This window comes from Paraburkholderia sp. C35 (assembly GCF_003121405.1).
Classification (GTDB): Bacteria; Pseudomonadota; Gammaproteobacteria; order Burkholderiales; family Burkholderiaceae; genus Paraburkholderia.
The window spans coordinates 1-57,671 of the sequence record NZ_QBUY01000007.1 but is presented as its reverse complement, the minus strand read 5'-3'; the positions used below and the strand labels follow the sequence as shown (position 1 = coordinate 57,671).

Below are 57,671 nucleotides of genomic sequence, written 5' to 3'. Positions count from 1 at the left end.
AGAGCGTCGCAACACTGGCGAGAAGTGCAGTGGGCGAATGGGAGCAAGGCACTGGTCTTCCGCTGACGTTCGAAAGTTACGGGCCATTTTTGCTAGGGCGCACCGGTGGTACCGATTTTCCAAGCTATGAAGTGTTCGGCTACGCTGCCGGGGTGCTGCATTCATATGGGCGCTTCAACGCGATTGGGAGCCGGCTTGAACTCCAGGATGATGATTCTGCGCCGGTGGTGCAGATTGGAAACCGCATGTTGCTGAACGCGGAGGAAGATGTTGTCGGTTTCCGGATCACCGATCAAGGGCAGTTTCTGAAAGAACCGCTTTCATCGCTAGAGATCGTGAAGCGTAATAACGCCGCTCTCGTCCTTGAACTGTTTGACAATATGCCGAAGGGTGCGGCAACGACCGATGACACATCATCCCAACAGGTCTATGAGCCTGCCGAATCAGAGGCAGAGTCCCGGTGCGACCTCTTTCTTTTCGCCAACGGAGCGCGAGTAAGCTTGACCCCGGGCAAAGGCGCCGAAAACGGCCTTTGCGTCGGCACGTTGAAGGTCGCGCGCACGACCGTAATCACGCCGAGAATGCCGTGTGCCGTTGAAGGGCTTCGTCGGAGCGGTCAATTTCCATGGGGGTATGTGTTCAAACCGTCGAGTTCCCCACACATCATGCGTTGTCCGCTCGATGGCGATCACGAATCGTTCAGGTTCAAGCTCCAGATAGAGCCTAGCGAGGAGCAGGTGCCGTCGTAAGATGCTCGTCTCGGCAATGCCGAAACAACGGCTCATCGGCGGCCGTCACGATCCCGATAAGCGCATCAAAGGCTTCGCCCGTGCTGGCCTTTCTGTCGCCCGCACGGGAAGCGACCGCGTCGATGAGTTCCTGCTTTTCGCGTTCAACGCGTTTCGTACCGACGCCTTGTGGCTGGATCACGCGCAGACGTGTCCATCCAGCGCATGAGTTGCCCCCACGCACAGCCGAAGACCATGTCCACGTCGCAAGACATGGCGCAATGCCACGAATTGCCGGCCTTCCAGCAAGCCTTTCGGGGTTGCCTCGCACGGCGCAGGTGGGTTAGGGTTAGCGTCCTGTCCGCACTGTACGGACCTCTTGACAATGAATCTCCATGAAAGCGTAGCGGGCGAAACCCGCCGACAGGTGAGACCATTACCATCCCGGCGGCAACGACAGTCATGTTCACTGCAGGCAAGGTATTCAATGATGCTGTGAACGCTGCCTGAACCTAACGTTCACGTGGTGCAGCAGGCAACGTCTGGCTTGCGGGAGAGAAATCCTTCGTTCGCTGACAGTTGCCGGTTCTGGCCTGCCAACTATACGCTGCCCGGTCAAACGAGCGCGGAACCGTCTGAATACTCAACCTCGATATCGGGTGCTGGCCCAAAAGGGCGGCCTAGCGAGCCGGATAGAATGCCCGGCATTCTGAGCCCAAAGGTCCGTCAGCGAGGGTGACGCCGCTGCAACAATCAAGACCGTCCCGACCCACATACGTCCCTGGGCGGCAGGCGCCAGGGAGAAGTCTGCGCCACTTCGTGCCATGCGAGTTTGGGCCTCCGGTCGGGATACGTTCGTAGGCGCAGTCATTTGAGCGCTGTTGACCCGGTGCGTGAATCGCATTGAATCTGCTCTCGCCGACCTGCACGCATTGCCTGTATAGTGGTTCGTCCTCGATGGACTTCCGTTGTGCATCGGTCATGACGACGCCGCACGCGACGTTTCCCGCGTCGCGAATACAGTTCACCCTCCCTTCAAGTCGCTTTGCGTCGTTGTGAAGAGAAGTGCACCTGTCGCGTAGGAGTGCCGGGATAGACGCCCTAGCGCAATACTCCACATAGAACGCAGGTGTGAAATCGAACGTCTCCTTGCCAGGGCCGGCTCCCCTGTATGGCACAGTCAGACATTGCTGCCTGCCATCAGTCAGGCAAACTTCGCAGGAAGCCCCGTTCTGACATTTCGAAAAATGAATGCCATCATCCGGCCGGTGAGCATACTGGGTTCCATTCAGTGCATTGTCGAATACGACGTGTGCGTCGCAGTTGGCCGGGCATGAACGGCCGTCGTCGTACATGGTCATTCTGATTGTGACCGCTTGTGAACTGCTAGAGAAAAACAACAGGAGGAACATGCTTATGAGTAACCAGCGGTGTTTCATGTCTGAACTCCTCTGTCAATGTCCTAGGCAGTATCTCAAAAACGCCTGCCTTCCTCACTTGCGTAGGCGCTTCACAGAAAGTGTGCTTCATGGCTACACGGTGGTACTCCCACACAGACGTTCGAGTGATGCGCGACAATCCAGCGCAACGAGGCCAGTTGATGGATGATCTGGACGCCACTCGTCTTGCCCTCTCTGGCAACGCTGAGAACGTACTGAGGCACACTACGTTGCCGAAGGGTGGCCTGTTCGGGATCGATACGCGCCAAAAGCACCATACCTGATCGAAAACAATCCTAAGTTCACAAACCAGCAGCTACCCGTCGGGCAGCACTCTCGTCTGCTGCCAGATTCTTCCACGCGGAAAGCCGCAGGGTAGGCACCACGCTAGAACGTCGTAGATTCGAGGCGACAAATCCAGGTTACCTGTTACTTTATTCGCATCCTCATTGCAAACTAGTCCGGATCCTTGAAGAGCAGGCGTCGAATCGCAGCAAGCTCACTAAGGCCGTCCAACTGCACGCCATTGAACTGCAGGGCTCGTTGTCTCAGGTTTGCAATATCTTCTAGGATATCGATAAGTGCCTCGATCGAAGATAGTCGCTCAGGATCATAATGGGTGACCTTTCCTGTCTCCGAGCTCCGTGCAATCAGACTTCCCCAGTCATTCACCTTATCATATTTTTTTATCCTCTCGAGACGCACGTCGTTGACCCCGGAGCGCGCCGCATTTCCCTCGATGCTCCGGTAGCACATTTGATAGATATCGCCTTCGTTGCCCATTTCGTACATCACGAAATTTAGCGCCTCAACAAGCGTTTTTTCAAGAGCATCCAGGTTGTCGAAATAATTAAAAAGTATCTTTCTGTCGTAACACATCGAAATGATATTGATCTTATTCAATATCTGAAGAAATGAATATGCGAAGAAATTTGCCTGATGATCGGTAAAGCTTTCGAATTTTCGGCGCGTAATGATGGGCGGCCGCAGATACGTTCCATGTTTATACTCTTGATATGTCTCTGTGGCTCGATGGTGATAGACGGTAGTACTGTCAATATAGTCTTGCACGTAGCTACCCAGATGCGACGCCAAGAGTGTGGCTGATTCTAGGCCCGAACTGAACGCGTCCGATTGACTAATGAGTGAACTCCCGTTTAACAGGACCTGAAAAGTTGCATCGAATTTGGCAACCGCCGCTACCAGGTCGTTCTTTTGATTCTCGAGCACCCGATTGATCTTCAGCGTATTCGACAGGAATTCTTTCCTTTGGGCATCAAGTGCGTCTTGCAGGCTAGGGGCGATGAGCGCGCCAGAAATAAAGGCGCAGTTTTCGAAGTTAACAGTTATGTTGGGTGAGAATGACAGACCTTGAGGTCGCTCTAGGGATGTGAGATTGCAAACGATTCGCCCGCGTGCATCCCGTACCTGCGTGCCAATGAGTTTAAGCTCATTTTTGTCTATCCTTTCCTGGATCTCAGCGGGGATATTTACCTGGATGATTTTCTCTGTATCTGACATATTGATGTAGTTCAGACGTGTTGAGGCGGGTCCGCCAAAGATCCCTAACTTGTAGGGATTCACTGTTATTTCTATGAAGCCTCGTGCCTCGCTTTTACCCGAAGGTCGCTTGCAGTGCCGGCGGCGAAGTGACAAAGCTGCAATCGAGTGGCCTTCGAGCACGCACGCGTAAGGTCACCAGTCTATCCGGTGTTTTTTGTCAGTCTCGCGATGCCTTCGATCATCATCGACGTGAAGATAGAGGCTGGTCGTACTCAGCGACGCATGCCCGAGGTTGTCCCGCACGAGCCGCAGATCCACCTGCCGATCTGCCATGTGAGAACCTGCAGTATGCCGCAGCCAGTGCGCCGAAGCCTTCTGGAGCAGGTCGGCGCGTGCCACGCCTTCTTCGCCACGTTTGCGCAAACGATCGGCCGCGCCGGCAAACGCGTTCTTGACGATCGTGTGCAGCGCCGCGCGCGTCAGCGGCGCGTGTGATCGGTGTTGCGCGTCCCTGCGGTTCTGTTCGTTTGTGCTGTCTGTAGTATTGTCCGCCCTGCTCCCTGCGATCTGCCCGATCGGGAGCACTAGCGGCGTCGCCTCACTGGATGAGGGCAGGGCGGTCATCCCGAGCGATTGACGGTAGCGTGAGAGTTCCGTCATCAGTTCGCGCGTGGCCGGAACCAGCCGTTCTCTGCCACCCTTGCCATGTATGGTCAGCCACCAAGGCATCGTGCCGTCCGAATCGCGCCGCACGAAAAACTGTCCCATCGTATTGCCGCTAACCTCGGCGATGCGCAGTCCGCCCAGATACAGCAGCGTGAAAAGCCATCGAACGCGGTGGTAGTGCGCACGCGCCCGGACGGTGTCTTGCGGCATAGACGCGATGAAATCCTTCACATCCTGCCAGAGCCCGGGCTCGAGATAGCGGGTGATGCGCGGTGCAGCCTTGCGCACGCGCTGCCGTGAAAGTGCGAGCGGGTTACCGGCAAGGTATCCGGCCTGCACCAACCACGAGAACAACACATTGAGAATCACTGTCGCCTGACGGATGCTGGCATTCGAGAGGGGGCCATAGAACGGTCGCCAGCGCGCATCGCCGCGTGGGTGTTTGCGGCCGCCGCCTGCGCCTGCGTTCGCCACCCAGATGGCAGCAGGTTGTGGATCAACAAGGAAGTGTTGATAGCGCAGGCAGTCCTCGTGCGTGAGCGAGGAGAGCGGTTTGCCCAGTTCCACCAGTGACCATAGCAGCAGTCGCTCGGCTTCCTTGCGATAGCTTTCAAAGGTCGTCTGTGTGTCGGCCACGCGCGCAAGCCAGGCGCGAATCGCATCGAGATCGTTGTCTGCGGCGATCTGCCCGCGACCACCTGCGGCGCGGTTCGTGCCTGTGCGCCCATCGAGCGCCGGGGGAATCGCGATCGTTTCGAGGGGAGCAGGGTGTAGCGCGACGACGCGGCCGTGTTCTGAATTGGACATGAGGTGAGGGTTTTCAGGAGCGGGATTGATGCCGCACGTGCATATTCGTTGCATCGTGCTAATTTTCAACATTATAGAAATAATGTCAAATTTATGCACCCATGGCGTAGCATATATTCCGTTTTACGTTGTATTATTAATGAAAATTCCTGAATTACCATCATGTCCGACCTTCTGTCCGAAGAAACCCAGTTGGCCGCCGAGATCGAGCGCCTTAAGATCGCGTTCCCGAAGACACGGGAGCTGTACCGCGAGGTCTGTGCATTGCTGTTCTTCCGCTTTGGGCAGACGCCGACCGCGAACCGCCTGTACCAGCTGGTCAAGCGCGGCAGCATGGGCACGCCCGCGGCGGTGCTCGGCGAGTTCTGGGCCGACCTGCGCGACAAGAGCCGCGTGCGCATCGAGCGTCCGGACTTGCCAGCCGATCTCAGCGCCGCGGCCGGCGAACTGGTCGCGACGCTATGGACGCGCGCCACCGTGTCCGCGAAGGCGGAGCTGGACGCACTGCGGGCGGAGGTGGAGGCGCAGCGGGGTGAAGCCGAACAGCGTGTCGCGGCCACGCGGGGCGAACTGGCGCGGACGGAAACCGCGCTCGAGCAGCGCACGGCCGCGCTGCTCGCTGCCCAGGTTGAGGTCCGTGAGCTGGAGAAGGCGCAGGCGGAGGGCCACGCGGCGCGGCAGGCGCTCGAAGCCGAGATCAGCCGGCTGAAGGCTGAGGCAGCAGCACGCGACAGCGAACTTGAGAAGGTGCGTGAGGGGTTTTCGCGAGACCTGGAGAAGCTGCGCGAGACGGCTGAGCGGGCCGAGGAGCGTCTGCGCGCCGCGGAGAAGCGCGCGCTACTGGAGATCGACCGCGAGCGCAGCGCGGTGGTGAAGATGCAGAAGGAAGCCGACGACGTCACGAAGCGGGCTGACAGGCGCGAGGCGGAGCATCGCCGCGCCGCTGAGGCGATGCAGGCGCAACTCGGTGACGCACGCCATCAGGCGGGCGTGCTGCAGGGGCGGTTTGATGCTGTACAGGCGACGAACGTGGCATTGCAGGAGCAACTCGCAGCTCTGCGCGACCCCGGTGCCGACCATGCCCATCCCGGTCGCACGAAGACCGTTCCCACACGCCCGACCGTGGTCCGTTCAGCCCGAACGTCGGGGCCGGCACGCAAGGTTTCGGTCGCATCCGTGCCATCCGGCAAGACCGCGGCGCGGCGCAAGAAGCGGACTCAGACGTGATGGAATCAACGCATCGCCCGAGGAAAATGCGTACAGAGGACGCGGGGCGCAAGGCTGCGAACTGTGCACCTATCGGCACGTTGCTGCACTATGCGAGCCCACTCTGCCCGTGATCGGCTAAGCGAGCGGCGAGCCCGTGATATCGAGTCGGTCAATGGAGGTCGGACGCTTCTTCTGCGGCACCGCCAAGTGGGCTAATCCGGCCCGCTTCTACGGGTAACTTTCTGTGTCTGACGACGGCACCGATTCGCCCCTGGTCGTTCTGCCACCTATCATCCGACTGCTGGGCATTGATGGCAAAATGTGGCTGGCACCAGCACACATACCGTGCGAATGGAATACGGAAGACTATGACCACGCGAAATGACCTCCCCTCCGATCTGGCCGTGCTCGTCGAAAGGCCGCCAATTTACCGGTTACTGGGTGTCGGTGAAAAAGTCTATGGCGATCATCTCAATCACGTCTGGAAGGGGCTCGCAGGCGTGCCCGGGCTGGATGAGCCAGGTATCCCAGTATTCGCAAAGTATCTTCCACGCCAATCCCAGATCGACATTGAACTAGCTTGTGGTCTTGCCTCGCAGGTCCTGCGATTGCCCGTACCGCACCCGGCGCTTGTGATCGCGGATCTGGATGAATTGCCGAACCACCCCAATGGCCTCAAAGATGGCCCTGTCCTGCTGTTTGGCAGTCTGTTTCAACCACCGGATCCATTCACGGTGCAACGGACCAAGGAAGGTGAACTAGGAACGGAATACATCTGGCAAAAGGTATGTGAAAATGAAGTTGCCCCTCAAGGGGCGGCTTGGGACGAACTGGTGGCGAACCCGGATCGTCACGCCCAGAACCTCTTGTTTGATGGAGTCAAGTGGTGGCTATTCGATCATAACCTCGCTCTGCAGCCGCTTTCCGATCTGTATGCCTCTATCAGTGAAGCGAGTGCCCAGCGCAAGATCGTCGACCACATCGCCCGGGTAAATCAGATTCTGTCACAGCTGAAAAGCAGGCACTCGGGCGATGAGGACATCCTCAACGAAGCCGACAGGTTAGTCAAACAGACGAAAAAGCTTACGTTACTAGCCATTGAAATGCGAAAGTGGAAACTGGACGCCAGGATCGCCCCCATCGTAATGGTAGCGGCCACCATCGTTGACCTGATAGCTCTCCGCCTGAAGCCGCTGGCAATGTATCTTGAGCAACGACTCGATACACCTACTGCTAAAACTCTTTGGTCTTCGTCATGAATATCTGGGAAAGCCCACCATTTGCTGCGCGCGCCGCTCCTGTACTATGGACGCCGACAGCAACGACCGGAGAGCGCTTCGTCTCCGTGATACTTGTTCAGTTTCAGTCGCCCAATCGCGGCGAGATCGCAACACCTATCGCTTTCCACCCCAAACAGCTTCGCGCGATGATTGGTGCGAAGCGGGCTGAGTCCGCCCTCGGAATCATGCAGCATGTCGCAGAATTCATGCAGCAACAGATGATCGCTGGTGCCGATTTCGACCAGGTTGTCGCGCCTTATGACGGGTTTGATGTTGGTACCGCAACGAGCATCAAGGGATACTCCGCCAAGCAGGTTGTAGACACCGCAATCCGAACGCTGTCAGCGTTTGGTACGCGATCTTACTTTGAAGACGACGAAGAGCAGATTCAGCGGAATTCGGTGCCGACCAGACAATTCCTCAGATCGCTTCGATCAGTGTTTGCGCAGAACGATGAAGAGCGCAGGGCGCGCTTCAATCGGACCATCGAAGTGGCTGGCGTGGCAGGCATGACAATCGACTATGCGCACGACAAACATCTGATACAGGTGACAAGCCTTCCGCAAACGGCACCGCATCTCTTAGCCTTACAAAAGGAAGCGGAAAGCAAGATTCTCGAACTGGACATCACCGCATCCATCCTTCGATCGAATGCACCGGCGCAATCCGCGTTATTGATCAATGCAGCGGCATTGAACACGGCAAAGACAAAGGAAGCCAGTCAGATCGCGAACGAACTGCTGGCTCGCTTGCGATTCATGAGTGGACAGAAAGGCATCGACCTTCGGCTGGTACGAGATCCATTTCAAGCTGCTCAAATCCTCGAAGAGTTGGAAGTAGGTCAGAGCCTGACGAATGCCTAGCTTCGATTCGGATTAACTGGAGGCTTTCCCGTTCGGAAATGTGCGATAACAGCGGGAGGAATAGCCGAAAACTTCCCCGTATATCGGTTTCTGAGGTGTGCATTCATCTGCCCGTGTAGCCACGGACAGGCCTATCGTCGAGGCAGCGCAAAAAGATTTGCAGGCCTGCGACCGTCGGCCATGGTCTGTCCATGCCTGACGCGCCCGTTGCCGTCCCCGCGGCGCGCGGGTAGCCGCGTGATGGAGGATGCGCCGCACGGTTTGCTTTCAATCAAAGCCCGGCAGATCAAGGCGGAGCGTGGAATATCAGCCTTTGAGCGCGTCCCGGAAACAGTCATTGATGACGTACGTTCAAACTGACTCCGACGGTCTGGCTACAGCGCACGACAGAAGTTACCAATGACGGCGTTGGGATGCCATTTCGCGTCAACAATATAGCGATGCAGCCGTCACAGGCGACGTATTCTGCCGCCGTCGGGTTTAGCGCATCGCGCAATGAGAGTTGCGGCTATCACGGTCAACGTTCCGGCGGATAATACTTAAGGTCAAGGCAGCCTATTTGTGTGTGTCATGCCCGGGTCTTTCTCCGGATATGGTTCGGTCTGGTTCGTCGGCGACCCGCGAATTGTGTAAGTTCCACATTTCCTTCAACCGATCGATTATCGCGTCTCGGTCAACAGTCGTCTTCATGAGATCAAGTTTAATGTTTTCTAGCGTACCTCTCGTAGCCCGGTTCGCGCGCCACTTTGTGGCAAAAGCGCCCGCGACTGAGATGATTCCGAGCACCGAACCCAGCGATGCCAACACAGTAGCGACGTCACTTCGATTAGTCTCGTTGATGGAATTGTAGAGGGTGATGTGTTTTACCTGGAGGACAAGTGCCGCAGCTGCGCTGAGAACAGCTCCCCCGAAAAGAGAGCCGTGATGGAGGAAGCTCCAGAGCTTTATCCAAATAGTCTCCATGAAAAGATTGCGCCTGACATATTTTCTCAGGTCTGCCAAAGTCGCGAGGTCGTCAACGTTATCCGCCATTGAAAAATCTCCTTGGGAGCCCGCCACGCAACGCCGCCTGTACTGGGAAATAGCGCCAATGCAGCATAGTTCAGTCGGCGAGTCAGTCGATCAGAGTTAACCCTGTCTCATTTGAGCGCAATGCGCTGACCATGTTCGCCGGCCGGCAACCTGATTCAGGAGGCAGCCGGAAGTGGTGGCCGACTCCTATCCCGGTCGAAAGGTAAACTGTCATTGTATGAACAGCCACCATCGACTCTGATGACTGAACTGCGTGGCCTGCGATTCATTTCATACTGACCGCAGTTAGCCTCAAGGGATGGCGTCAACCCGTGAGCGATCTTCGACTGTTCGTTTGCTCGAAGTCTGTCCACCTCGCCGCCTTTACGTTCGATCGTAATGCTCGCGCAGTAGCTCCAGCATGCTATCCAGATGAACCCGTATCGATGACGGGCTCCAGCGATTCAGCCTCATCGGCGCAAAAATGTGCGCGAGTTTCAGTGAGTCGTACACCGGCTTCGCGTCGAAGTCGATCAGTTTCTTTCCCGGATCCTGGTTGCTGTATGACGAGTTTTCGCCGGGGCTGAGCAGCGCAAGATTGCCGAAACTGTCCAGCATACGGCGGTCAAGCCGCTCGTTATGATGCTCATGTTGCTGCGGATAAACGTGCTCCACCGAATTTTTCGACGTGATCCGGAATGAAATCCAACGTTCCTGCTGCAGCTCAGGCAGTTCGGTCCGACGCTTCCACAATACGTATTCCAGCTTCAGGAACCAGTAGTGCTCAAAACCCGTCCCGAGCGGCTCACGGAGGTGCCCATCGAGCACGCTGAAATCGTCACAAACAGGAGACTGTCCGCGAAGCAGCGCAAAGCTGGCCTCCTTCTGTGTATTGCGTGCTGCAGAGAGCACGTTGTCGATCCGCTCCAGATCCCGCAAGGCAGTCGCCATTGCTTCTGGTCCATTCAGTTTCCGGAATCCGGTGTCCCGCATCATCCGGATCATCATGCCAAGGAAGGGACTGAGCCAGTACTGGGCTGTCCGCTCGCCAGTGAAATAACGCACTGCCTGTAGTTGCACAAGGTCGGGCGTCGACTCAGGATAGTAACGGCTGAAGCGTTTCCGGCCGCGGCTCGTGTTGGCCGTCACGCTGCCCAGGTAGAGGTGCTCGGTATCGTCGTTCTCGCGTTTTACCCACTTGGCCACCCAGCGATCGAACTGATAGCGTACGAGCCATAGGCATTCGATAAAGGCAACTGCCTCGTGTTCGGTCGCGCGACGCGCGAAGTCGCCAAAACACTCGCCAAACCGCGCAGCATGAAGCCGGCAGTCAATATCATCATCTTCGCCCTTTTCGGAGAGGAAGATGCGGTAGGTATGCATCAGCAGCAGGGGAAAGCCGATGATGGACCGGCGCCATCCGGTGTCTTCGCTGTCATCTTCGTCATCGCTGTCAGCGGCATCATCTCCGTGACTGCGACCATTGATCGCGACTGACAGGGGCGCCTTCACATCATCGGTGCCTTGGCCGCTATCCGACGCCAGTTGCCCCAGCGTCAGTCCCCCACCTTCCGTGCTGTGCTCCCCGGGGAGTGTGAAGCGCTCAGCATCAAATTGCGCCAGATCGTCGTAGCCTGTGTTCTCCCAGTCTGTCAGCGGGAAGAGCTGCCGTACGTTACGCTCGAAGTAGTTATTCATGTCTTCACAGGCCTGCCAGATCGCGTCGTAGCGAGGCTTGTGTCGTGTGATCTTTCGCAGCAGCTGTGCCTTGAGGATGTCGCTTTGTTCGAGTTGCACGCCACCCGTATTGATGCGGGCGAACAGGTGGTTCAGGTTCATCGCTGCCGGCACGACGTTGTTGACCCACTCAACGCTTTTGTACAGATAGTCGGCCAGTTGTCGCAGGTCCGTTTTTGCACGCGCCAGCTGATCAAGCCGCTGACGCGCGGCGTTTAGCCCCTGTTGCAGGTGAATGAGGTACAAGGACGTCAGTGCGGCATCGTCGAAATCAATACTGGGTGCCAGTTCGGCCTCTCGCGCCAGAAACGCTTGCGCCTGTTCGCGGATCATAAAGGTGAGCCGGGGTCGCGTGCCAAGGCGTGTCATCTGAGCCAGGTCATGATCAGGCAGGCGTTTGCGGAACGCTAGCGCAAGCAGGCAGAGCGTTGTCATACGTTGCTGGCCATCGATGAGTTCGTGGCTGCATGCTGCCTCACCGACCGTAGGAGGGCGGCGGGCGCTGATCAGCGTACCAATATAGTAGCGAGGCTGTCCGTCCGATAACGCCGCGGCCACGTCGTCCAGCAGTTTGACCACGTCCTCGGCCGGCCAGACGTAAGGCCGCTGGTAACTCGGGATGTTGAGTGCGACGTTTTTTGTGCACAGCGCTTCGATGGTCTCGGTTTGGGAAATAACACGGGTCATGACGTCGACACCTGCTGGATACAGCACTCGTCAATGGCGCGGCACAGCGCGTCGTCAAACTGATCGACTATCTGTGCGGCAGTCGGCTTCGCGTGGGACAAAGCGAAGTTCAGGGCCTTGCATACGGCCTGTACATGTCGGGGCTTCGCGCGGTGACCAACTTCAAGGTTTTCAGGCTTGATCGTATAGCGGAAGGCGCGCAGACGCCCGATCACCTGAGCATGCGTGTAACTGTGCGCCACCCAGTCCAGCACTGGGTTGAGGCGAACGAATCGCTGTACCGAACTCTCGCGCACGGCCATTTCATTGCTCAGCCGCAGTGAATAAATCGAACGGAACAGCCACAGACCTGCCTCAACGATCCTGCCGTCGCCAAAGCGGCTGACGTAAAGAACCAGCGCCGCATCAAACAGCTGGCGCAGGAACGATGACGCCTTTGATTGGGCAACCAGCTTGACGTAAAGCGCGGGCCACGCCCCGTCATGTGGCGTTTTGCCATCTGCGTCCGGACAATACTGGTGAAGCAGGGTGTGAAACTGCTCGAGATAGTGGATGCTGTTGGCCCCTGCCTGCAATGGCTGACGCATATCATATCGCCATGGCATCGGCGCAGTCTGCCAGTCCTGCTGCACGCGATCGTGAAGGGTGAGCTGATACGCACGGTCCGCGCCTTCGTCGCCCGTGGCAACGGCCAGTTCATGCACGACCTGGTTGCGCCACACAATCGGCCGTTTTGTCGCGCTAGCCAGTTCCCGCCAGTCCAGGCTTTGCCAATGGCGCACGCGCATCACACACTCAACCACCGGCCCCAGTTTCTCGAGTTTTTCCCACTGCCGGGCGTAGCCGTTCTGCAGTTCCCGGTCAACAACGCGCAGGTGATGAGCCTTGGCGATGTCGATGCCAGACAGGCGGACGCCGCCGCTGTTCTGCGTTTCGAAGAATCGGTACGCATCGTCTTCGCGGGACGTGATCACCAGCGTAACGTTGATTCTGGCGAGGTCCAGACGCGGCCGAAGATTCGAGCGCCGCAGTATCGCAAGATTGTCCCGGATCCGGCGCATGCTTTCCGGGGCGCTGTAGCAGAGATCCGGAAGCATCGTCTCCTGTGCGAGCACGCACAGAATCCCAACACTCGTTAGCCGCTGCTGCCCATCGATGATGTTGAGCCAGCCGTTATCGACGTGATGCAGGATCAGACTGCCGAGATAGTAGTCATGCCCCGCTGATCCCTCGAAATGGTGGGCCAGGTCACTCGCCAGTTGCGCCACCTGTTCGCTGCTCCAGCGGTAAGGGCGCTGGTACTCCGGCAGTCGCAACCGGCCGTTCGGGATGTCGTCGTCGATCTCGCCTGCGAACAGTTCCAGCAGGGACACGCTAGCGACCTTGAGTGGAGATAAGGGTGTATTCATGCAAACGGATTTGCGAACGGCACGCCGCGGACACCGATGGTATGACGGAGTGAACGCGCTGCGTGTAGGTATAGGAAGTAGCGATGTACGTGTATTCGAGCGGAACAGTAGCGGTGCTTCGCGAACAGCGGTGCCTAGCGAGCAGCGGATCATGCGTGTTTTTTACTGCGGAATCAACACTACGCAGGTGGAGCCCCATTCGAGGAGTCATCGGGCGATTTCTGGGCGCGCTGCAAGGGCCTGGTCGGGTTGCCTTCCCGGTGCCCTCTGGAGAGCAGAAATGCATTTGCGATGCTTCGCTGATTTCTTCAGCGTCGCACCCGACAATCACTGCCTGATCGCGAGCGCGAATGGCCGAAGAACTGATGACGTCAGGGCAATTCGCTTGTGGCGAGAAATGTACGCAGTTTCGCGCGAAGTTCCTCCGGCTTCGTCAATTCGCATTCCCAGACCGTCAGCACGTCCCATCCGGACGCAGTCAGTTTCGACTCGTTCGACGCATCCCTGGCAACGTTGCGCGCGATTTTTTCTTTCCAGTAGTCGACGTTGGTTTTTGGACGGCGGGCTCCCCGCTTGCAGGTGTGTCCGTGCCAAAAGCAGCCATGCACGAAAATGACCTTGCGTAGGCCAATAAATGCGAGATCCGGGCGCCCCGGTAAATCCTTGCGATGTAGCCGATATCGATATCCAAGCTCGAAGACCATTCGCCGAACGGCCAGTTCAGGCTGCGTATCGGTCGACCTGACAGATCGCATGATTTGCGAGCGATCCATATCCCGTCCCAAAAACCACAAAAACAAGCATGCGCCATGCACTTTCGAATACAATCGCTGGCAGATTAAAAAATCTGCCGAGAATAAAGAGACCCGGGGCCCAGTTCGTGATATCCGATAAATACACCTTCTACGAGTTCTTCGCTGGTGGAGGGATGGCGCGCGCTGGATTGGGGAAAGACTGGGAATGTCTTTTCGCCAATGATATTGACGAACTGAAGGCCGCCACTTATATCTCGAATTGGGGGCGCGATCATTTCGACGATCGCGATGTCCGGAAGGTCTCCGTTGACGATCTGGAAGGCAGCGTCGATCTCGCCTGGGCGTCGTTTCCTTGTCAGGACCTTTCGCTTGCGGGCAATGGGCTCGGAATCGGGCGAGCAGATGACGGGTCCGAGACCCGATCGGGCGCGCTCTGGCCGTTCCTGACACTCATGGAGAAGCTGCGTCGCGCCCGACGTCAACCGACTACTCACACAATTCGCCGCCATGCAAGGCAAAGACAAACCCGTCGATGGCGGCAGATGCGTGAAGCTCGACCAGCTACTTCAGTACGTTGGCGCGGACGGCACCACGGGCGCCATTGTCAGCGAGCTGGTGCGCATGGGCATTCATCCCTTTGATGAGGCAGGGCGAAAGACTTTCAAGGGAGACCCCTGGCATCGGCTGTTCGAAGTCGACGCGGGCAAGGTGCGATATCGCTCGTCGCTTGCCCAGGCCGCGAAGGACGAACTCAACGCACGGATACTCGAGAGGCAGTATGAGCTTATCGATGACGTCATTTTCGCCAACACCTTCTTTGCGTTGGAGGAAACGGGTCTTGCGTACCCTTCGATTTCCGACAGGACGGGCGAAGAGGAAGACAGGCTGGACGCATGGCTTCGGGTTTTTGCGAGCGCTACCAGGGTGCGGAACAATCGCTATGCGGACGAGGAACGGATGACCGAATGGGTCAGCGGCGATAACGTCAAAAACCGGCGGACCCTGCGTTTCGCCCAGCGCATTTTCGGCGATGCCAACCACATTGACGGTTTGACCCGCGTACTCGACAGCTTTGCCAGCCGCGGACACAAAAGCGGCATGTTCGAGATTGGCAATCTGTATTTGAGGCTGGCGAAGGAAACAGATGATTACTGGCGCTGTACGAACTGCAAGCGGGTACATCTTCATCGCGGGGTCAATCTTTGCACGAGATGTGCATTACCCCTCGACGCGGCGCCCACGGGTGTGGTCAGCGATCTATGGCGGCAGAATTTTCTCGGTTTGCGGATCCTGCGCGGCGAACAGCAGGGCGTCAACCGGTTCAGGCTCCGTGTTGAAGAGCTCACAGGACAAACGGACGATTTTCCTGAAAGGTTGCGGCGCTTCAAGGGGATATTTGTCGACGGCGAAAGCGCTATCCAGAAGCTCGCTTCGGAGATCGATATGCTGTCAGTCACGACGACGATGGAGGTCGGGATTGACATTGGCGCACTGCAAAGCGTGTATCAGGCAAACATGCCGCCCCAACGATTCAACTACCAGCAGCGTGTCGGGCGCGCCGGTCGGCGAGGGCAGGCCTTTTCATTCGTTGTGACCTTTTGCCGCGGCCGTAGTCACGACGCATATTATTTCGCGCATCCGAAAGCGATTACGGGGGATCCGCCTCCACCGCCGTTTCTGGCCGTCAGCCACGATCCAATCCCTCTCAGACTGCTCAAGAAAGCATGGCTGAGAGAAGCGTTCGCCCTGCTCAGGCGCGAATGCCAAGCCAACGGCTGGGAGTACCCCGGCGACCGTCTCGTCCCCCCTGACGTGCATGGCGAATATGTGACGACGAAAGACTACTATGATCACGCTGCAGCGAACTGGCCAGAACGTCTGCGGGTGGCGCTAGAAGGGTCGATTGCGGTTCGCGACAACTTTGTCAACGCCGCGACGTTCAGCCCTGACCAGCGCCAGCGCTTGCGCCTTGAAGCGACCGTCGAAAATCTGATTGGCGAGATCAACCAGCTGCGTACCCAGGCGCCGCAGATCAGTATCGGTCTGGCGCGTTTCCTGGCCGAAGCGGGGATCCTCCCCATGTACGGGATGCCCACACGGGTTCGAGAACTGTATCTGGGCTTGAGGGCGGAAGAGGACAAACCATCGACAGACTATCAGTGGTCAACGATGGATCGCGACCTTGACCTTGCGGTGTTTGAGTTCGCTCCAGGAGCGGTCCTTGTCAAGGACAAGCAAAAACACAAAGTCATTGGCTTTACCGGGGACCTTGCCGAGCCTCGACGGCGAGGGCCGGAGGTCGAACTGCGCACTGTGTCCGAGTGGATAGAATCGACCAGCTACGTCGCGCTTTGTCCGAACTGTGGATCGGCAAGGCATGAAGAACAGGAACCCACCGATCCACGGACCTGCGACGACTGTCACGAGACCATCGACGCAGAAGTGTTCAAGCGGTATGTCACGCCGACCGCGTTCCGCACGGATTTTCATCCCAACAGCGATTCCGAAGAGAGCGGCCGGATGGCAACACGAACCGTCGCTACGGTGTTGCGGGAAGGCGAAGGTCTAGCCTGCGGGCACGTTGTTGTCCGACGCGGAGCCGATGTCACCATCATGCAACTCAACGACGGTGTGTCGGACGACGAGGGCGAAGGCGAAAGATTCGCGGTGGACCTGGTGGAAGAGCGCGCGGTGCCTGTTCCTCTGACGTCGCGCTCGGCGAAGATTGATGGACCGCAGGCGATCGACTCTTCAATACGGGAGAAGCAGCGTGGCTCACGCTGGGCCGCGCAGGGGCCGCGTCACCGCTTTGGATTGATCGCCCGCAAAAAGACTGAGGCGCTTTATCTTCAGCTCGATGAATTTGACTCGCGCCTCTCGCTTCGTAGCGTCGCACGTCGTGGTCAGTATTCGCATTTACCGACCCGGGCTGCCGCGATAAGCGCAACCCAGATTCTCGTCCATCGAGCAGCTCTTGAACTGGACGTTTCCCCCGACGAGTTCGAGGCCCTAGAGCCGAGACTGAGGGCGGGCAAGCCGATGCTTCAGATTGCCGATGCGTTGATCAACGGCTCCGGCCTTTGCAGAAGGCTGGGGGAAGTAGAAAAGGCTTCCGGCGCTCCACGTATCATCGAGATTATTGATTCGATTCTTCGTGATCCGCAGACGTGGCCACTGCAGGACTTTCTCGGCACTGATCAGGATGGCGATCATGCGAGCCAATGCCAGACGTCCTGCTATCGTTGCATTCAACGCTATGGCAATCGTCGATACCACGGGCTGCTGGACTGGCGGCTTGGTTTGTCATATCTGCGCGCCATGGCGTCCCGCACATATAGTTGTGGCCTTGACAGGAGCGACCTCGCGCTCCCCGAAATCAGCGGCTGGATGGAACGGGCCCACGAGTTGACTAGAGCAGTCGCAGAAATGAGGCGCGGCACGCTGTCGTACGAGCGTCTTGATGCATCCGGGTTGCCATCGCTCGTTACAAGGACCGTGGATGGAGCGGTTACGGGTCACGTAGTAGTCCTTCATCCGCTTTGGCGGAAAACGGACGACGTTACAAGGATGTTGCTGGGTTCTGACTGGCAGCCCGACACCCAGTATGTCGACACCTTTAACCTCGAGCGTCGGCCGCTTCGTGCACTCGCAGATGTGCAATCGTCGACAGGCTGGAGCAATCAGTTAGCATCGACTGTCACGTGAAAGGGACGCTTGCCGCTGCGGAGAAGCTTCTCAGAAACAGCGACCCGGTGAACGGACAGGCACTAGCAGCGATCCACGCCGCGGCCCGGAAGGTCCGTCTTACACCCGCCGGGCAACGGCATACTGCCAATGGCGCTCAGTAGCGAGAGGATTTACGTTTCGGTGCCACTGAGCACAAAGGGCAAGTCTTGTCGAAAAATCAGATTTCAATGTGCCGCCTGCAAGCCCGACCGTTGGCCCAGCGATGCGCTTGATATCGAAATCCGGATCGTTACGACCGATGAGGCAGTGGCGCTCGATTTCTCTATGATCGACCCATGCCCTCATTGTCGCCTCCAGAAGCGCAAAACGGAAGGATTCGTCTTCTGGGATGGCCAGCTTCCCTTGCCAGTCGAATGGAGTTGGGCAATCATTTTTACGGGCAAATGCGACGTCTGCCACAGCTTTGCATTCTGGTGCTGGGACTGCGGATCAAAAGTCGTCGTTCCCGATGACGAGTCGTACGAATGCGGCCGTGAACACACATGGTTCGTTGAAAAGAGCGATGACGAGGCGGTTTTCGTCATTCGCATGGCGGATGGCGAAGTACCTATGGACCGACGCGCGTTGCGGTGAAGCATGGCTGCCGAGCTCCCGGTTCAAGGGCGATCCGAAGTTGGCCGCTACTGCAGTGTCCTGATCATCGTTTCGTTCGCTGCGAGGCTACACGACCCGTAACGACAAAACGCGTCAATCTGTAAGCACTATTCATCAGGTAGAACATGATGTTTGACGTCGGCACACAACTCGGCTCCCTAGTAGGAGCGATCAAGGCGCATCGTGCCACCATTGACTGTGAAGCGCGCCGCCTTCGAACGGACGAAATCTTGGAGCGTTTTGACAAGCGAAGCCAGGGCTCCTGGTGCATTGCTGTTATGGGCGACAGTCTCATACGCGTACGTCTGTTTTTGGAACAAAATTTCCACTTCATCGAGACAATTGGGACCGTCGCTGTATCCAGATACCTCTTTGAGCTAAGTGTCTGGCTACATCTTTTCGAACGGGATGAGCGGTACGGTCTTGTGTACTATGGACAACTTCTGGACACGCAGCAGAAATACTTCACAGACTACCTGCAACAGCTTCATCGTGAAGTCGGGATGCTTCGGGCGTTTGATAAGAAAGAACAGCAGGCAATGAGATCGGCGATGGATGAAGCTGAGTCGCTTGATTTTGGCAATCGGATGAGATCGGTCGCATCGATGATCGACGAAGAAGCAGCGCGCGGTTTCTCTCTCTATGCGGAACAGGCGAAGGAAAACGGATATGGGTTTCAGGCAAGTCTGGTGGAGAAGAAAGCAATAACCCAGGTCGAGGAGGCGCTGACAGCATTGCGAGCGGAGCGGGCCGATTACGACGCGAAAGTACTTCCGTCAATCCGAGATCTTGTGTTGGCGAAGAATGGCAAGAAAAAGCGATGGGAGTGGAAAGAAATGGCTGATCGCGCCGACCTGCTTCCTGAATATGACTTCCTGTACACGTTCGCAAGCAAGCTGCTCCATGCTACTCCTGCCAGTATCACGACCGATCAAAAGAATCTGGAGCCTCAGGAGTTCGTGGTGTTTCTCAAGTACATAAACGTTAAGACACTCGAGCTTATCGATCTCGCACGCAGATATCCGCGTGACGCTGCCTGACGTGTAAATCGGCACGGATCGTTCTATTGGCGGCCCGTTCCAGCTTGCTCTTCGCAGGTCGTTTGTGACATCGGTCCTTAATTGACCATCTCGGATTCAGAGGCGACCACTGCAGTGCGGCGCTGAGGGGCATCTCCGGACCAAAGGGAAGGCCTTGTACTGCAATGGTCGTGAACCTCAGGAGCGCGACGACGACGCGTCGTTGTTAACGTGCGGCCAGCCGGCGTGATCATCGACATTTTAGACGTAAACCAGTTTTCGTCGTCCATAAGGTGAGGGCTTTTCGGTCAGGCAGGGTAGCCCGACGTCGGTTGAAGGGAGGCGGGCGGTTCGAACGCGATACGTGCAGCGTGGAGACGCGCGAACCGGTCACCCGCCTCAAAATCCCAGTTCGCTGGCATGATGTCCTTCAATCCCAAGCCACCAAACGCAGGACTGTTATCAAGCTTGCTCCGCTCCGTATCGGTGATCATCACGATGGCGAGGAACGGCCGGATCTCGTTCGCAATGTCTTCAACCGAGGCGCCTTCGCCAAGTCTGGCGATGCATCGGTCCCGTAGGAACGCACAAGGCACGACGTGCTCGGGGTGCGTGCCGCCGTTCTTTCCGTAGCCTGTCGGAACGTACGCGGCGGCGATGAAATACTCGAAGCATCGCGAATGCGCACCTTTCCCGTCCAGGCGTGTCTGCTGCAGATACCGCACGAGACGAACGAAAGAGCGCTGGACGATCGTCTCAACGTCGCTGACCGGCTGAATTGACCGCGCTGACACTCTGCAAAGGATCGCCAGATCGGCGTTCATGGCCGCGTCGAACACGGTTCCTCTGTCGTTTCGTTCCAGCCATCGTGCCAGCGCGGTTGCAGCCTCATACAGAGATAATCGGCGTTGCTTGTTGAAATCACGCAGTACGAGGTCACGGAAGGCCATATTCGATAGGCTTGTGGTATTGTGAAATGCGATGGCGCGCGTGTCGCCCGCCGAGCCTTCTTCCCACATTTCCCAGAAGAACCGCGCTGCCTCGAAAACACGCCGGAGGTGGGTGGCTCGCTGTGAGGTTTCCGGCGTTTCATAGCGCGAAGTGAGCCTCTGGAGCCCGTCATACCTCGGCGTAACAACCTCGCGCGCCTCAAGAGCCTCCATCAACCCCTCGGCCGTACCATATTCGATCCGCAACCGCCTCTGAAGGAGTGCAACGGATGGGCATTGTTCGTCGATAACGATCGTGTTGGCCTGGCTGATCAGATCCCGTTCGGGAGTGCTGGTGCTCGTATCTTGAATCCTCTTGAAGTCTGGGCGCGGGGCGCGCCCGGCTCTTAACATGTTTGAGGAGCTGGTAACCTTCCCGCCGTTACAAATTAGTTTGAACTGTGGGCGGGCTATTCCGACTCTTAATCCCGGCATTGCGGCGGAGTTGCCCAGCACGCGGAACGAGGGAAGCCGTCCGCTAGTCAAGCTCGCCAGCGTGACGCTAGCTGTGCCGATTTTGTACTCGCTATATGTCGCGCCAGTTCGAGAGGGATTTACCGAGAAGGCGAACCGCTTTGGAGCTTTCACTTTGAGGCTCGATAAGGTACTGCGGACCGTCGAGCGCATTCGGCGAGCGGAGAGTTGCAAAATCGATGCGGAAAGTGTGGTTAGAATCGCTCCGTTAAGCTATAAGGGTGAAAACTGCATGCAATCGCGATGATTCGCTGACGGAACTGGTCCGAAACAACTGCAAACCCGATTCGTCGGTGGCGAACGCAGGCAATTTTGATTCATGTGTGGCGAATACGGGGAATGTTAGTGAAAACGCGGTAGTTGGATAGCCGAGCCCGAGCAATCTTGGATGGAAGGCGGCGCATGCGGGCAGATGTGATCACGCGATGGCGAAACTGCGCTGGTAGCGGCGTCTGAGTCCACAATTGCATCGCAATCGTGATCGAAATTGTCGAGGGCGGCCAGAGCGGCAGTGGGCGGGTCGACTTTTAACTTCTATTGGTCTAAATGTGATTTGACATAAGATAAATTAGCGACGTTTTTGATGCGAGCTATTTCGAAATGTCGGGTTTTCAGCTTGGTTCAAATACCCGTTTCCCGAACCACCAGTGAGCCTTCCCGTTGAGTGCACACCCGCCCAAAACAAATCGGGTGCCTCAACACATCGCACCGATGTGTTGAGGCACCCGCATCGTAAAACCAATCCAGCCCAACCAGGCCGTCGAATCAATTGCCGAAATACACAGGCTTCATTCCATCGTTTGCATCCGGACGGATCGAGCCTTGAATCTTGTGGCCAACACGAGCGACAGCGCTGTCGAACGCATGCAGACGCGGATGAGCGCCCGAAGCGGACGAGCCATCAGCGACGCCGCCGACATCTGCCGAAGCGGCCTGAGCATTGGCAGTTGCAGGCGCCGGGTTCGATTGAGCGAACGACGACACAGCAGGAATAGCGAGAGCGGCAGCAATAACCAGCGATTGAACGATCTTCATGATTCTGACCTCCAGACTTGATTTCTGCGCAAACACCCGTTTGCGTTTCAGTGAAGACAGTCTAGGCCGGAGCCACCTCGTAATTAAGCCCTCACAGAACAATTGAATGTTGTCGATATAGGTACAAACCCTAGCCCATTTGCGCTGGCTGCTTTTTTACGCGCCGTTTATTCCCTTCGGTCTACGCTTGGTCCATCTCAACGACCCAGACCAGGGTACACATCGAAGACATGGAATACGCACAGGCACTACCCGAACCGACGCTCGGCACCATCGCACGCGCTCACGTCCACGAGGAGCACTGATATGTTTTCAGGCATCTGGATACCGCTCGTCACGCCGTTTCGATCCGGCGAAGTGGACATCGAGTCGCTGCAGGCGCTAACAGAGCACTACGCGCGTTCGGGCATCGCCGGGTTCGTTGCATTAGGCACCACAGGCGAAGCCGCCCTGCTCTCCGATATCGAGCGCGTAACGGTTTTGCAAGCGATCAGCGACGTCGTGGATGGCCGGCTGCCGATACTGGTCGGCATCGGCGGCTTCAATACCCATGAGTTCATCAGCGAAATCAGGCGCTTCGAACACTGGGACGTCGCCGGATTTCTCGTCTCGGCTCCCGCCTATGTCTGTCCGGACCAGGCCGGCATTACCGCGCATTTCGACCGCATTACGCGTGAGACGGAGCGTTCGATCGTGCTCTACGACGTCCCGCATCGAACGGGTGTATCGATCGAACCCGACACAGTGCGACGGCTTGCAGAGCATGACAATATCGTCGCCATCAAGGCATGCGTGAGCCGTCAGTTTGCTGCGCTGCGCGAACTGCCCATCAACCTGTTATGCGGCACAGACGCGGACTTTCTCGACTGCCTCGCCGCCGGCGGACATGGCGGCATTCTCGCGAGCGCGCATGTATGCCCCGATCTGTTCGTCGAGATGGATTCGCTGATGCAGGCCGGAAACGTCGATACCGCACGCGGGATTTTCGAGCGGCTCAGCCCTGTGCTCCGGCTGCTATTCGCCGCGCCCAATCCGTCGGCAATCAAGGCGATGCTGTCCATAGAGGGACGCCTGGCCGATGAAGTGCGTCTACCACTGATGCCAGCATCCGCCACGCTAGTCGAGCAACTGGCGCAATCGCGCACGGTGCTCGACGAACTACGCGCGGAGATTGCACTGGCCATGCAGTAGCAACGCGCTTCCGACGCGCCTGGCTAAGGCTTTTCCCATGCGCCTGATCGCGCCGAACGAAATACCGCGTCGATCACGCGCATGTTCGCGCGCGTGTCTTCCAGCGGAATCGCCTGCGGAGATCCATTCAATATCGCCTCTGCGAAGGTCGTCGCTGCGACGCCGTATTGGTCGCACGCGGGCAGTTCCACGTAGCGATCTTTCGCAATGCCGTCGCCCGATACATCATTGATCAACAGTCGCGTTGGCCGGTCGACGGGCGCATTGAATGGAATCTCGACCTCGATCCGCCCTTTCGTGCCGTGAAACTGCATCCGCTGATAGGGATGCGTCTGAGTCGAGTAAAAGAAACTCGCCTGCACGCCTTCGAAATCCATCAACACCGACCCGAGCCGATCCACCTTGAAAACGGGATCCTCCTCGATCAACGACACCACGCGCCGCGGTTCACGTCCAGTCACGAAGCGCGCGGTCGTGATGGGATAACAACCAATATCGAGCAGACCGCCACCGCCCAGATCCGCCTTGTTGCGGATATTGTTTTCGTTTGCGTTGTAGTAAGTAAAAGCGCCCGTTACCGAGCGCAATTCGCCAATCACGCCCTCTTCGATCAGGCTGCGCACCTTCAACCATTGCGGATGCGTGCGCACCATGAAGGCTTCCTGTATGTATCGATTGTTCTTGTCGCGCGCAGCAATGAGACGCTCGACCTGTTCAGCGTCCAGTCCAATCGGTTTCTCACACAGTACGTGCTTGCCCGCTTCGACAGATTTGATCGTCCATTCCACGTGGATATGATTGGGCAAGGGAATGTACACGGCGTCGATTTCCGGGTCCGCCAGCAGCGCTTCATAGCTGCCGTATGCGACAGCCAGACCATAGCGGGCAGCGGCTTCTTTGGCCTTCTCTTCCGAGCGCGACGCAATGCCCTTCACACGGCACTTCGCTGCCGCGTTCATCGGCATCACGACCTTGTCGTTGATCTTTGCGCTTCCGAGAATACCCCAGACGATTTCATCTTTTGCCATGACATTCCCTTGTTATCCGGATTGATATGTTCTGTCGTCCTGCTACTTCCTGAGACGGGTTTCTATTTCTTTTGCGCCCAGTTCCGTGATGTCTTCGCTGACCTGTTCGAATATCAAGCGGTGCGTTTCTTCGCTCAGATCCGCGCGAATCATACCGAGAAATCTCGATTCGGCGGCAAGAATCAACCGATGATACTTCTGCTGCGAGCGCCCCTGTTCCAGATACTCAGCAACACGCTTCGCAAACTTCGCTTCCAGTTTTTGCTTTCGCTCATCCCCGCTGAGCGCTTCTGCTTCTTTATCCGTCAGCCCCGTTCCGTGCCCGCCCGTATCGACCAGATCATCGATCTCCTGCAAGTTCAGCGCGATCCCTTCCGACTGGAAAACACGTGCACGTCCAGCGTTAGCCACGATTACCCACGTTATATCGCTCATCACACACCTCCTTCACGGTACACAGCACTCCACCACGCAATCAGGTAAAAAGCACCCTGCCCTCATCCCGTCTGCCCGGAAAAAATCTCACCGGACAGCGTCGCGACGGCACTCTCCATTTCTTCTGCGCACGCGCAATACCGATTCGCACTGCCGCAAACTGCAGCCTCCTCGTTTCGCCTTGGAGACTCGGTATCGATCGACTATATACACAGTACATGTCCGGTCACGCGACGTCGCTCTTGCCTCGCACCGTGACCTCGAATGCACGACCTGTACCCGTCGTGCGATTCGACAACCGAAAACTGTCCTGCAATATCCATGCGTATTACCGGATAGATGCACATGCTCCCTAAGACGGAGGCAACTTCACCATGCCCTTGCTCTGCGATATCTGTCATACCCGTCCCGCCGTTGCCCGTGTCAGCGTGGTGCAGAACGGTGAACGTAAGACCATGTCGATATGCGATTACGACTACCGTCAATTAATGCGCCATCAGAGCATGGTTAATCCATTCGATTCGCTGCTCGGTGGCGGCGGTGGACTATCGCGCTTTTTCGGCGGCATGGGCGATGATGCCGACGAAGAGTCGCCCCTTGCGGCCGAGGTGCCGCGCGAATCCGTCGATGCAACCGATGCCTTCAGCGAGCAGACACTGGAACTATTGCAGCGGGCCGCTGAAAAAGCACACGAACTGCATCGAAAGGAACTCGATACCGAGCATCTGCTTTATGTTCTCGCCGATACCGACGTCGTTGCCGCGCTATTCAAAGAACTGAAGCTATCGCCGCAAGACATCAAGGGATATATCGACGAGCACGCGCAGAAAGGCACTGCCGATCCCGACACGCCGCTCGACAAGATGACGGTTTCTCCGCGTTTAAAGAAAGCATTCCAGTACGCGTTTCAGGCTTCACGCGATCTGGGGCACTCGTACGTCGGTCCCGAGCATCTGCTCATCGGCCTCGCCGCCGTGCCGGACAGCATCGCCGGTACGCTGCTCAAGAAGTATGGCGTCACGCCGGAGGCATTGCGGCAGAAAGTCGTGAAGGTAGTCGGCAAAGGTGCCGAGGATGGCCGTGTCGATACGCCCACTGGCACACCCAATCTCGACAAATTCGGACGTGACCTGACGGCCATGGCGCGCCAGGGAAAGCTCGATCCCGTGCTGGGCCGTGCGCAGGAAATCGAAAGCACGATCGAGGTGCTGGCGCGCCGCAAGAAGAACAATCCTGTGCTGATCGGCGAGCCGGGTGTCGGCAAGACCGCGATTGTCGAAGGGCTTGCGCAGCGCATCGTCAATGGCGATGTGCCTGAGGTACTGCGCGGCAAGCGGCTCGTCGAAGTGAACATCAATTCGATGGTGGCGGGTGCCAAGTATCGCGGCGAATTCGAAGAGCGCGCCAAACAGTTGATCGATGAAGTCACTGCAAAACAGGACGAACTGATTCTGTTCATCGACGAGTTGCATACGATTGTCGGCGCAGGCCAGGGCGGCGGCGAAGGTGGACTCGATATTGCGAACGTGCTCAAGCCTGCGCTCGCACGAGGCGAACTGAGCCTGATCGGCGCCACCACACTGAACGAATACCAGAAGTACATCGAGAAAGACGCAGCACTCGAACGGCGCTTCCAGCCCGTGCTCGTCCCCGAACCGACCGTCGAGCAGACCATCGTCATTCTGCGTGGGCTGCGCGACAAGCTCGAAGCCCATCACCAGGTAACCTTTGCCGACGATGCCTTCGTGGCAGCGGCCGAATTGTCCGATCGCTACATCACGTCACGTTTCCTTCCCGACAAGGCCATCGATCTGATCGACCAGGCCGCCGCGCGCGTGCGCATCGGCGCGACCTCGCGCCCCGCCGATATTCAGGAGCTCGAAGCCGAAATGGCGCAACTCAGGCGCGAGCAGGATTACGCGTCATCGCGCAAGCGCTTCGATGAAGCCAAGGGCTTCGAGGAACGCATCAACGAAAAGCAGAAGGCGCTCGACGAACAAACGGAAGCATGGCAACGCAAAACCGGTTCCGAGACGCTGGAAGTGACAGTCGATGCCATCGCCGAAGTCGTCTCGCGGCTCACGGGGATTCCCGTATCCGATCTGACGCAGGAAGAGCGCCAGAAGCTGCTGAAGATGGAAGATACGCTGCGCGAAAGAGTCGTGGGACAGGACGATGCCGTCACGGCAGTCAGCGACGCAGTGCGGATGTCACGCGCGGGACTGGGTCAGACCGACAAGCCGATCGCGACCTTTCTGTTTCTCGGGCCGACCGGCGTCGGCAAGACCGAACTCGCGAAAGCCCTTGCTGAAACGGTATTCGGCGACGAACAGGCGGTGATCCGCATCGACATGTCCGAGTACATGGAGCGTCATGCCGTCGCGCGCCTGATCGGCGCCCCGCCCGGCTATGTCGGTTATGACGAAGGCGGTCAACTCACCGAGCGCGTGCGACGCCGTCCGTACAGCGTGATCCTGCTCGATGAAATCGAAAAGGCGCACCCCGATGTGAACAATGTACTGCTCCAGGTTTTCGACGATGGACGCCTGACGGACGGCAAAGGTCGCGTCGTCGACTTCAGCAACACGATCATCATCGCGACCAGCAATCTCGGCGCGTCGATCATCATGGAGAACCTCGAACGCCCCGAGGCCTCTCGTATGAATGAAAAGGCCTTGCGCGCGGAATTGATGACCGTGCTCAAGGGCCACTTCCGTCCCGAGTTCCTGAATCGGCTCGATGAGATCATCGTGTTTCACGCGCTGTCGCGCGAGAATATCCGCTCAATCGTTCAGATCCAGATCGACCGTGTGACACGCACTGCCGCCGCACAGGACATCACGCTCAAGTTCGACGATTCAGTGATAGAACATCTCGTCGAAGCGGGTTATCAGCCCGAATTCGGCGCGCGTGAACTGAAGCGACAGATCCGACAGGAGATAGAAAGAAAGCTTGCCAAAGAGATGCTCGGCAATACACTGAATTCCGGCGATACGGCAGAAGTCACATACGACAAGAAGAATGACGAGGTTGAATTCAAAAAGGTCGCATCGGCAGCAGCCAGGCCGGTGAAAGAAAAGAAAAGCGGCAACGGACACGATGCGGAGGCAGAGAGCCATGAAGCCCCGGCGCCCAAGGTTGCTGCCGCCGCGAAAAGCCGCAAGAAACGCGGATCGACCGAGTCTGGAAAAGATACCGGCTGAATGATTGACAGGTGTTCGCGCTTCGCCTTTGATGAATGAACAGTCGGCGCGGCCGGCTTACCAGTCAGGAACCCGGCCATGACGACGCCCATTCATACCGCACTACTGGAATCCGCCATCGATGCCATCGAACGCGCGGAGCGCATGCGTCGCCAGTTTTTCCGGCTGGCGGGGCAGCAATCCCGCACGCCCGTATGGGAGCCGCCCATCGAAGTGTTCGAGCACGAAGGGCAACTCGCGATCGTGGTCGCATTGCCCGGCGTGCCTCCCGATCTCGTCACCCTGACCTTCGAAGGTGACATGCTGATCGTCGCAGCCGAACGAAAGCTGCCGCAACGCTTTGCGGTGGGCGCGGTGCATTGCATGGAAATACCGTATGGGCATTTCGAGCGGCATATCCGTCTTCCGACGGGACGCTTCCGGCTGGTACAGCGCAGCGCCGAACACGGTTGTCTTTTGCTCGAACTCGAGCGGCTCGGCTAGCACACGCCACGAAACAAGGAACGAAAATGAGCACGGACAGCGAAAGCGAGGCGCCCGAATCCGGTTCGGTGGACCTGGAAACATCCGTCGATCAGTCACGTCTGCAGGACAGCCTGATTCTGTTACCCGTGCGCAATGCCGTGCTGTTTCCTGGCATGGTGTTGCCGCTCGCGGCGGGACGCGGTCAAAGCAAGGACGACGTGCAGGCCGCCATCAAGCGCCAGCAACCCCTCGGCATCGTGCTGCAACGTGACGCCCAGGCGCAGGACCCGCCCTTCGAGGGGCTCAATACGATTGGCACGGTAGCGAACGTGCTGCGTTACGTCACGAGTCCGGAAGATGGCGCGCATCACCTGATCTGCCAGGGCGTCGAACGCTTGCGCCTGATTGCGCCGGTAACGGGGTTGGGCTACCGGGCGGCCCGCGGGGAATTTCTGCCCGACAAGGAAGCCGATGCTCCCGCCGTCGCCGCGCGAGCGCTGGTGCTGAAGGAACGCGCCGGAGAAATGATCGGCTTGCTGCCCCACGCCGGCGGCGAACTGATCAAGGCACTCGATGCCATCGATTCCCCCGGTCTGCTGGCCGACACCGTGGCGGGTCTGATCGAAATAACGCTCGAAGCCAAGCAGGAGATCCTGCAAACCCTCGAGTTGTGCAAGCGGCTCGACAAGGTGCTCGATGCCGTCGCCGGACGCATCGAAGTGCTGCGCCTGTCGCGCGAAATCGGCGACCAGACGCGCAGCCGCATCGACAAGCGCCAGCGCGAGATGATGCTGCGCGAACAGTTGCGAACCATCCAGCACGAACTCGGCGATAACGTCGAAGGCCAGGAAGAAGCGCGCAAGCTCACCGAGGCGATTGCCAACGCCGATATGCCGCCCGACGTCGAGACACATGCACGCAAGGAACTCGCCCGACTGGAACGGATGCCCGAGGCCTCGTCCGAGTACTCGATCAGCGTGAGCTATCTGGAATGGCTGACTGAACTGCCCTGGCAGCTTCCGCCCGAAGCGCCCATCGACATCACGCAGTCGCGGCAGATTCTCGACGACGCGCATTTCGGCCTCGATAAGGTCAAGCGCCGCATCCTCGAATATCTCGGCGTCAGAAAGCTCAATCCGCAGGGCAAAGCGCCTATTCTGTGCTTTCTGGGGCCGCCGGGCGTCGGGAAGACGTCACTGGGCCAGAGCATCGCGCGGGCGCTGGAGCGGCCTTTCGTGCGCGTGAGTCTGGGTGGCGTGCATGATGAGGCGGAGATTCGCGGCCATCGGCGTACTTACATCGGCGCGATGCCGGGCAATATCATTCAGGCGATCCGCAAAGCAGGCGCGCGCAATTGCGTGATGCTGCTCGACGAACTCGACAAGCTCGGACAAGGCGCACATGGCGACCCCGCTGCCGCCATGCTGGAAGTGCTCGATCCCGAGCAGAATGCGACCTTCAGGGACAACTACCTTGGCGTGCCGTTCGATCTGTCGGCGGTCGTGTTCGTTGCCACTGCCAACCAGCCCGAAGGCATTCCCGGCCCGCTGCGAGACCGCATGGAAGTGCTCGATCTGCCGGGCTATACCGAGGCCGAGAAGTTCGAGATCGCGCGTCGCTACCTGGTGCCGCGTCAACTCGAAGCGTGCGGCCTGACCTCAGTGCAATGCGACCTCACCGACGACGCGCTGCGGTCGATCATCCGCGACTACACACGCGAAGCAGGCGTGCGCAGTCTCGAACGGCAAATCGGTGCCGTATTCCGGCATGTCGCGTTACGCGTCGCGGAAGATCCTGCTACCCACGAAAAGATCGAACCCGACAAGCTCCCCGCTGTGCTCGGCCATCGCCGCTTCGAGAGCGAGATGGCGATGCGCACCAGTATGCCGGGCGTAGTAACGGGACTGGCGTGGACACCCGTCGGCGGCGATCTGCTTTTTATCGAAGCGAGCAGCACACCGGGCGGCGGCAGACTGGTTCTGACAGGTCAGTTGGGCGATGTGATGAAAGAGAGCGCGCAGGCCGCGCTGACCCTGGTCAAATCGCATTGCGACGCGCTTCATATCGACTGCACGAGCTTCGACAAGCGCGACATCCATGTTCATGTGCCGGCGGGCGCAGTTCCGAAGGACGGACCGAGTGCCGGCGTCGCCATGTTTATCGCGATTGCGTCGCTGCTGATGGGCCGGTCCGTGCGCAGCGATTGCGCCGTGACGGGCGAGATCAGTTTGAGAGGCGTCGTGCTACCTGTAGGCGGGATCAAGGAGAAGGTGCTGGCGGCCTTGCGCGGCGGCATCAAGACTGTCTTGTTGCCCGCGCGCAATGCGGCCGACATCGAGGACATTGCCGCCGATGCGCGCAGCCAGTTGCGCTTCGTTCTGCTGGAAACCGTCGATGACGCCGTGCGCGAAATCATCGAACCAGCCGCGCCGAAGCCCGCGTAACATGCATTATCACGAGCAGGACAACATTCTGGAGAACGGCAGACCATGACCGAGGCCATCAGCGAAGACACGATCCATACCACCATCAACGCGTTCTACCGCGCTTTTGCCGGAAAAGACGTCGATTTGCTGCGACAGGTCGTGACGCCGGACTGGGAGTACCTTCCGGAACCGCCGGGCGCCAAACCGGGAGCCGATCAGATGAAAGGTCCGTTCGAGCGCATGGCCGTCGCGCTGCCCGACATGCAGATTACGATTCTCGATCTGCTGATCCACGGGGACAGGGTTGGCGTGCGCGCCGAAGTGACGGGCACGCAATCGGGAGAACTGCTTGGCGTGGCACCGAGTGCAAAGCAGATCAGGTTTGCGATCCATTCGTTTCATCAGTTGCGCGGACCGCTGGTTGTCAAAACCTGGCACCTGGAAGACTGGATGTCGGTGTTTAAACAGATCGGCCAGCTACCCGCGAATCTCGACGCGCATCCAATCTAGCCACGACATGTCGCGCCGCGCGCTCGCAACTCAGGAAGCGCGCGAAAGCTCACGCGCCCAGTTCCTGAAAAGCATGAGCGTTTTTATTGAGTTCGGCGAGAATCACGGGCGTCAGTTCACTTTCCCACACGTGTCCGTCGAACTGCCATTCCTGCGGCGTCGCGAGGTCGGGCAGACCGGCGCCTTTTCGCACATACAGACCGAGTGTCGGCTTCTTCAGGTTGAGGTAGAAATCGAATTCCTGCATGGTGAACACTCCATTGAATCGCTTTCGATAACGCACGCCACGGCATATCGTTGAAGCATAGGACATCCGCCCTCATTCCCTCTCTTCAGGCGAAATCAGACAATGGATACCAACACCGCTTTCCCCGACGGCTTTCTTATTTCAGTGCGGCCAGAGCACAATGCGTACGGTGCATGGGTCGCGCATGTGACCATCAGCCGGGGTGGCCAGACGGTGATCGATACCCGTCCGGAAACGATTCAACCCGAGTGGTCAACGGCAGAAGAAGCCATCCGTGACGCAACCGAATGGGGACGCAGATACATCGACCATCATTTCGGCGTGCAGCAACCTCGCTCGTGGGTCGTGGTCCGTGCGCGTGCCGAGCAGTGGTTCGATGGAATCGAGGAGAAACACAGCCACTGATGCGGTAACGACGATCTTTCGACCGCATTCGCCGGCCGCTAATTGCCCGCGTCCCGCTTTTCCTGTTCTGCGACGGTCAGGATAGCCTCCGGCACGGCTTTGAGTCTTTCGATCGGGATCGGATCACCGCTCAGATCGGAAAAGCCATACGTGCCATCGGCGATTTTCTGCAGCGCACGTTCGATGTCGCTGATCCTTTGATCGTTCGTATTGCGCAGCCCCTGATCGATTTCCTCTTGCGCGCTGGCCTGCGCTGCGTCTTCGAACTCTTCGGCTTCGCTGCCGTGCTCCTCCTCACTGGCGCGGTCATTTGCGATCGTATTCTCTTCCCCGCCGAGCAATGTGCCCTGCAACTCGTCGAGACGCTTGCGCTGCTGCTCAAGGAAATCTTTACTCAACGCCCCGGTTTGATCCGACATGGCATGTCTCCTGATTGACCTCACGCATTGAGCGGCATCGTGCGCCCAACCCACACTTCGATGATGAACGAACGCGGCGCAGGTGGCCAATAATTTTCCGCTAACCCTTGCGGCTCAACATGTCTGTCAGCACGCCGCCCATCGCGCCGGAAACAGCGCGATACGGGCGGCTCCCCTTCCCTCAGACATGAAGAGATGACATGGACATCAACACGATCCGTCAGTCCGCGTTTGCGATGCCGTTCCACAATCCGGCCTATCCGCGTCCGCCGTTCCGGTTCTGCCACCGCGAATATTTCATCATCTCCTACGAAACCGATATGGACGCGCTGCGCGCCGTCGTGCCGGCACCGCTGCAGCCCGAGAATGCGCTCGTCCACTACGAATTTATCCGCATGCCGGACTCGTCGGGTTTCGGCGACTACACCGAAAGCGGCCAGGTGATCTCGGTGCGCGACATGGAAGGACGTCTTGCGAACTACACGCATTCGATGTACCTCGACGACGAAGGCCCGATTGCCGGTGGCCGCGAAATCTGGGGCTTTCCGAAGAAACTCGCGCACCCGACGCTCAGCGTCGACGGCAACGACACGCTGCTCGGCACGCTCGACTACGGCACGCAACGCGTGGCGACGGGCACGATGGGCTACAAGCACCGCGTACTCGATATCGAAACCGAACGCGCCAAACTCGCCGATACGCCGAACTATCTGCTGAAAGTGATTCCGCACGTGGATGGCACGGCGCGCGTGTGTGAACTCGTGCGCTTCTTCCTGCGCGACGTCACCGTGCGCGGCGCATGGAGCGGCCCGGCCGCGCTCGACCTGCATCCTCATGCGCTCGCGCCCGTCGCCGAGCTGCCCGTCAAACGCGTCGCGGGTGCGCGCCACGTCATCGCCGATCTCACGCTCGACATCGGCGAAGTCGCCTTCGACTATCTCGCGCCTGCCAGTGCTGCGAAGCACGTGCGCGAATCCTCCCTTCACGCTGTCTGATCCGCTAGCAGGAGTCGTCATGTCATTGCAAAACAAGGTCGCGCTCGTCACGGGCGCTGCCAGCGGCATCGGTGAGCAGTGCGCGCGTAAGCTCGCGAGTCTCGGCGCCACCGTCGTAATCGCCGATCTGAATCTCGCGAATGCACAGAAGGTGGCCAGCAGCATCAACGAAAGCGGCGGCAAGGCGTTCCCGCTCGTCATGGACGTCACGCGTGAAGAAGCTGTCGATAGCGGTATCGAATGGACCGTGCAGCAACTCGGCCAGATCGACGTGCTGGGCTCGAACGCGGGCATCCAGATCGTCGCGCCGATCGAGAGCTACACGTATCCCGACTGGAAGAAGATGCTCGCGATCCATCTGGACGGCGCGTTCCTGACCACGCGGGCCGCGATCCGTCATATGTACGACAGCGGCCGCGGCGGCTCGATCATCTACATGGGTTCGGTGCACTCGCACGAGGCGTCGAAGCTGAAGTCGGCCTACGTCACGGCCAAGCATGGTTTGCTCGGACTTGCGCGCGTCGTCGCCAAGGAAGGCGGTCCGCGCGGCGTGCGTGCCAATGTCGTGTGCCCCGGCTTCGTGCGCACACCGCTCGTCGAAAAGCAGATTCCCGAACAGGCGAAAGAACTCGGCATCTCCGAACAGGATGTCGTGAAGAACGTGATGCTGAAGGAGACCGTCGATGGCGAATTCACCACGGTCGAAGACGTCGCGAACACGGTGGCCTTTCTCGCGGGATTCGAATCGTCAGCACTGACGGGCCAATCGATCATCGTCAGCCACGGCTGGGAGATGAAGTAAGGGTGGCCCATGCGCAACGAACTCAAGGAAATCAGCGGCCAGCACGGTGAGTTCACCTTGCCGCGCTACGCCGAAATCGCGCTCGTGCTTCAGGGCGGCGGCGCACTGGGCTCGTACCAGGCGGGCGTCGTCGAAGGACTCGCGCAGGCGCGTATCGAGCCGGGCTGGATCGCCGGCGTATCGATTGGCGCGCTGAATACGGCCATCATCGCGGGCAACGCGCCGGAGAACCGCGTCAAGGCGTTGCAAGGCTTCTGGAATGCGATCTGCCGCCCGCGCGACTGGGTCGCGAATGTCGGGGCGTGGAAGCTGCCGTATGCGGGCCTGAATGCGCTGTCGCGCAAATGGGCCAGCAACTGGGCGGCAGGACGCGCGCTGACGGAGGGCCAACCGGGCTTCTTCGTGCCGCGCTTGCCGCTGCCGCTGGCAGGCATCGAAAGACTCGATCCCGGCCGCGTCAGCTACTACGACACCAGCGCGCTCAAGGCGACCCTGCTGCACTACGCCGATTTCGACCGCATCAACGACGGCCCGATTCGCGTGTCCGTGGGTGCCGTCAATGTGCGCACAGGCAACCTCGTCTATTTCGACAATACGAAAATCCGCCTCGTGCCGGAGCATTTCATGGCCTCGGGCGCGCTGCCACCGGGTTTCCCCGCCATCGAGATAGACGGCGAGTACTACTGGGACGGCGGCCTCGTATCGAACACGCCGCTCACGGAAATTCTCGCCGAGGCCGAGCACAAGAATTCGCTAGTTTTTCAGGTCGATCTGTGGAGCGCGCGCGGCAGAACGCCGGTCGATTTCTTCGATATTTCGGAGCGCACCAAGGACATCCAGTATTCGAGCCGCACGCGCGCGATCACCGATCTGCTCGCCGACCGGCAGAAGCAGGCTCGGCTTCTCAAGGAAGTGCTCAAGCATGTGCCTGCCAGCGTCGCGAAGACCGACCCTATCTTCCGCATTGCCGAACAGGCCGCGGACGGCAGTTCGATCAACGTCGTGCATCTGATTTACCGGAACAAGTCGTACGAAGGCCACGCGAAGGACTACGAGTTCAGCGTGGACACGATGCGCGAACACTGGCAGACGGGACTCGACGATTGCCGCAACTCGCTCGCCCATCACGACTGGTTCGCAATTCCGAGCCGTGAGCATGGGTTCGTCACGCATGATGTGCATCGCGTGGAGGCGAAGCGTCCGGTGACCGGCCGTGAAGTCTGAACCCGTGGCGCTTTCGCGCGCGGCACTGGCGGTGCTTTTCGTCGGCGCGTTTCTCACCGCGCTCGACTTCTTCATCGTCAATCTTGCGTTGCCTGCCATTCATGCCGGCATCGGCGCGACCCACTCGCAACTGCAGTTCGTGATCTCGGCGTACGCATCGGCGTATGCGGTGCTGCTCATCACGGGCGGCCGGCTCGGCGATCTGTATGGCAGGCGCCGCATGTTCATGGCGGGCATGGCGGGCTTCATCCTCGCGTCCGCGCTGTGCGGTCTTGCGACAAGCGGGCAGATACTGGTGCTCGCGCGCATCGCACAAGGACTCGCGGCCGCGATCATGGGCCCGCAGGTGCTCGCCACCATTCGTGCGCTCGTGCCGGAGCGCAATCAAACGCGTGTGATGGGCGTATACGGATTCGTATTCGGCGTGGCCGCCATCGTCGGTCAACTGGGCGGCGGTGCGCTCATCACGTTCCATCCGTTCGGCCTCGACTGGCGGGGCATCTTCCTGCTCAACGTGCCGATCGGCCTGCTGGCCCTGCTCGGGGCGTGGCGCTTCCTGCCCGCGCATCGGCCCACCACGCGGCCCCGGAGCGACGTTGCGGGCGTGCTGCTGTTGTCGCTGATGCTGCTGCTCGTGATGTATCCCCTCACGCATGGCCGCGAAGCGGGCTGGCCTGTCTGGACCTTGATGATGTTCGCGCTGGCCGCGCCCGTGTGCGCTGGCTTCGTACTGGTCGAGCGTCACGCGCAGGCAAACGGACGGTTTCCTCTCGTCGATCTGCAGTTGTTCCGCACGCCGGCCTTTTCACTCGGGCTCCTGCTGTCGTTCCTGTTTTACTGCAACAGCGCGTTCTTCTTCACTTACGGCATGTATCTGCAAACTGGCCTGCACTGGACACCGCTCGCATCCGGCATCGCCGTCATGCCCTTCGCGCTCGGCTTCGCTGCAGGTCCGCTGACGTCGCCCGCTGTGGTGCGCCGGCTCGGCGCGCACGTTCTGACACTCGGATTCGCGTTGCTGGCGTGCGGTTTTACCGTGACGGGCTGGGCTGCCGCGCAATCCGCGCTGCCCGGTTGGCCGTTCTATGCGGGACTCGTGATCGCGGGCATCGGACAGGGCCTGATCCTGCCTTCGATCGTGCGCATCGTGCTGGCGGAAGCGGAACCGGAGAAAGCGGGCGTGGCGGCCGGCGTGGTGGCATCGACATTGCAGATCGGCGCGGCGCTCGGCACAGCGGCGATCAGCGGTGCCTTTTTCAGCGCCCTGGGCACATCAGGCGGTCATCCGACGCCTGCCGTCTATGCCCATGCGTTCGACCACGCGTTGAGCATCAACGCGCTGCTCATGGTGGTTTGCATCGTGTTGACCGTGCTGATGATCCGACGTCAACGGCTCGCGGGACAGCACACGGCTGCCGCTCCGCAGCCAGCCGCGCAAACAGTCGCGGCTTCTGGAGAATAGGGTTCAGACACGATGTCAGCGTTACACGATTCCTTCGGGCTATCGCCCGAAATCGCCCTGTTCATGTCGCTCGGGATTGGCTACTACATCGGTCAACGCAAGATTGGCGGCTTCCAGCTGGGCGGCGCGTGCGGCACCTTGCTGGCGGCCGTCTGCATCAGTCAGACGGGCGTCGTCATCGATAGCGGCGTCAAGTCGCTGATGCTGTGCGTGTTCATCTATACGATCGGCTATGAATCCGGTCCACAGTTCTTCAACTCGTTTCACAGAAAGACGCTGAGAGAGTTCGCGCTGGCGCTGTTCTTTGCGTTGTCCGCACTCGGCACCATTCTCGTATGCGCGAAACTCTTCGGCCTGAACAAGGGGCTCGCTGCCGGACTGGCAGCGGGCGCACTGACCCAGTCGGGCATCGTCGGCACCGCAGGGGACGCGATTTCCCGGCTGGGCCTGCCGCCTGCCGAGGTGCACTTCCTGCAGTCGCAGGTTGCAGTGGGCTTTGCCGTGACCTACATACCCGGTCTGCTGGGCGCGATTGTGGGTTGCGTCAACATCCTTCCGCGCTTCATGCGCACGACGTTACGCGATGCAGCAGGCCAGGTCGAACAGGCCGCGGGCAACAGCATGCCCGGCCGCGTGGAGGGACGCTCGGCCTCGATGCCGGTTCTGGTTGGCCGGGCCTACCGGGTCGGACAGGCGGCGGGTCTCACCGTCGCCGAGATCGAACTGCGCCACGACGATCTCATCAGCATCGAACGGGTGCGGCGCGCAGAGACCTTCATCGATATTCACGACGACCTGATGCTCGCCCGCGACGATGTCGTCCTGATCATCGGCGTGCGCGACTCGATGCTCACGGTCGCGCGCTCGCTCGGTGCCGAGGTCGCGGAGTCTCATGAGATGTCGGTTGAAATGCATTCGCGGCAAGCGGTATTCACGCGAAAAGGCCGGCATCGAATGAACCTGTTCGCGGGCAAGGCGGCTGCCGACCGCAAGCTGCGACGCGGCGTGTACATCCAGGCCGTGACGCGGGCAGGCCGTCCGCTGCCCGTGCTCGCGAACACCGAACTGCAGCACGGCGACGTGATCACGTTCTACGGTTCGCCCCACAACACGCTGCGCGCCGCCGAAGCAGCGGGCTATCATCTACCGCACTCCGACAAGACCGACTTCGTATTCATGAGCCTCGGTCTCGTGGCTGGGCTGGTGGTGGGCAAACTGGTCGTGTATATCGGCGGCTTTCCGCTCACGCTGGGCGCGGGCAGCGGCTGCCTGATTTCCGGCCTGCTGTTCGGCTGGCTGCGCGGACGGCATCCGATGTACGGCGCGCTGCCGCCCGCCGCGTCGCAGGCGTTCAAGGACTTCGGTCTGTCCGCATTTGTCGCAGCAGTTGGGCTGGATTCCGGCGTGCAGGCACTGCTGACCGTGAAAGAGAGCGGCATCACGCTCTTCGCGCTCGGGATCTTCGTCACGTTTTTCCCAATGCTGCTGTCGATGCTGTTCGCCCGCTATGTGCTGGGCTACCGCAACGCCGCGCTGCTGGCAGGCGCACTGGCGGGCTCGCGCGGGGCGACTCCCGCATTTGGACAGGTGCTCGACAAGTCGGAAAGCTCGGTGGCCACGGTGCCGTTCGCCGTCACCTATGCGTTGGGATCGGTATTGCTCGCGCTGCTCGGCCCGGTCCTGATCGAACTGGCCTGAACCAAGCGCGAGGCTCCCGTCAGCATTTTTGCGCTGTTATGCTTCAAGCTTCTGCCGACGCCATGCTGCTGCGCTGACAGCCGCGTGCCCCAAGGCACGCCGATCACGAAGCCAGCCAGGGCGTCGCGCCCGATATGCCCATCTGAAACCGCATGGAGCATCGCCATGCTGCGACCCTTCGACCAGCTCTGTCAGCCCGCCAACAAATCCCTGCTGGTCGCCGCCGATAGCGGACACGCCACCCTCACGGGCAGCGGCACCTACGCGATGCCCTGGCACTGGCACGACTGCCTGATGTTCATCCTGCCCAGCCACGGCGCCGTCGAGTTGCGCCACGAAGACCGGCGCGCAGGCACCTGGCTGTCGCAGGACCGCTTTGCCGTGGTGCCGCCAGGGCGCGCCCACCAGACCCGCGCCGGATGCGCGACGCACACGCACATGGCCGTCTACGTGACGGGCGACGCGCTGCAAAAGCTCGATACGGGCGTCGGCTCGCTCAGCGAATTCCGCCGGCGCACCCGCACCCCTATCCTCGTGCGCAGAACGGCTGCGATCCGCGCGCTGCAGGAGCTCTCGCAACGCACCGACATGAACAGCTACGGCAGCGCCGCGACCCGCCAGGCGTTGTCCTCGGCCTTGCTGATGCAGTGCATCGGCGAAGTCATCGCCGGGAAGACGGAACTGGGCACCTCGCCGCGCGAGCACGGCATGGCGCTGGTCGCCGATATCGAAGCCTTCGTGGCCGGTCATGCCGATCAGGACATCCCGCTCGACGCGCTCGAAGAGCGTTTCGGCGTGTCCCGTCGTCATATCACGCGCCTGTTCCGCGAAAGAACGGGATGCTCGATCGGCGAGTTCCAGCAGCGCGCCCGTTACGACACCGCCTGCCGTCTGCTGGCCGAAACCGCGCTGCCCGTCGGCGAAGTGGCGTTCCGCGTCGGCTTCGAAAGCGGCGCGGCGCTGGCCCGCGCGATGCGCCGCCTCGGCGGCCAGTCGCCGGCCGGGCTGCGCGCAGGGATGGCCCGTTCGGTCAAAACGTAAGGCCCGCCCGAACGCGCGGCGCAGCGCGGCTCCCCGTAATCTGACCGGACAGTCACACACACCCCGGTCAGCGGGGCTTGCGCCGCCATGTCCTTGCGCCATCAGGTCGAACTCGTCAGCGTGTTTGCCGCCCGTCCCGGCGGCGGCAATCCGGCTCCCATCGTGGTCGATGCCGCCGGCATGTCCGACGCGCAAATGCAGGCAGTGGCGCAGCGCTACGGCCACGAAAGCGGCTTTGTGCTGCCCGCGCCGCCCGGCTCGGACTGCGACTACGAATTCCGTTTCTGGGTGCCGAACCACGAGATGTCGATGTGCGGCCACGCCACCGTCGGCGCCGTCTGGCTGCTCCATCAGACAGGACACCTGCAGCGCGACCGTCTGACCATCCAGACGCGCAGCGGCCAGGTCGCCGCCCGCATCACGGGCGTCACGGACGAAGGCGCTGCCGTCGAATTCTCTCAACCGTTGGGCCGCGTCGAGCCGCTGCCGGAGCCGCAAGGCAGCGAGCAGGCGATCCTCGACGCGCTCGGCATCGACCGTGCGCAACTCGCGCCGCTGCCGATCCAGAACGCCTGCACGAGCCGCGTCAAGACGCTGATTCCGCTCGTCAGCACCGAGGTGCTCGACGCCCTTCAGCCGCGCTTCGAGCAGATCGAGGCGGTGTGCGAGCGCGTCGGCTCGACCGGCCTCTACCCTTACGCGGCCTTCGACGCCAGCCAGCAGATTGTCGACGCCCGGCAGTTTCCGCGCGCGTCGGGCTATCCGGAAGATGCCGCGACGGGCATTGCCGCCTCCGCGCTGTCGTTCGGCCTGCTCGCCAACGGCGCAGTGGAAGCGTCGACCCGGACCATCACGATCCGGCAGGGACGCGCGATGAACCGTCCGTCGCAGATCTCGGTGAGATTCAGCCTCGACGCGGGCCGCGTCGACGGATGCTGGCTTGGCGGGCCGGTGTGTTTCGAAGCGCGCGTCGGAGCCGAGTCATGACGATGTCGATCGCCGCGCGGCTTGCGCAACTGGGCATCGAACTGCCACCGACGCCGTCGCCACGCGGTGCCTATGCGGGTGTGGTGATCCACAACGGCATTGCCTACGTGAGCGGCCAGGTCAGCCGGATCGGCGACACCGTCATCGCGGGTCCCGTCGACGACACCACGCCGCCCGATGTCATCCGGCACGCGGCGCGAACCTGCGTGCTGCGCGCGTTGAGCGTGCTCGCGGCTGCGCTGCCCGCCACGCTGGCCGTCGAACGGATGCTGTTCCTGCGCGGCTTTGTGCACGCCGCACCGGGCTTCCAGCATCACAGCAAGGTACTGGACGAAGCATCGGCCCTGCTGCACGACATTTTCGGCGACTCCGGCGTGCATGCGCGCTCGGCTGTCGGCGTCGCCAGCCTGCCGGGCGGCGGCATGCTCGAAATCGAACTCACCGTTTCGCTGACGCAGGCCACCGATCCGGGCGCCCCGTAGCGCAACGCCATGACAAAACGCCGGATAGCCCTGCAACCAGCCCATCCGGCACGCTCACTCACCGTGGAGGAAACCATGAATCGCCGTCAACTGCTGCAACTCGGCCTCGCGGCCGGCCCGGCCATCCTGCTGTCCCGTACCGGCCGGGCAGCCGATGCGGAACTGGTGGTCGGCTCCAATGTGGGCGCCCCGCCGTTCGCCTTCAAACAGGGCGATAGCTATTCCGGCTTCGACGTCGAAGTCTGGGCGGAAGTCGCGAAGGGCCTGAACCGCAAGTGGCGACTGCAGCCGATGGAATTCGGCGCACTGATCCCCGCGCTGCAGACTCACAACCTCGACGTGATCGTCTCGCAGCTGTTTATCAAGCCCGAGCGCCAGCAGGTGATCGATTTCTCGACGCCGTACTACAAGAGCGGCCTGATCGCGCTGACCCGCATCGACAACACCAGCATCCACTCGCCTGCCGATCTGGCCGGCAAGCGCATCGGCACGGAAACAGGCACGGTTGCCGTCAACTACATCAAGGAGCACATCAAGGACGCCACGCTCGAACAGCTGCCCAGCATCAACAACGCGCTGCTGGCACTGGAAGCGGGCCGCACGGATGTGGTGGTCTACGACAAGCCGCAACTGCTGTACTACGCCAACACCGCGGGCAAGAACAAGGTCCGGGTGATCCAGCCCGCGCTGGAAGGGCTCGACGTCGGCATGGGCTTCCAGAAAGGCAGCCCGCTCGTCGCGGCGGCCAACGTTCAGCTCGCGGCGATGAAAGCCGATGGCCGTCTCGCGGCACTCACCCGCAAATGGTTCGGCGAGGCGTCGTCATGAGCTTCGACTGGGCGGCGCTCGTTGCCGCACTGCCGGACCTGCTGCAAGGCCTGCGGTTGACCTTGCTGATCGCGCTGACAGGGCTGGCGGGCGGCGTGGTGCTCGGCATCATCGCCGGGGTGACGCTGACCTACGGCAGCCAGCTTGCCGCGTTCCCGGCGCAGATGTATGTCGCGCTGATTCGCGGCACGCCCATCGTGGTGCAGGTGATGTTCGTCTACTTCGCGCTGCCGATCATGATGGACGTCCGCATCAGCGCGACCAGCGCCGCCATCATCACGCTGATCGTCAATTCCGGCGCCTATAACGCGGAGATTATCCGCGGTGCGCGCGACGGCGTGCCAGGCGGCCTGCGCGAAGCCGGCCTCGCGATGGGCTTGCCGTTTCATTCGACGCTCGCTCACGTCATTGCGCCCATCGCCTTCCGGCGCGCCTTGCCGGCGATGGGCAACCAGTTCGTCAACCTGGTGAAGGACACCTCGATCTTTCTCGTCATCGGCGTGGGCGAACTGACGCGCAGAGGACAGGAGATCATGGCCGAGAACTTCAGGGCAGTCGAAATCTGGACGGCCGTGGCCGTCATCTATCTGCTCGTCATCAGCCTGCTCGCGCTAGGTCTGCGCGTGCTCGAACGGAGAGTGCGTCTGCCATGAGCATGATCGAATTCCGGCAAACCTCGAAACGCTTCGGCCAGCACCTCGTGCTGCATCCGCTCGATCTCAACATCGAACGCGGCGAAGTCGCTGTTATCGTCGGCCCGTCCGGTTCCGGCAAGTCGACGATGCTGCGCTGTATCAATGGCCTCGAAACCATCAGTTCGGGCGATCTGCGCGTCGACAACATCAGCGTGCTGGGGTCGGCGCGCGATGTTCGTCGCATCCGGCTCGAAGCGGGCATGGTGTTTCAGCAGTTCAATCTGTTCCCGAACCTGACGGCGCTGCAGAACGTCATGTTCGGACCGATCCGCGCGCGTCACCAGTCGAAAGCCGAGGCACGCGACATCGCCGCCGCGCTGCTGCAGAAGGTCGGCCTGTCCGAGCGCATGAATCACTATCCGTCGCAGCTGTCGGGCGGCCAGCAGCAACGCGTGGCCATTGCACGGGCGCTGGCCGTGCAGCCCAAGCTGATGCTGTTCGACGAACCCACGTCGGCACTCGATCCCGAGTTGCGCCAGGAAGTCCTCAAGGTCATGCAGACGCTTGCCTGCGAAGGCATGACGATGGTGGTCGTCACGCATGAAATGGGCTTTGCGCAACGCGTCGGGTCGCGCCTGCTGTTCATGGAAGCAGGCCGCGTCGTGCACGACGGCAAGCCTGGGCAGATGCTGGCGACACCTCCCGGAGAGCGCTTCCGCGAGTTCCTGCAGCACGTCAATTGATCACATGTCACCCGATGGCCACTCTCTTCACGACCGCTCGTCCCAGGAGTCTGCAGTCAAGATGATCCCGTCACGCTTTGAAAACGACTACGGCTTTCGCCGCGACAGTGTCCGGCACGACAACTGGCGTGCAGCGCCATGGAATGTCTGGGCCTTTCGCCATGTCCACGAAATCATTCCGACTGCGCGGATTGCTGCCACGCCGGGTCTGATCGAAGAACCCCTCGCCGATAGCAGCGCACTCGCCGAACATGCGATGGTGATCGACGGCGAGCGCCGTCCGCTCGCAGCAGTGCTACGGCAAACCTCGACGGACGCCATCGCCGTGATGCGCGGCGGGCGCTTCATTGCCGACTTCCATGCGCCGCACTTCACGCTGCAAAGCCGACACATCATGTTCTCGGCAAGCAAGTCGGTTGCGGGCCTGCTCGCCGGCATGCTGGTCGGTGACGGCGCGCTGGACCCCGACGCGCCCGTCGCGCAGTATGTGCCCGAACTCGCGCGTTCTGCTTACGGCGATGCCCTTGTTAGGCACGTGCTGGACATGCGCGTGAGCCTCGATTTCAACGAAGACTATCTCGACCCGGATGGCCTCTACGCCCGCTATCGACGGGCTGGCTTGCTGGACCCGCGGCGCGACGGCGAGCCGCTGGAGACGGTCATCGATCTGCTCGCGTTGCTGCCCAAAGGCTCATGGGAACACGGTGGGCCGTTCCACTACTGCTCGCCCAATTCGGACGTGCTCGGCCTCGTGATCGAGCGCGCCTCGGGCATGCGCTACCCCGACTTCGCGGCCACGCGCCTCTGGCAGCCGCTGGGCCTGAAGCACGACGGTTGCATCACGGTGGACATCGCGGGAACCGCGCGCTCGGGCGGCGGCATGTGCATGACCGTGCGCGATCTGGCGCGGATCGGCGAACTGGTGCGGCTCGGCGGCGTGGTAGGCAACCGCAGGCTGATACCCGTCAGCTGGATCGACGCTACGATGACGGGCGGAAGCCGCGAGGCATGGCTGCAGGGCAGCTTCTCGGCGTGGCTGCCGAACGGCCAATACCGCAACAAGTGGTATCAGGTCGGCAATGCGAGCGGCGCCTGCTTTGCGATTGGCATACATGGCCAGTGGCTGTACGTCGATCCGTTGCGCGAGACGGTCATCGCCAAATTCTCGTCACAGCCAGACCCGACTAATGACGAGGTCAAGCACCTGAACCTCGCGATGTTCGAAGCAATCGCGACCATGCGGTGACGCCGGGGCCCGGCCTTCGCCCGCAAACATGACCGCCCCGCCCGCCCGTTGCTTTTGCTCGGATTGGGTATCTAAAATATTTATCGCCCAGAATTTTCACCAGACCGGCCGGGCGCCTTGCACACAGGGCTTAGCGCCCGCCCGGCGGCCTTCTCCGGCCAAGTCCAGGGGTTGAACTGCGGTTGACACGGCCATCCCGGCCGTTATCTCATGCGCTTATTCACTGCGATAAGTGCTTCGTCGATGCACCGTTTTCCGAAGCCACGCGTATCACTGGACTTCAGACTATGGCCAAGATCATCGGCGGCCTCGCCGCATCGCACACTCCCACCATCGGCTTCGCGTTCGACAAGAACAAGCGCGACGACCCCGTCTGGGCACCCATCTTCGAGAACTTCGCGCCGCTGTCCGACTGGATCGCCGAGAAGCGTCCCGATGTGCTGGTGACCATCTACAACGACCACGTCACGTCGTTTTTCTTCGACCACTATTCGGCCTTCGCGCTGGGCGTCGGCGAGCAATGGCAGGTCGCGGACGAAGGCGGTGGCGCGCGTGATCTGCCTGCCATCAAGGGCCATCCCGAGTTCGCCGCCCATCTCGGCAAGTCGCTGATGGCGGACGAATTCGACATGTCGTTCTTCCAGAACAAGGCGCTCGATCACGGCTGCTTCTCGCCGCTGTCGATGCTGTGCCCGCACAAGCCCGAGTGGCCGGTCAAACTGGTGCCGCTGCAGATGGGCGTGCTGCAGTTGCCCGTGCCAAGCGCGCGGCGCTTCTACAAGCTCGGTCAGGCGCTGCGTCGCGCGATCGAAAGCTATCCGGAAGATCTGAAGGTCGCCATTCTTGCGACGGGCGGTCTGTCGCATCAGGTGCATGGCGAACGTTCCGGCTTCAACAACACGCCGTGGGACCAGCGCTTCCTCGATCTGTTCGAACGCGACCCCGAGCAACTCGCGAACATGACCCTCGCCGAATATGCGGAACTCGGCGGCTACGAAGGCGCGGAAGTGATCATGTGGCTGACGATGCGCGGCGCGTTGTCGTCGAATGTGGTCTGCAAGCATCGCAGCTACTACCTGCCGTCGATGGCGGGCATCGCCACGGCTATTTACGAAGGCGAAGATAGCGAGCCGAACGAGGCCAGCGTCGAACGTCACCGTCAGAAGATGGCTGTCGAGTTGAAGAACGTCGAGAAGCTGGACGGCACCTACCCGTTCTCGATTGAAACAGCCGTGCGTGCGTATCGCATCAACGACTATCTGCATCGCATGGTCGAACCTGGGCATCGCGACGCCTTCAAGCGCGATGAAGAAGCCAGCTACGAGGCAGCAGGACTCAGCGAACAGGAACGCGACCTGCTGCGCCGCCGCGACTGGCGCGGGCTGCTGCATTACGGCGTGATCTTCTTCATGCTGGAAAAACTCGGTGCCGTCACGGGCATTTCGAATCTGCATATCTACGCCGCGATGCGTGGCGAAACGCTCGAAGCATTCCAGAAGACCCGCAATGCGCCGGGCGCGCTGTATTCCGTCGCCGGCAAGGGCAGCCAAAGCCTTGCATGGGACAAGTCCGCACCGGGCAAACAGTAACGGCACCGACAGAGACAGCAACGATGATCATCGATATTCACGGTCACTACACCACCGCGCCGAAAGCACTCGAAGCCTGGCGCAACCGTCAGATAGCGGGCATTAAAAGTCCGGCGGAGATGCCGCACGTATCGGAACTCCACATCACCGATGACGAATTGCGCGAATCGATCGAGAACAACCAGCTTCGGCTGATGCGCGAGCGTGGACTCGATCTCACCATTTTCAGTCCGCGCGCGAGCTTCATGGCGCATCACATCGGCGACTTCGACGTGTCGAGCACGTGGGCGGCGATCTGCAATGAACTGTGCTTTCGGGTGAGCCAGTTGTTCCCCGACAGCTTCATTCCCGCTGCGATGCTGCCGCAAAGTCCGGGCGTCGATGTGAAGACCTGCATTCCCGAACTGGTGAAGTGCGTCGAACAGTACGGCAATGTCGCGATCAACCTGAACCCGGACCCGTCGGGCGGTCACTGGACCAGCCCGCCGCTGTCGGACCGCTACTGGTATCCCATTTACGAGAAGATGGTCGAGTACGACATCCCGGCGATGATCCACGTCAGCACCAGTTGCAACGCGTGCTTTCACACCACAGGCGCGCACTATCTGAATGCCGATACAACCGCCTTCATGCAATGCCTGACCTCGGACCTGTTCCACGATTTCCCGACATTGCGTTTCGTGATTCCGCACGGCGGCGGTGCTGCGCCCTATCACTGGGGACGCTTTCGCGGTCTCGCGCAGGAACTGAAAAAACCCTTGCTCACGGAACATCTGCTGAACACCATCTTCTTCGACACCTGTGTCTATCATCAGCCGGGCATCGATCTGCTGACGCGCGTGATTCCCGTCGACAACATCCTGTTCGCCAGCGAGATGATCGGCGCGGTGCGCGGCATCGATCCTGAAACCGGCTTCAATTACGACGACACGAAGCGTTACGTCGAAGCAGCCAACATCGCGGCGGAAGATCGCTACAAGATTTACGAGGGCAATGCGCGGCGCGTCTATCCGCGTCTGGACGCAGCCCTCAAGGCAAAGGGAGTGTGAGCATGTACGAAATGGGCGTTGTCTATCGCAACATCAAACGCGCGGATCAGGGCGTTGCGCGCAAGCTGGGCGAATTGGGTTCCGCGACGGTTCATGAAGCCATGGGCCGTTCGGGTCTGCTCAAGCCGTACATGCGGCCGATCTATCCGCACGCGCAGGCCTGCGGCACAGCCGTCACCGTGTTGCTGCATCCCGGCGACAACTGGATGATGCACGTCGCCGCCGAACAGATTCAACCGGGCGATATGGTGGTCGCAGCCGTCACCGCGGATTGCACCGATGGCTACTTCGGCGATCTGCTCGCCACCAGTTTCAAGGCACGCGGCGCGACTGGCCTCATCATCGATGCCGGCGTGCGCGATGTGCGCGTGCTCGAAGACATGGGTTTCCCGGTCTGGAGCAAGGCGAGTTCGTCGAAAGGCACGATCTAGGCGACGCTGGGTTCGGTCAACATCCCCGTGATCTGCGCAGGCGCACTCGTGTCGCCCGGCGATGTCGGCGTCGCGGATTACGACGGCGGGGTTGCCGTGCCGGCGGCAGCGGCCGCGGCCGTGCTCGACAAGGCCAGCGCCCGCGAAGCGCTGGAAGCGGAAAAGCGCGCGAAGCTGGCGTCCGGCGTGCTCGGACTCGACATGTACAACATGCGCGAACCGCTGAAGCAGGCTGGCCTGCGTTATATCGACTGACAGAGACCGGCATGTCGATTGAGACTTCGAGCGGCACATTGACCGTCATATCGTCGATGGCCACGCGCCATGTGCTCGCGCAGCTATCGGCAGCGTACGAGGCCATGTCGGGACAACGCGTGTCGATCGTATCGGTCGGCGGTGTCGAAGCGGCGCGCCGCATTCAGGAAGGCGAGCGCTTCGATATCGTCGTGCTCGCCTCCGATGCGCTCGACCGGCTCGCGAAAGCCGGCCACGTCGTCGCTGCAGATCGCGTCGACGTCGCGCGCTCGGAAATCGCCATTGCGATCAGGCATGGCGCGCCGCGCCCCGATATCGGCTCCGAGTCCGCTCTGCGCGATGCCGTACTGCGCGCGCGGACCATCGGTTATTCGACTGGCCCGAGCGGCACACATATCCTCGATCTGCTGCGTCGGTGGGGCTTGGCTGAGGTCATCGCGAATCGTATTGTCGAGGCGCCGCCTGGCGTGCCTGTCGGCCGTCTCGTCGCCGAAGGCAAGGTCGAACTCGGCTTCCAGCAACTGAGCGAACTGGTGCATTTGCCGGGCATCGACGTGATCGGCATGCTGCCCACAGAGGTTCAGGCCGTGACCGTCTTTTCCGCGGCAATCTGCGCGACATCGGAGCGGCAACGAGCGGCCAAAGCGTTCCTCCGTTATCTCGCGTCCCCCGACGGCGACCGCGTGAAAATCGAACACGGCATGGCGCCTGCGCAACGTGAGGCTAGTTCTCGAACGTAGCGAGTTCGAACGAGCAGACCGTGTCACCCGGACACAGCAAACCCTGTTCGACGGCAACCGGCACCTGGTTCTTGCCGCGGCCATAGCGCCAGTACGTGAAATACAGCGACCCCGGATGGCTGACAGCCATCTTTTCGAGCGCCCGGAACGGCCCCGAGTTGATCTTGCCGAGTTGCGGGACGAGGTTGATATCCGTATGCCCGCCCAGCGTATGCGCGATGGCATGGCCACGGTGATACACATCACTGTTGGCAAGAGGATGGCCTTTCATCCTCGTGGCAATCACCGCGCGCGATTCCTGGTTCTTGCCGCGGCTCACGCCCCACGCTGCCACGAGGCGCTCGGTCTCGACATCGAACAGATACGAAAAACCCGAATCCGTGGTTTCGAGCAGATCGCAATCAGGCACGCCGCGCGAATAGTCGCGCGCCCATAGCCCGACGAGCAGCGGCCCGATCTTGTCCTCGAAACATGCAGGCGCCTTCTCGCGCGACAGGCGCGGCAGGATGCCGTTCAGCCGTTGCCGATAGTCGATCATCGTTCGCTCCCGTGCGTCACCGGCTGGCCTCGCTCACGGCCTTTTGCAGTTTGCCGCGTACCAGCGCGATATTGACGCCGCCTGGGCCGGGCACATCGACGAGCGGCATATAGCGCGCCGGTGTATGCAGCAGGTAAGCCTGCGTTTCGTCGATCACGATCCGGTCGCTCGGATCGTAGCCCATGCCTTCCAGTTGCCGCGTCAGTTCCGCACGTTCGCCGTAACTGAGTTCGTGCCACCAGAACGTGCGGCATGCGTGCGCATATGCATCGTTGGAAAAATACTGCCAGTGACCCAGTTCATGACTGAGGATGGCCGCCCGCACGGGCACATCGATCGTCTCGCCGCCGGGAGCCGGACCCAGCCCCGGAATCGTGATCAGAAAATCGTGCGTGCTGCGCGCCTGCCAGCCGCCGTCACGCTCGGCGATCAGCCCCGATTGCACGACGACACGCTGCAGCGTGCGCTCGCCCGCGGTCAATTCCAGACGCTGCTGACGCGCTACGTCGAAGAAATGCGCGAGTTCGACGGAACTGAAGTTGTTGCCCGCCGTCAGTCCTGCCGGATCGGCGCCGAAGCGCCGCGCGTGGGCCGCGATGGCCGCCATCGTCACGATATGGTCGTGCGGCATGTCACGGCGCTCGAACAGCGCCACGACGCGTGAAAACATCGCGCCCTGCTCGCCGAGACTCGGCGCATGCAGCACGTACAGTCCTGGGCGGTCGGCAATGGCAAACAGCGCGAGCCGCGCGTCAGCGGGCAACGAGGCATCGAGTTGCGCGAACGGAATGCGCCGGACTTCGAGAGGTTCGCTCTGCATGTCGAGCCGCGTCGCGCCTGCCTGCGCGCATGCATCGCCGCCCGGCCATGCCGCCGCCAACGACAGCGACAACGCGCAGGCCGCTGTCAAACCCATGCCGCGTAGACGAGACGCTCTCATCGCTGTCAGACCCGGCGCTCGCGGCTAGTTCGTCACCGTCACGATCGTCACGCGACGGTTTTCAGGCGCGGTCGGATTGCGCCGGTTCAACGGCTCGGTCGATCCCTTGCCGACCGACGTCAAGCGCTCGGCCGCAATGCCATCCTTCTGGGTCAGATACGCGACGACAGCCGCCGCGCGGTCTTCCGACAGCTTCATGTTCGCGTCGGCAGCACCGCGCGGGTCCGCGTGGCCTTCGACGCGGAATCGATACGCCGCGAGCCGGTCCGATTGCAGCGCATGGGCGACCTTGTCGAGTGCGGCCTGTGCCGTGTCGGTGAGCGTCGACGAGTTGGTTGTGAAGGTGATCAGCATATTCAGCGAGGCCGCTTTTGCAGGTGCCGCCGGTTTCGCCGCTGCCCCTGCCTTGTTCGACAGCACGAAGCCGCGCGTGACGATGTTGTCGCCGTTATCGTCCGGCGTGAGCGCCTTGGTCACCGAGTTTTCATCGATGTCCTGCTCCTTGACGACAGGGTCTTCAGCCCGGGCGATGCCCTGGCAAGCGAGCACACCTAGCGCGATCAGGCACGCCCCACGCGCGGCGCGTCCCGACAGAAAAGAATCGATTGAGCCTGACATACCCCGACCTCCATTCAATGTCTGCACTGTCTCCCGCTTCGCATCTTCGAGCGGTTCTCACATCCTCAACTCAACGACCGATGTCCAGCCGCTGCGCGTGCTGTCGAGCAGTCCGACGAAGCGCTCGCCATCCGGCAAGCCTGGACCCGCAAGCAGCGACGCCGGCACGGCTCCCGAACCTTGCGTCCACCACGCGCTTGAATGCGGCGCGGCGTAGCGGGCAAGCAAGGCGGAGAAGGACGCCGTCTCTCCGGTTTCAACGAGGCCGCCCGCTTCGTCCACTGCCGGCAGCGGTTGCGCCGGTTCCGCCGGATGGAAGCGCCACACGCGCTCAACAGATGATGCCGATGCCACGATCAACGGTCCCCAGCTATCGAGTTGAGCGTCGAAGCGCTCCAGCACGAAGCCTGGGTCGAGCGTCGAGAGCGCGCGGCGCATGGCCTCGTCATACCAGCCCTGCGCGCCGCCCAGCCAGTCGGCGACAACGTCGCGCGCCAGCGGCGCCGCGAGCGTGAACGGAAAATACCGCCCCACGCGATCGACGCCCGGCATCAGCACGCCCGCCCACGCCGACTCGCCGCACACCCCTGCGCCGAGCGCAAAACACCACACGGGCGCATTCAGATACACCGGCAGCCACTGCGCGCCGAACCAGCGCTGCGCGAACAGCATGCCCTGCTGCAGGCACGCATCCCACGGCGTGACGAACGCGGGCGGCAAGCGCCGCGTCACGAAGTCACCATGCGTGCGCACCTTGCCGAAAAAGCCGGGCGCTTCTGTCGCGACACCCTTCATAAGCGGTCAGGACAACGGAACTGATCGAATACGCCGCGGCGGAACGGATTCGTCACGCTGCTGGCATCGAGTTGCAGCACGAGCTGATGTCCATCCGATTCGAAGGTCGCCTTGAAGCGGGCTGCCTGCGAGGTCGGCTGCAACCGCGCGTTGTCCATCAGATGCAACGGCGCCCACGGCCCGTCCGCCCGCGCAGAGTCGCCCGACGGCTCGATATCGACGCGCGCCTGCCCGGTGCCTTTGCCGCTCGGCCACTGGAACACCATCGACTGATCCGTATGAGCGGCCACGAATTGCTGACCGTCGATATCGATCGTGGCGTGCTCGATGGCGGGATCGATGTCGAGCACCTTCAGCGTGAAGCGCACCGACACATCGCGCCCGCCCGCACGGAAAAATGCGTCGCGAATCTGCGCGGCGCGCTGGAACTGCACCAGTACGTCGGCGGGAATGCCGAGCGAATCGGCGCCCTGGCGCCAGCGCCATTGCGGTCCCGACATATCGACCAGCGTGGCGAGGTTCTTCTGGAAAAAATCGTCGATCAGGCCACCGGGCGCGAGTAACCGTCCGAAGTCGTCGGGCGCGGCATCGCGGGTGGAATTGCGCACCAACGGATAACGGCCATCGAGCGCCTGCCGGCAAAGCTGCGCGACATTGGCCTGCCACAACGCATTCAGACGCGCGCGTTCGCCGCCCACCATCAGCATCGCGCCGCCGTTCGCAATGTCGTCGGCGACAGCGGAAAGCGGCGCGGGCGCACTTTGCGCCACGAGCTTCAACTTGTTCAGTGCGTCGCCCGGTGGCGCGGGCAGTCCCTGCTTGCGCGCGGCATCGGACGCTTCGAGATACGCTGCTGCATCCTTGAGCGCGGCGAGCTGCGTATCGAGCGGCACCGGCCCTGGCGCGCCGGGCTTGCCCGCAAGATCGTGCAGCGCCTGGAAATGCGCATCGACGGGATTGACCTGCGCGGGCGGCGGCGCCGCATCGTCAGGCTGATTGCCGAGCGCGCTTTCGAGCCGCTTCTTCACGGCATCGAGCTTGTTGCTCAATGCGCCGACGCCCTGCTCTGCCAGCGAGCCGCCCGTCTTCACCGCGCCGAGCGTGGTTTCCTGCGAAGCTGCGAGCATGAACGACTTCAACGGCGAATCGGGCGCGGCGAGCAGATTCGCCACGCGCGCACCCTTGTCGACGCCATCGAACGGCACGACGGCGATATCGGCCAGCAGCGCGTCCCACTGTTTGATGTACTCGTCGTAATAGAGCTGCGTCATCGCCGACTTCAGATCGTCGATGCCGTTCGGCGTCAGTACTGATTCCTCGCGGCCGAGCACCCAGTTGTCGCGCGCGACGTCGATCACGGCCTCGTCACGCAACTGGCCGAACTTCTGATAACCCGCCCGCGTATAGGCGCCCGAGATACCGCGCGTCAGCGGCGCGCCGCTCTTGCGCACCAGCACGAGCGCTGCGTTACGGCCGGCTGCCGCTGCCACGGTAAAGGGCGGCAGCTTCGCCTGTTCGAGATCGCGCGCGACGCGGTTGAACATGCGCTGCGCAAGCGGCATCTTCTCGAGCGTCGTGCGCGCCTGCGCGATCAGGTCCTTGTCGAGCGGCAGCGATGCGTCGAACTGCGACGGCTGGAACAGCGCGGCGAGATGGCCATCGATGTCATTGCGCTGATCGTCGCTCGCGTCATGCAACGGCCCGCGACGCCAGTCGATATCGGCCCACAGCCGCACGGAATCGGCATCGAAATGCGCCTGATCGCCGAGCATCAGATACGCGCGCAGCACTTCGTACTGGAAGTCGGGATTGTTCGCGTCGCCGCGTCGCAACTCGTCTTCCATTCTGCGCACGACAAGCGGCAGCAAGGTCTGCTTCAGCAAGCGCCGGTAGCTCGCCTGCGCTTCGAGCCCGAGCTTATCGCCCTGATACAGCCCGAGCCGCGACAGCCACGGCACGCTCCTGTTGCGGTCCGCGTAACCGCCGGGCAGATCGCGCGCGGCGTTGAGCAAGGGCAACAGCGTCAGCGGATCGTCGCTGCCGCGCGTGTTCTGCGCGAGCTTCTGCAGCGCGGTCACATGCTGTTCCACATCGGCGATATACGCGCGATTACGCTGATAGCTGATGAAGAACAGCACCAGCGCCACCACGACGGCAATGCCGATCAACGCCATCGCGATGCGCTGCAGCCAGGTGCGGCGCAGTTCGAGTTTCGGATTGGTCCCTGCCAGTCCGGCTTCCTGAAAAATCACATCGCGCAGCAGCCGCGTGATGAAGTACGCACGACCGCTGGCCGGGTCCGGCAGCACGACCTGACGCTGCAAGCCGAGTGCCGCCGCCACCGCGCTCATCACGCGATCGATAGGCCGGCCTTCCTGCGTGCCGCTCGTGAAATAGACGCCGCGCAACAACGCGGCTTCATCGAAGCGCGACGTGCTGAACGTTTCCTGCAGGAACGCCGTCAACATGTTCTCCAGACCGGCGAACTGCTGCGGGAAACCGTACACGAGTGCGCGGCGGCGCGTGTCCGTCTCCTGTTGCATCCGATGCAGCACGCGCGCCTGCAACTGCTTTTCGAGCGCGGAGAACTCGCCGGGAAACGACGCCAGCGCATCGTCGGGGCCGCCCTGCGCGACATATGGAAACGTCACGCCCCACACCTGTTCGCGCTCGTCGCGGCCGAGGTCGTCGAAGAATTCCGCGAAGCCCGCGAGCAGATCGCACTTCGTCACGACGACATAGACGGGAAAGCGCATCCCCAGACGCGTGTACAACTCCTTGAGCCGTTCGCGCACGGCGCCTGCCTGCACGGCGCGCTGGGTATCGGAGAGTTGCAGCAGATCCTGCACCGACAGCGCGACGATCACGCCGTTCAGCGGCCTGCGTGGCCGGTACTTGCGCAGCAGCTGCAGGAAGCCGCCCCATGCCGCCTGATCCGCTTCGGCGAAGCTGTCCTGCGTGGTGAAGCGGCCTGCCGTGTCGAGCAGCACGGCGTCGTCGGTGAACCACCAGTCGCAGTTGCGCGTGCCGCCGACGCCACCCACCGCCTGCTTGCCGAGCTTGTCCGCGAGCGGAAACTTCAGGCCCGAATGCAGCAGCGCCGTGGTCTTGCCCGTGCCGGGCGCGCCGACGAACATGTACCACGGCAACTGGTACACGTACTGGCTGCCGAAGCGCCCCTTGACGCGCGCCTTGCGCAGAATCGTCATCGCCTCGTCGAAGCGTTGCTTGAGCGCGGCGACATCCGCTTCCGATTCCTTCTTGCCCGGTTGCGGCGCTTCCTCGGCGACCGTACGCGTGAACTTCACATTCGCAAGCCGCACGATCAGCCAGCGCACGAACCAGTAGAGCGCCCACAGCGCGAACAGCAGGATAATCACGATCCAGCGGCTCGTCGTGCTTTCGAGCGGCGCCTTGCCCGCGAACGCGAGCAGCGGCCCCTCTATCCACACGATCAGCGCCAGTGCCAGCACGCCGAGAAACGACAGGACGATGGGGCGTCTGAGCCAGCCAAGCAGTTTCATGAGCGGCCACCTTCAAGGTGCGGCTTACACAGGGCGAGCGGCTTCACGATGCCGCCCCAGGCGCAAGAATGGTGATGTCGACGCGGCGATTCTTCGCGCGGTTCGCGGGCGTATCGTTGGGCGCGATCGGTTCGGTGTCGCCACGGCCTTCGGCTTCGAAACGTCCGGGCGAGCCGGCACGCGCGGCAAGCATGTCCCTCACGACATCGGCGCGTGCCTGCGACAGATGCCAGTTCGACGGAAACCGCGCCGACAGCAGCCGCTGGTTGTCCGTATGCCCCGCAACCACGACATTGCCGGGTACGCCCTTGAGCGCATCGGCGATCCGCTGGATCAGCGGGATATAGGTCGATTCGAGTTCCGCGCTGCCCGCTGCGAACAGCCCGTCGCCCTTGATCTCGACGACAGTGCGCTCCGGCAGTTCGGCGACCGTCACCAGCCCCTGCGCGATCTCCGGTGCAAGGAATTGCGACAGCTTCGGCGCAAGCGCAGGCGGCGGCGGGGCTTTCTTCGCAGCGACCGGCTGCGGCGCGACGCGCACGCCATGCAGCGCGGCGAACACGCGATCGGATTCGTCGTTCAGCCGCAGGCTCAGCACCAGATGCACGCCGACCAGCACCACGCAGGCAATCGCAGCGGCGACCCACAGCGGCACCAGTTGCAGCAGCGGCTTGCGCTCGGTCTTGACGGGCAGCCAGTGCACCGACAGATCGCGTTCGGCGGCACCACGTTGCGAACGGATCATCGTTTCGAGCCGCTCGCGGATCGTGTCCAGTTGCGTGCGGCCTCCGTCGATCAGTCGATAGCGGCCTTCGAATCCCAGACCGAGAATCACATAGATCAGTTCGAGCACGGCGATATTGCCAGCGGGGTTCTGCGCGAGCCGCTGCAGGATCAGAAAGAAGCGCTCGCCGCCCGATGCCTCGTTATGGAATGTCACCAGCAGACTGCGGCTCGCCCACATGCCCGCGCCCCACGGCGTGCTCGCAATCGCTTCATCGAGGAAGGTGCACAGGCAATAGCGCGACGCACCGAGCTTTTCGTCGTCGATACCGTTCGCGCGCCCTTGCGTTTCGAACGTGCGCATCATCTGGATCAGCTGCGTGCGCAACTCCTCGACATTCGGATGCGTCGGCAGCTGGCGCAGCGGCACGGCCAGTTCGAGCAATGGATTGGCCGCGCGCAGCAGCGGGTTGAGGCCGCCCGTCTGCGTCGCGATAGGCACAGCAGTGGCCGCGGCTGCCACGAAGGCGGCACGCGCGCCACCCGGCGTCGGAATCAGGATCGTCGCGCCAGGATCGTCGAGCGGACCGCGTGGTTCATCTGGAGTCACGATGAGTGTCCTCGATCAATGCGTCAGCGGCGGATGGCCCAAAACTCCATCGCCAGCCCTGGAAAGTCGCCCGCGACATGCAGCGCCATGCCCGCCGAGGTCGCGAACTGCTTCCACAAATCGTTGCCGCGATCGAGCTCGAAATACGTGAAGCCCGCATGAAACGGCAACTGGCGTGGCGCGACAGGCAGCGCGCGCAGTCCGATGCCGGGCAACTGCAGGTTCACGAGATCGCGGATGCGCTCGATCGGCCCAATCTTCACCTGCGGCGCGAAGCCCGTCAGGATGTGCTCGGCGGGCATCTGCGCGCGCACGGCCAGCACGAAGGTCGCCGAGGCGAACAGGTTCTTGTCCGGGACGAGGGCCACACGCAGGCCGAACTTGCGTTCTTCGAGAGGAATCGGCACGGCGTGCGGGTCCATCACCATGCTGAGCGACGCGCGCAGATCGTCGATCACGGGTGCAAAGGTTTCGCGCAGCCGGTCGTGCCGGTACACGGGATACGCCTGCGGCCGTTTGCCCGGCTGACTGAAGGTCGCGAGTTCGCCTGCCAGTTGCACCGCGATCTGGAACAGCGCTTCGGGATGCAGGCCTGTCATCGTCGACAGATGCGCGGCGAGCGGCTCGTGCCGGTTGATGATTTGCAGCAGCAGGAAGTCGGAGACTTCGGCGACGCCCGTCACGCCAGGCTGCGCAAGACGCGCAGCCAGCGCTTCGCCGCGTTGGTGCAGCAGGCCGACCAGATCGTCGACGAATGCGGCCAGACGTCGCCCCACGCGATAGTCGAGACACGGCGGGCTGTAGTCGTTTTCGAGCACGACGCGGTTGTCGGGCAGCCGCTCGACCACGCGCGCGATGCCCTGCACGGCATACGCATTCGCGACATCCGTTTCGAGCGCGAGGCGCACACGCAGCTTGCCGATCTGCATCAGCGCGGGCGCGACGTTCGGGTCGTTGCTGTCGTTGACTTCCAGTTCCGTCACGCGATGCCGCGCGAAGTTTTCTTCGCTCGCTTCGTTGCCCGTTTCGGCAATGCCGGGACGCCGCACCGGCAACGCCAGCGCCACCAGCGTGCTGCGGGTGCCTTCGGGGATATCGAGCGGTTCGGGCAGATCGTCGTCGGCAGGCAGATTGAAGGGCGTGCCGTCGGGCATCACGCCCGCGCACGACAGCAGCGCGACCTTGCCGAGCTTGAGCAACTGCTCGTCGATCTCCAGCGCCGTCAGTCCCCAGCTATACGGACGCAAGCCCGCCGCCCGCGTTTCCAGCTGGGTCTGCAGATAGCGGTCGTGCTGCTGCAGATGCTGCGGCTGCAGGAACATTCCCTCCGACCAGATGACTTTGCTGTTCCAGGACATTTTTTCTCGTGTGTCGTGTGTGTCGTGTGTGTCTCAGTCTCTTATACAGAACTGCCGCATCCGAACATCTAACTCTT

At 60.9% G+C, this 57,671-nt stretch carries 49 protein-coding genes and 2 pseudogenes (1 of these 51 running past the window's edge); 31 read left to right on the top strand and 20 right to left on the bottom strand.

Annotated features, from left to right (window positions below; genetic code table 11):
• The 3 genes and pseudogenes from DK391_RS06770 to DK391_RS06760 form a co-directional block, all read left to right on the top strand.
• A protein-coding gene (locus DK391_RS06770; RefSeq protein ID WP_109477231.1) for a hypothetical protein crosses the window boundary here: on the top strand, positions 1 to 749 show its 3' portion. Its footprint begins 376 nt before the window's first position; only the last 749 of its 1,125 coding nucleotides appear in the window; its start codon lies off the left edge, out of view; the stop codon is at positions 747 to 749.
• Position 750: 1 nt separating this feature from the next.
• Entirely contained in the window at positions 751 to 957 is a 207-nt protein-coding gene (locus tag DK391_RS06765) for a hypothetical protein (RefSeq protein WP_109477230.1), read from the top strand.
• A gap of 173 nt (positions 958 to 1,130) precedes the next feature.
• A pseudogene (locus DK391_RS06760) lies at positions 1,131 to 1,238 on the top strand (HU family DNA-binding protein); the annotation flags it as partial.
• 1,385 nt (positions 1,239 to 2,623) lie between these two features.
• Here DK391_RS06760 and DK391_RS06755 read toward each other — a convergent pair.
• Together DK391_RS06755 and DK391_RS06750 are read right to left on the bottom strand one after the other, a co-directional pair.
• Complete coding sequence (locus DK391_RS06755) at positions 2,624 to 3,751, bottom strand: hypothetical protein (protein ID WP_162600711.1); 1,128 nt, start codon at positions 3,749 to 3,751, stop codon at positions 2,624 to 2,626.
• Positions 3,752 to 3,862: 111 nt separating this feature from the next.
• Complete coding sequence (locus DK391_RS06750) at positions 3,863 to 5,143, bottom strand: tyrosine-type recombinase/integrase (protein ID WP_109477228.1); 1,281 nt, start codon at positions 5,141 to 5,143, stop codon at positions 3,863 to 3,865.
• A gap of 162 nt (positions 5,144 to 5,305) precedes the next feature.
• Between DK391_RS06750 and DK391_RS06745 the strand changes: the two genes are divergently transcribed.
• The 3 genes from DK391_RS06745 to DK391_RS06735 all read left to right on the top strand — a co-directional run bounded on the left by DK391_RS06745 (position 5,306) and on the right by DK391_RS06735 (position 8,495).
• Positions 5,306 to 6,370 (top strand): DNA-binding protein, encoded by a 1,065-nt coding sequence (locus tag DK391_RS06745; protein ID WP_109477227.1) that lies wholly within the window; start codon positions 5,306 to 5,308, stop codon positions 6,368 to 6,370.
• A 350-nt stretch (positions 6,371 to 6,720) separates the two neighbouring features.
• Positions 6,721 to 7,611: a hypothetical protein gene (locus DK391_RS45220; protein ID WP_239482727.1), complete on the top strand. Its 891-nt coding sequence runs from the start codon at positions 6,721 to 6,723 to the stop codon at positions 7,609 to 7,611.
• Positions 7,608 to 8,495 carry a hypothetical protein gene (locus DK391_RS06735; protein WP_109477226.1) on the top strand — a complete coding sequence of 296 codons (888 nt, stop codon included), beginning with the start codon at positions 7,608 to 7,610 and terminating at the stop codon, positions 8,493 to 8,495. Before DK391_RS45220 ends, DK391_RS06735 begins: the two co-directional genes overlap by 4 nt.
• Before the next feature lie 555 nt (positions 8,496 to 9,050).
• Here the strand turns inward: DK391_RS06735 and DK391_RS06730 are convergent.
• The 4 genes from DK391_RS06730 to DK391_RS06715 form a co-directional block, all read right to left on the bottom strand.
• Positions 9,051 to 9,527 (bottom strand): hypothetical protein, encoded by a 477-nt coding sequence (locus DK391_RS06730; protein ID WP_109477225.1) that lies wholly within the window; start codon positions 9,525 to 9,527, stop codon positions 9,051 to 9,053.
• 363 nt (positions 9,528 to 9,890) lie between these two features.
• Entirely contained in the window at positions 9,891 to 11,930 is a 2,040-nt protein-coding gene (locus DK391_RS06725; protein ID WP_109477224.1) for a DUF262 domain-containing protein, read from the bottom strand.
• Complete coding sequence (locus DK391_RS06720; RefSeq protein ID WP_162600710.1) at positions 11,927 to 13,303, bottom strand: DUF262 domain-containing protein; 1,377 nt, start codon at positions 13,301 to 13,303, stop codon at positions 11,927 to 11,929. The genes DK391_RS06725 and DK391_RS06720 overlap by 4 nt, the downstream gene beginning before the upstream one ends.
• Positions 13,304 to 13,710: 407 nt before the next feature.
• Positions 13,711 to 14,112, bottom strand: a complete 402-nt coding sequence (locus DK391_RS06715; protein WP_109477331.1) for a very short patch repair endonuclease — start codon at positions 14,110 to 14,112, stop codon at positions 13,711 to 13,713.
• 29 nt (positions 14,113 to 14,141) lie between these two features.
• Here DK391_RS06715 and DK391_RS06710 point away from each other — a divergent pair, with 29 nt between their 5' ends.
• Together DK391_RS06710 and DK391_RS06705 are read left to right on the top strand one after the other, a co-directional pair.
• A complete protein-coding gene (locus DK391_RS06710; protein WP_109477222.1) occupies positions 14,142 to 14,735 on the top strand; it encodes a DNA cytosine methyltransferase in 594 nt (197 codons plus the stop codon).
• Positions 14,641 to 17,799 carry a helicase-related protein gene (locus DK391_RS06705; RefSeq protein WP_204117302.1) on the top strand — a complete coding sequence of 1,053 codons (3,159 nt, stop codon included), beginning with the start codon at positions 14,641 to 14,643 and terminating at the stop codon, positions 17,797 to 17,799. Before DK391_RS06710 ends, DK391_RS06705 begins: the two co-directional genes overlap by 95 nt.
• Before the next feature lie 99 nt (positions 17,800 to 17,898).
• Here the strand turns inward: DK391_RS06705 and DK391_RS44170 are convergent, their stop codons facing one another.
• On the bottom strand, positions 17,899 to 18,240 hold the full coding sequence (locus DK391_RS44170) for a hypothetical protein (RefSeq protein WP_162600709.1): 342 nt from the start codon (positions 18,238 to 18,240) through the stop codon (positions 17,899 to 17,901).
• 320 nt (positions 18,241 to 18,560) lie between these two features.
• Between DK391_RS44170 and DK391_RS06695 the strand changes: the two genes are divergently transcribed.
• Complete coding sequence (locus DK391_RS06695; RefSeq protein WP_109477219.1) at positions 18,561 to 19,475, top strand: hypothetical protein; 915 nt, start codon at positions 18,561 to 18,563, stop codon at positions 19,473 to 19,475.
• A 287-nt stretch (positions 19,476 to 19,762) separates the two neighbouring features.
• On the opposite strand, the gene DK391_RS06690 is transcribed toward DK391_RS06695, so the two are convergent.
• Both DK391_RS06690 and DK391_RS06685 read right to left on the bottom strand, forming a co-directional pair.
• The gene (locus tag DK391_RS06690; RefSeq protein ID WP_162600708.1) at positions 19,763 to 21,031 is read right to left on the bottom strand and encodes a DNA translocase FtsK; all 1,269 of its coding nucleotides are present in this window, start codon (positions 21,029 to 21,031) and stop codon (positions 19,763 to 19,765) included.
• Positions 21,032 to 21,682: 651 nt separating this feature from the next.
• The gene (locus DK391_RS06685) at positions 21,683 to 21,952 is read right to left on the bottom strand and encodes a hypothetical protein (protein WP_109477217.1); all 270 of its coding nucleotides are present in this window, start codon (positions 21,950 to 21,952) and stop codon (positions 21,683 to 21,685) included.
• A gap of 306 nt (positions 21,953 to 22,258) precedes the next feature.
• On the opposite strand from DK391_RS06685, the gene dapA reads away from it, so the two are divergent.
• Complete coding sequence (dapA, locus tag DK391_RS06680; protein ID WP_109477216.1) at positions 22,259 to 23,143, top strand: 4-hydroxy-tetrahydrodipicolinate synthase; 885 nt, start codon at positions 22,259 to 22,261, stop codon at positions 23,141 to 23,143.
• 23 nt (positions 23,144 to 23,166) lie between these two features.
• Here the strand turns inward: dapA and DK391_RS06675 are convergent, their stop codons facing one another.
• A complete protein-coding gene (locus DK391_RS06675) occupies positions 23,167 to 24,171 on the bottom strand; it encodes a Gfo/Idh/MocA family oxidoreductase (RefSeq protein WP_109477215.1) in 1,005 nt (334 codons plus the stop codon).
• A 42-nt stretch (positions 24,172 to 24,213) separates the two neighbouring features.
• A complete protein-coding gene (locus DK391_RS06670) occupies positions 24,214 to 24,606 on the bottom strand; it encodes a host attachment protein (protein WP_109477214.1) in 393 nt (130 codons plus the stop codon).
• Between the two features lie 374 nt (positions 24,607 to 24,980).
• Here DK391_RS06670 and DK391_RS06665 point away from each other — a divergent pair, with 374 nt between their 5' ends.
• From DK391_RS06665 to DK391_RS06650, 4 genes are all read left to right on the top strand, one after another.
• Complete coding sequence (locus DK391_RS06665) at positions 24,981 to 27,809, top strand: AAA family ATPase (RefSeq protein ID WP_109477213.1); 2,829 nt, start codon at positions 24,981 to 24,983, stop codon at positions 27,807 to 27,809.
• 78 nt (positions 27,810 to 27,887) lie between these two features.
• On the top strand, positions 27,888 to 28,292 hold the full coding sequence (locus DK391_RS06660; RefSeq protein ID WP_109477212.1) for an Hsp20/alpha crystallin family protein: 405 nt from the start codon (positions 27,888 to 27,890) through the stop codon (positions 28,290 to 28,292).
• A gap of 26 nt (positions 28,293 to 28,318) precedes the next feature.
• A complete protein-coding gene (lon, locus tag DK391_RS06655; protein WP_109477211.1) occupies positions 28,319 to 30,718 on the top strand; it encodes an endopeptidase La in 2,400 nt (799 codons plus the stop codon).
• A gap of 45 nt (positions 30,719 to 30,763) precedes the next feature.
• Positions 30,764 to 31,210, top strand: coding sequence for an ester cyclase (locus DK391_RS06650; RefSeq protein WP_109477210.1), 447 nt, complete (start codon positions 30,764 to 30,766; stop codon positions 31,208 to 31,210).
• Positions 31,211 to 31,259: 49 nt separating this feature from the next.
• Here DK391_RS06650 and DK391_RS06645 read toward each other — a convergent pair whose 3' ends face one another.
• Entirely contained in the window at positions 31,260 to 31,457 is a 198-nt protein-coding gene (locus DK391_RS06645; RefSeq protein ID WP_109477209.1) for a hypothetical protein, read from the bottom strand.
• A gap of 102 nt (positions 31,458 to 31,559) precedes the next feature.
• On the opposite strand from DK391_RS06645, the gene DK391_RS06640 reads away from it, so the two are divergent.
• Complete coding sequence (locus DK391_RS06640; RefSeq protein ID WP_109477208.1) at positions 31,560 to 31,862, top strand: DUF6566 family protein; 303 nt, start codon at positions 31,560 to 31,562, stop codon at positions 31,860 to 31,862.
• 38 nt (positions 31,863 to 31,900) lie between these two features.
• Here the strand turns inward: DK391_RS06640 and DK391_RS06635 are convergent, their stop codons facing one another.
• On the bottom strand, positions 31,901 to 32,371 hold the full coding sequence (locus tag DK391_RS06635) for a TraR/DksA family transcriptional regulator (protein ID WP_343225314.1): 471 nt from the start codon (positions 32,369 to 32,371) through the stop codon (positions 31,901 to 31,903).
• Positions 32,372 to 32,481: 110 nt separating this feature from the next.
• Here DK391_RS06635 and DK391_RS06630 point away from each other — a divergent pair, with 110 nt between their 5' ends.
• The 16 genes and pseudogenes from DK391_RS06630 (at position 32,482) to DK391_RS06555 (ending at position 48,488) form a co-directional block, all read left to right on the top strand.
• A complete protein-coding gene (locus tag DK391_RS06630) occupies positions 32,482 to 33,276 on the top strand; it encodes an acetoacetate decarboxylase (RefSeq protein WP_109477206.1) in 795 nt (264 codons plus the stop codon).
• A 19-nt stretch (positions 33,277 to 33,295) separates the two neighbouring features.
• Entirely contained in the window at positions 33,296 to 34,078 is a 783-nt protein-coding gene (locus tag DK391_RS06625) for a 3-hydroxybutyrate dehydrogenase (RefSeq protein WP_109477205.1), read from the top strand.
• Positions 34,079 to 34,087: 9 nt separating this feature from the next.
• Complete coding sequence (locus DK391_RS06620) at positions 34,088 to 35,302, top strand: patatin-like phospholipase family protein (protein WP_109477204.1); 1,215 nt, start codon at positions 34,088 to 34,090, stop codon at positions 35,300 to 35,302.
• A complete protein-coding gene (locus DK391_RS06615; RefSeq protein WP_109477203.1) occupies positions 35,292 to 36,764 on the top strand; it encodes an MFS transporter in 1,473 nt (490 codons plus the stop codon). The genes DK391_RS06620 and DK391_RS06615 overlap by 11 nt, the downstream gene beginning before the upstream one ends.
• 12 nt (positions 36,765 to 36,776) lie before the next feature.
• Positions 36,777 to 38,462, top strand: coding sequence for an aspartate-alanine antiporter (gene aspT, locus DK391_RS06610; protein ID WP_109477202.1), 1,686 nt, complete (start codon positions 36,777 to 36,779; stop codon positions 38,460 to 38,462).
• 165 nt (positions 38,463 to 38,627) lie between these two features.
• Positions 38,628 to 39,503: an AraC family transcriptional regulator gene (locus DK391_RS06605; RefSeq protein ID WP_109477201.1), complete on the top strand. Its 876-nt coding sequence runs from the start codon at positions 38,628 to 38,630 to the stop codon at positions 39,501 to 39,503.
• Positions 39,504 to 39,590: 87 nt separating this feature from the next.
• The gene (locus DK391_RS06600) at positions 39,591 to 40,490 is read left to right on the top strand and encodes a PhzF family phenazine biosynthesis protein (protein WP_109477200.1); all 900 of its coding nucleotides are present in this window, start codon (positions 39,591 to 39,593) and stop codon (positions 40,488 to 40,490) included.
• Positions 40,487 to 40,972 carry a RidA family protein gene (locus DK391_RS06595; protein WP_239482726.1) on the top strand — a complete coding sequence of 162 codons (486 nt, stop codon included), beginning with the start codon at positions 40,487 to 40,489 and terminating at the stop codon, positions 40,970 to 40,972. Before DK391_RS06600 ends, DK391_RS06595 begins: the two co-directional genes overlap by 4 nt.
• A 75-nt stretch (positions 40,973 to 41,047) precedes the next feature.
• Positions 41,048 to 41,800 carry a transporter substrate-binding domain-containing protein gene (locus tag DK391_RS06590; protein WP_109477199.1) on the top strand — a complete coding sequence of 251 codons (753 nt, stop codon included), beginning with the start codon at positions 41,048 to 41,050 and terminating at the stop codon, positions 41,798 to 41,800.
• On the top strand, positions 41,797 to 42,453 hold the full coding sequence (gene glnP, locus DK391_RS06585) for a glutamine ABC transporter permease GlnP (protein ID WP_109477198.1): 657 nt from the start codon (positions 41,797 to 41,799) through the stop codon (positions 42,451 to 42,453). The genes DK391_RS06590 and glnP overlap by 4 nt, the downstream gene beginning before the upstream one ends.
• The gene (gene glnQ / locus DK391_RS06580; RefSeq protein WP_109477197.1) at positions 42,450 to 43,178 is read left to right on the top strand and encodes a glutamine ABC transporter ATP-binding protein GlnQ; all 729 of its coding nucleotides are present in this window, start codon (positions 42,450 to 42,452) and stop codon (positions 43,176 to 43,178) included. The genes glnP and glnQ overlap by 4 nt, the downstream gene beginning before the upstream one ends.
• A gap of 61 nt (positions 43,179 to 43,239) precedes the next feature.
• Complete coding sequence (locus tag DK391_RS06575; protein ID WP_109477196.1) at positions 43,240 to 44,424, top strand: serine hydrolase; 1,185 nt, start codon at positions 43,240 to 43,242, stop codon at positions 44,422 to 44,424.
• A 287-nt stretch (positions 44,425 to 44,711) separates the two neighbouring features.
• Positions 44,712 to 46,013: a gallate dioxygenase gene (locus DK391_RS06570; protein WP_109477195.1), complete on the top strand. Its 1,302-nt coding sequence runs from the start codon at positions 44,712 to 44,714 to the stop codon at positions 46,011 to 46,013.
• Between the two features lie 23 nt (positions 46,014 to 46,036).
• Positions 46,037 to 47,062, top strand: coding sequence for an amidohydrolase family protein (locus DK391_RS06565; protein ID WP_109477194.1), 1,026 nt, complete (start codon positions 46,037 to 46,039; stop codon positions 47,060 to 47,062).
• Between the two features lie 2 nt (positions 47,063 to 47,064).
• A pseudogene (ligK, locus tag DK391_RS06560) lies at positions 47,065 to 47,748 on the top strand (4-carboxy-4-hydroxy-2-oxoadipate aldolase/oxaloacetate decarboxylase).
• An 11-nt stretch (positions 47,749 to 47,759) separates the two neighbouring features.
• A complete protein-coding gene (locus DK391_RS06555; RefSeq protein ID WP_109477193.1) occupies positions 47,760 to 48,488 on the top strand; it encodes a substrate-binding domain-containing protein in 729 nt (242 codons plus the stop codon).
• On the opposite strand, the gene DK391_RS06550 is transcribed toward DK391_RS06555, so the two are convergent.
• From DK391_RS06550 to tssK, 7 genes are read right to left on the bottom strand one after another with little or no spacing between them, the layout of a single operon-like run.
• On the bottom strand, positions 48,472 to 49,026 hold the full coding sequence (locus tag DK391_RS06550) for a DNA/RNA non-specific endonuclease (RefSeq protein ID WP_109477192.1): 555 nt from the start codon (positions 49,024 to 49,026) through the stop codon (positions 48,472 to 48,474). The genes DK391_RS06555 and DK391_RS06550 overlap by 17 nt on opposite strands.
• A gap of 16 nt (positions 49,027 to 49,042) precedes the next feature.
• Complete coding sequence (locus DK391_RS06545; RefSeq protein WP_109477191.1) at positions 49,043 to 49,966, bottom strand: hypothetical protein; 924 nt, start codon at positions 49,964 to 49,966, stop codon at positions 49,043 to 49,045.
• A gap of 24 nt (positions 49,967 to 49,990) precedes the next feature.
• Entirely contained in the window at positions 49,991 to 50,584 is a 594-nt protein-coding gene (locus DK391_RS06540; RefSeq protein WP_109477190.1) for an OmpA family protein, read from the bottom strand.
• Between the two features lie 57 nt (positions 50,585 to 50,641).
• On the bottom strand, positions 50,642 to 51,379 hold the full coding sequence (tagF, locus tag DK391_RS06535; RefSeq protein ID WP_109477189.1) for a type VI secretion system-associated protein TagF: 738 nt from the start codon (positions 51,377 to 51,379) through the stop codon (positions 50,642 to 50,644).
• Positions 51,376 to 54,903 carry a type VI secretion system membrane subunit TssM gene (tssM, locus tag DK391_RS06530; RefSeq protein WP_109477188.1) on the bottom strand — a complete coding sequence of 1,176 codons (3,528 nt, stop codon included), beginning with the start codon at positions 54,901 to 54,903 and terminating at the stop codon, positions 51,376 to 51,378. Before tssM ends, tagF begins: the two co-directional genes overlap by 4 nt.
• A 43-nt stretch (positions 54,904 to 54,946) precedes the next feature.
• Positions 54,947 to 56,236 (bottom strand): DotU family type VI secretion system protein, encoded by a 1,290-nt coding sequence (locus DK391_RS06525; protein ID WP_109477187.1) that lies wholly within the window; start codon positions 56,234 to 56,236, stop codon positions 54,947 to 54,949.
• A gap of 23 nt (positions 56,237 to 56,259) precedes the next feature.
• Positions 56,260 to 57,594 (bottom strand): type VI secretion system baseplate subunit TssK, encoded by a 1,335-nt coding sequence (gene tssK / locus DK391_RS06520; RefSeq protein WP_109477186.1) that lies wholly within the window; start codon positions 57,592 to 57,594, stop codon positions 56,260 to 56,262.
• Positions 57,595 to 57,671: the final 77 nt, after the last annotated feature.

Bases quoted from the DNA above. Each gene is read 5' to 3' on its own strand.
- DK391_RS06570 (WP_109477195.1), top strand. From the start codon at position 44,712: ATGGCCAAGATCATCGGCGGCCTCGCCGCATCGCACACTCCCACCATC.
- DK391_RS45220 (WP_239482727.1), top strand. From the start codon at position 6,721: ATGACCACGCGAAATGACCTCCCCTCCGATCTGGCCGTGCTCGTCGAA.
- DK391_RS06550 (WP_109477192.1), bottom strand. From the start codon at position 49,026: ATGATCGACTATCGGCAACGGCTGAACGGCATCCTGCCGCGCCTGTCG.
- DK391_RS06745 (WP_109477227.1), top strand. From the start codon at position 5,306: ATGTCCGACCTTCTGTCCGAAGAAACCCAGTTGGCCGCCGAGATCGAG.
- DK391_RS06725 (WP_109477224.1), bottom strand. From the start codon at position 11,930: ATGACCCGTGTTATTTCCCAAACCGAGACCATCGAAGCGCTGTGCACA.
- DK391_RS06715 (WP_109477331.1), bottom strand. From the start codon at position 14,112: ATGGATCGCTCGCAAATCATGCGATCTGTCAGGTCGACCGATACGCAG.
- DK391_RS06625 (WP_109477205.1), top strand. From the start codon at position 33,296: ATGTCATTGCAAAACAAGGTCGCGCTCGTCACGGGCGCTGCCAGCGGC.
- DK391_RS06545 (WP_109477191.1), bottom strand. From the start codon at position 49,966: ATGAGAGCGTCTCGTCTACGCGGCATGGGTTTGACAGCGGCCTGCGCG.
- DK391_RS06630 (WP_109477206.1), top strand. From the start codon at position 32,482: ATGGACATCAACACGATCCGTCAGTCCGCGTTTGCGATGCCGTTCCAC.
- DK391_RS06640 (WP_109477208.1), top strand. From the start codon at position 31,560: ATGGATACCAACACCGCTTTCCCCGACGGCTTTCTTATTTCAGTGCGG.
- DK391_RS06750 (WP_109477228.1), bottom strand. From the start codon at position 5,143: ATGTCCAATTCAGAACACGGCCGCGTCGTCGCGCTACACCCTGCTCCC.
- DK391_RS06555 (WP_109477193.1), top strand. From the start codon at position 47,760: ATGTCGATTGAGACTTCGAGCGGCACATTGACCGTCATATCGTCGATG.
- DK391_RS06645 (WP_109477209.1), bottom strand. From the start codon at position 31,457: ATGCAGGAATTCGATTTCTACCTCAACCTGAAGAAGCCGACACTCGGT.
- DK391_RS06540 (WP_109477190.1), bottom strand. From the start codon at position 50,584: ATGTCAGGCTCAATCGATTCTTTTCTGTCGGGACGCGCCGCGCGTGGG.
- tagF (WP_109477189.1), bottom strand. From the start codon at position 51,379: ATGAAGGGTGTCGCGACAGAAGCGCCCGGCTTTTTCGGCAAGGTGCGC.
- glnP (WP_109477198.1), top strand. From the start codon at position 41,797: ATGAGCTTCGACTGGGCGGCGCTCGTTGCCGCACTGCCGGACCTGCTG.
- dapA (WP_109477216.1), top strand. From the start codon at position 22,259: ATGTTTTCAGGCATCTGGATACCGCTCGTCACGCCGTTTCGATCCGGC.
- DK391_RS06710 (WP_109477222.1), top strand. From the start codon at position 14,142: ATGCGCCATGCACTTTCGAATACAATCGCTGGCAGATTAAAAAATCTG.
- DK391_RS06695 (WP_109477219.1), top strand. From the start codon at position 18,561: ATGATGTTTGACGTCGGCACACAACTCGGCTCCCTAGTAGGAGCGATC.
- DK391_RS06565 (WP_109477194.1), top strand. From the start codon at position 46,037: ATGATCATCGATATTCACGGTCACTACACCACCGCGCCGAAAGCACTC.
- DK391_RS06605 (WP_109477201.1), top strand. From the start codon at position 38,628: ATGCTGCGACCCTTCGACCAGCTCTGTCAGCCCGCCAACAAATCCCTG.
- lon (WP_109477211.1), top strand. From the start codon at position 28,319: ATGAGCACGGACAGCGAAAGCGAGGCGCCCGAATCCGGTTCGGTGGAC.
- tssM (WP_109477188.1), bottom strand. From the start codon at position 54,903: ATGAAACTGCTTGGCTGGCTCAGACGCCCCATCGTCCTGTCGTTTCTC.
- DK391_RS06730 (WP_109477225.1), bottom strand. From the start codon at position 9,527: ATGGCGGATAACGTTGACGACCTCGCGACTTTGGCAGACCTGAGAAAA.
- DK391_RS06575 (WP_109477196.1), top strand. From the start codon at position 43,240: ATGATCCCGTCACGCTTTGAAAACGACTACGGCTTTCGCCGCGACAGT.
- DK391_RS06595 (WP_239482726.1), top strand. From the start codon at position 40,487: ATGACGATGTCGATCGCCGCGCGGCTTGCGCAACTGGGCATCGAACTG.
- aspT (WP_109477202.1), top strand. From the start codon at position 36,777: ATGTCAGCGTTACACGATTCCTTCGGGCTATCGCCCGAAATCGCCCTG.
- DK391_RS06600 (WP_109477200.1), top strand. From the start codon at position 39,591: ATGTCCTTGCGCCATCAGGTCGAACTCGTCAGCGTGTTTGCCGCCCGT.
- DK391_RS06620 (WP_109477204.1), top strand. From the start codon at position 34,088: ATGCGCAACGAACTCAAGGAAATCAGCGGCCAGCACGGTGAGTTCACC.
- DK391_RS06650 (WP_109477210.1), top strand. From the start codon at position 30,764: ATGACCGAGGCCATCAGCGAAGACACGATCCATACCACCATCAACGCG.
- DK391_RS06670 (WP_109477214.1), bottom strand. From the start codon at position 24,606: ATGAGCGATATAACGTGGGTAATCGTGGCTAACGCTGGACGTGCACGT.
- DK391_RS06685 (WP_109477217.1), bottom strand. From the start codon at position 21,952: ATGAAGATCGTTCAATCGCTGGTTATTGCTGCCGCTCTCGCTATTCCT.
- DK391_RS06675 (WP_109477215.1), bottom strand. From the start codon at position 24,171: ATGGCAAAAGATGAAATCGTCTGGGGTATTCTCGGAAGCGCAAAGATC.
- glnQ (WP_109477197.1), top strand. From the start codon at position 42,450: ATGAGCATGATCGAATTCCGGCAAACCTCGAAACGCTTCGGCCAGCAC.
- DK391_RS06765 (WP_109477230.1), top strand. From the start codon at position 751: ATGCTCGTCTCGGCAATGCCGAAACAACGGCTCATCGGCGGCCGTCAC.
- DK391_RS06590 (WP_109477199.1), top strand. From the start codon at position 41,048: ATGAATCGCCGTCAACTGCTGCAACTCGGCCTCGCGGCCGGCCCGGCC.
- tssK (WP_109477186.1), bottom strand. From the start codon at position 57,594: ATGTCCTGGAACAGCAAAGTCATCTGGTCGGAGGGAATGTTCCTGCAG.
- DK391_RS06665 (WP_109477213.1), top strand. From the start codon at position 24,981: ATGCCCTTGCTCTGCGATATCTGTCATACCCGTCCCGCCGTTGCCCGT.
- DK391_RS06660 (WP_109477212.1), top strand. From the start codon at position 27,888: ATGACGACGCCCATTCATACCGCACTACTGGAATCCGCCATCGATGCC.
- DK391_RS06735 (WP_109477226.1), top strand. From the start codon at position 7,608: ATGAATATCTGGGAAAGCCCACCATTTGCTGCGCGCGCCGCTCCTGTA.